Origin of the sequence: Candidatus Nitrohelix vancouverensis (assembly GCA_015698305.1) — a bacterium.
Taxonomy (GTDB): domain Bacteria; phylum Nitrospinota; class Nitrospinia; order Nitrospinales; family VA-1; genus Nitrohelix; species Nitrohelix vancouverensis.
In genome coordinates, this window is the sequence record CP048620.1 from 2,137,441 (window position 1) to 2,195,111 (window position 57,671).

The following is a 57,671-nucleotide window of genomic DNA, read 5'->3' on the forward strand; positions in this document are numbered from 1 at the left end:
AGACCCTGGTCTGAAAATCCGAACAAATGCGGCGCAATGATCAGATGACCCGAACTGGAGACTGGAAGAAATTCGGTCAACCCCTGGAGAGTCGCCAGAATGATGATTTCCAAAGAGTCCATAGAAGTTTTTACCGATGTTGAAAGGGCGTTAAATTTGCCATAATATCATGCTTAAAGGCAATACGCTTGCTATTGATTCTGTTGCCGAAGGCATTGGTTTATGCTATGTTTGCTTTAGGATGTGGGCGGCCGAAGATTATGCGTTCGCAGGTTTGGGCAGGTCTTTTTCTCTCCGATACAAATTCACATTCAAGCTGAAATAATAAATTATCGTTCGATTTTTTTAGGAAGTATTTTACCAATTTTCCCTCACCGACTCCAGGTCGCTACATTAGTGAGTTGATCCGCCCCATGAAAGAGTTTCCACGAATACAGAGGTTGCCCCCCTACGTTATCGGCATTGTCAACGAATTGAAAGTTGAAGCGCGTCGACGCGGAGAGGATATCATCGATTTTGGGATGGGCAATCCAGATATGCCCACGCCCAAACATATCGTCGATAAATTGTGCGAAGCGGCGCAGAAAGAGACCAATCATCGCTATTCCCAATCGAAGGGAATTTACAAGCTGAGGCTGGCGATCACCGATTGGTATAAAAGAAATTTTCAGGTGGATCTGGACCCGGACTCGGAGGCGATCGCGACGATTGGATCGAAAGAAGGTTTGTCGCATCTGGCGATGGCGATCACCAGTCCGGGCGACTCGATTCTGGCTCCGACGCCGACTTATCCGATTCATACCTACGCATTCATTCTGGCGAATGGAGACGTGAACCATGTGCCGATAGGGGACGGAAATGAATTTTTTGATTCTCTGCTGAACACTTTCAAGAGCAATTGGCCGCGCCCCAAAGCGATCATCATCAATTTCCCGCACAATCCAACGACGACGACGGTGGATCTGGATTTTTTCGAGAAAATAGTCGATTTCGCCAAAGAGCATAACTTGATCGTGATTCATGATTTTGCTTACGGCGATCTGGTGTTTGACGATTACAAGGCTCCGAGTTTTTTACAGGCGAAGGGAGCGAAGGACGTTGGCGTTGAATTTTTCACGATGTCCAAGAGTTACAATATGGCTGGCTGGCGCGTGGGCTTTTGCGTTGGCAATAAAGAAATCATTCATGCGCTTGCGCGTATCAAAAGCTATCAGGATTACGGTATGTTTCAACCCATTCAGATCGCCGCGACCGTCGCGCTCAACGGGCCGCGTGATTGCGTCGAAGAAATTCGACGGGTTTACAAGAGCCGCCGCGATGTGTTCTGCGAAGGCCTCAACCGTATCGGCTGGAAAGTGGAACCTCCGAAAGCATCTATGATGGTTTGGGCGGAAATTCCCGATGAATATAAAGCGATGGGTTCGTTGGAATTTTCGAAACTGTTATTGAAACGAGCCAAAGTAGCGGCGGCTCCCGGCGCGGGCTTCGGAGAAGGCGGCGATCATTTTTTACGATTTTCGCTGGTAGAAAACGAACACCGTATCCGACAGGCGATCCGCGGAATTAAAGAGATTTTATAGTCAAGGGGCAAAGCCCCCCGCGGGATTAAAGAGATTTTATAGTTAAGGGGCAAAGCCCCCCGCGGAATTAAAGAGATTTTATAGTCAAGGGGCAAAGCCCCTGGATATCTAAGAAGGGGAGGGCGAATCGTCCTCGACCATTAACAATAGCAGAGAGATTGTGAAAATATAATGAACCCAATTCAAGTAGGGTTGATCGGATTTGGAGTGATCGGCGCGGGCGTGGCCCGTATTGCGATTGAAAGCAGGGAATTGATCGCCAGCCGCATGGGGGCGGAGATCAATATCAAAAAAATAGCCGATCTGGATATCACAACCGATCGCGGCATTCCTTTGCCCCCCGGTGTTTTGACAGATAATGCCGACGAAATTTTGAACGATCCTGAAATTCAGGTTGTCATTGAACTGATCGGCGGCTACGAGCCTGCGCGAACGTTCGTATTAAAAGCCCTGAACGAGGGCAAACATGTGGTGACAGCCAATAAAGCCCTCCTCGCGAAACACGGCGAAGAGATTTTCAGCCTGGCGGAAGATAAAGAATGTATTCTCGGTTTCGAAGCCTCTGTTGGAGGAGCCATTCCCATCATTCGATCCTTGCGCGAAGCCTTTGCCGCCAATCCGATTCATTCCATTGAAGGAATCGTTAATGGAACGGCGAATTATATCCTGAGCGAAATGACGGATAATGGAAGCGATTTTGAAACCGCTCTCAAGGACGCGCAAGATAAAGGATTTGCGGAAGCCGACCCGACCTTTGATATTGAAGGCATTGACTCCGTGCATAAAATTGCCGTCTTGACTCGACTGGCCTATGGAGCGAATATAGACATAGACAAGATTGCAGTGGAAGGCATTTCCAAAATAACCCAGGAAGATATTCAAGCCGCCGCAGAACTGGGCTATCGGATCAAATTGCTGGCGATTTCCAAGTACGACGGGCATAGCATCGACGTGCGCGTTCACCCCACCATGTTGTGTGAGGAACACCCGATGGCTCAGGTCAACGGTTCCTTCAACGCGATTCGGGTGTGCGATGAATGGATGGATGAAAACATTCTGGTGGGTCATGGCGCAGGCGCTTTGCCGACAGGGTCGGCGGTGATGGCGGACGTGATCGATATTGCCAGAGCCATCATCAGCGGCGGCGTCAGCCGTATCCCGCCGCAATCGTTTCCGAAGCGAGAGATTCGTCACATTCCATTACGCGATGCTAGCGACGTCAGCTCATCGTATTTTTTGAGATTGAATGTTCAGGACCGGCCCGGAGCGCTGGCGGATATATCCAGCGTGTTGGAAAAATATGCGATCAGTATCGAATCCGCCCTGCAAAAAGGCCGGGGAGAGAAGGGGAAGGGCGTTCCTCTGATGATCATGACGCATACCGCCAAGGAAGATAACATACGCAAGGCGTTGGAAAGCGTCAGTTCTCTGGAATGCGTGATCGATAAACCCGTTTTAATTCGAGTAGAAATATGACCCCGGAATATTCCGCATGGTTCCAATGTATCAATGGATGCCCGACGCGGTATGAACTGAACGAAATCATTTATCGCTGTCCGCAGTGCGACGATCTTTTTGAGGTTCGTCATGACATGGATCAATTGAAACGTCGTTCCGCCACCGATTGGAAACAGCTTTTTGAAGATCGCTACCGTAAACACGAATGGCCTTACGGTAGTTCCGTTTGGGGCAAGAAAGAGCTTGTTTGTCCCGGCATCAAAATTGAGAATATTGTTTCGACTTATGAAGGCGGCACCAATTTGTTCTGGGCGGAACGCCTGGGGCAAAGTCTCGGCATTGAAGATTTATGGATCAAGCAATGCGGGATGGCGCACACAGGTTCCTTTAAAGACCTGGGGATGACGGTGCTGGTATCCATGGTCAAACAAATGATTTCCGAAGGGAAAAAAATTCGCGCCGTCGCCTGCGCATCGACCGGAGACACTTCGGCGGCGCTGGCCGCATATTGCGCGGTTGCGGGAATTCCGGCGATTGTGTTCTTGCCGAAAGACAAGGTTTCCCTCACGCAGTTGATTCAACCGATCACCCACGGCATCATGACCTTGTCGCTGGATACGGATTTCGACGGCTGTATGAAACTGGTGAAGGAAATTTGTTTGAAAGAAGATATCTACCTTGCAAACTCGATGAATTCACTACGCATCGAAGGGCAGAAAACCATCAGCTTTGAATTGGCGCAACAGTTTCATTGGGACCCGCCGGATTATGTGATCGTACCCGGCGGCAACCTGGGCAACGTGAGCGCCGTGGGTAAAGGCTTCAGCATGATGTACGAGTTGGGGATCATCAATAAATTGCCCCGTCTGGTTTGCGCGCAAGCGGCAAATGCAGACCCGCTTTACAAAAGCTACGTCAAAAATTTTGAAGAATTTGAACCGGTGCAAGCCAGCCGCACCCAGGCCTCTGCCATTCAAATTGGCGACCCGGTGAGCGTTAAGAAAGCGATTCGCGCCTTGAAGGAGTTTGACGGCATTGTTGAAGAGGCTTCAGAAAATGAACTTGCCAACGCAGTGGGGAAAGCCAATCGGACCGGTCTGTTATGCTGTCCGCACACAGGCGTGGCTCTGGCGGCTCTGGAGAAACTGGTTCGCAATGGAACCATCCGCAGAGACGACCGCGTGGTGGTCATCTCCACGGCGAACGGTTTGAAGTTTACTGATTTCCTGTTTCAGTACCACAAGAATAATCTGCCAGACGTTCAATCCGAATATGAGTTTGCTCCGATTGAGTTGCCGGCGAATTATGGCGATATTCGAGACACGATTTTGAAGGAACTGGATAAGTAGTCGGCGGCATTTCCTGCCTGGTTCCGTCATGTAACGAGTTGGACTGTTCTTTAAAACCACTATCATTGGATTAGCATCGGAGATGACGTGATTCTTCTGTCTTTCGGCTGTGTGAAGGTTCGATTGCAGATGCAGTGAATTCTTTGGTCCGCAGGTTATTGCTTGCGGAGCTTTTCTGATTTTTTTGTTAATGAAAGGTTATAGCAATGTCGGATATCAAGAATGTAGTCATTATAGGTTCTGGCCCTGCCGGGCATACAGCCGCAATTTATTGCGCGCGCGCCAATCTTGCGCCCTATATGTTTGAAGGCTACCTTATGGGCGGTTCCGCCGGCGGGCAATTGACGACGACGACGGATGTCGAGAATTACCCCGGTTTCCCTGAAGGCGTTCAAGGCCCTGAACTCATGCAGTTATTCCGTAAGCAAGCCGAACGCTTTGGCACGGAAATGGTGGGTGAAGACGTTCAGGAAGTCGATCTGAGCCAGCGTCCTTTCGTTATCAAAAATGAAAACCGTGAGTTGAAAGCCAATTCGATCATCATCGCGACGGGCGCCACGGCGAAGCGCATGGGAGTGCCCAGCGAAGAACGTTTGTTCAATAACGGCATGTCTGCATGCGCCGTTTGCGACGGCGCGCTTCCATTTTTCCGAAACCAGCCCTTAATGGTCATCGGTGGCGGCGACACGGCAGTGGAAGAAGCCACCTATCTGACTAAATTCGGTTCCGTTGTTTATCTGGTGCATCGCCGGGAAGAGTTGCGCGCTTCCAAAATCATGCAGGAACGGGCGCTCAAAAATCCGAAAATTGAAATTCTGTGGAACACCGTTTTGGAAGACGCGATTGGCGAGCAGTTTGTAACAGGCGCCCGCGTCAAAAATATCAAAACGGATGAAGTCAAGGAAATCGATCTGGCGGGCGTTTTCTACGCCATCGGTCATACGCCGAACACCTCGATTTTTAAAGACCAGATCAATCTGGATGAGACGGGTTACATCAAGGTCAAGCCGGGAACCCAGGAAACCAACATCGAAGGCGTTTTCGCGGCGGGCGACGTTCATGACCATAAGTATCGCCAGGCGGTGACTGCGGCCGGGACTGGATGCGCGGCGGCTCTGGAATGCGAGCGCTGGCTGGGCGACAAAGGGCTTATCTGATCTTCCGAGTCGGGAGGCGCCTCATCACGACAGGAAAACGTCATGCAACAGGATCCGATAATTAAAGCGGCTCTCGCTCTGGAGGCCGCTTTGCAGAACAAGGATTTTTCTAAAACTGTTCCTCTTACCGGGTGCGAAGAAACCGACCGCCTCATCAATTCGGTCAATGTACTATTGGAGCAACTGCAGGATGCCCATAGCCAGAATTCCAGCCTCAAAGATTCCATCCGCTCTCAAGTTTCGGTTCATACCTTTGATTTGGAAAAGAAGGTATCTCGTCTGGAAGCCTCTTTGAACGAAGTTGCAGTCATCAGCAAAAGCAAATCGGTTTTCCTTTCCAATTTAAGCCATGAATTAAGAACCCCCTTGAACCACATCATTGGTTTCAGTGAATTGATGTCCGAAGAAGCTCGGATGGAAGGCAAGGAGCAATGGGTGTTTGATCTGAAGCAGATTCATGAATCCGGGCATCATATGTTGAACTGGGTGAACGAAATCATCGATCTCTCGACGATTGAGTCCGGTCGCGGGGAACTGAAAATTGACGAAATTCCGGTGGAACTGCTTATTACTGAGGTCACCGTATCCATTGAGCAGATTCTTGAAGAAGCTGAAATCCAGATCGACGTTGTTCGCGAAGGGGATCTGGGTTCCATTCGAGCCGATCATGGTCGGTTGTGCAGAATCCTCAAAAACCTGTTCTCGAACGCCTGCAAAGCTTCCGGTAAGGGCAAAATCGGCTTTAACATCAAGCGGGAAACGGTCAAAGACACCGACTGGATTTCTTTTTCGATACAGGATTGCGGAGCAGGAATCGACTCGCGCATTCTCGAAGAATTATTCAAACAGTACACCGAATCCCAATCGAATATTGCCGCCGCTTACGGAGCCGAAGCCTTGAACCTGGCCATTTGCAATCGCCTGACCCTGGCGATGGGCGGTTCAATTTCGGCGGAAACAGAATTCGGAAGCGGGTCGAAGTTCACCCTGCGTTTACCCGCAGATATTCAAACCCACCTTGCCAAGCCGCATGTAAGACGGGCCACCAGCCGCTTGATGGGCGATATTCTGGACCGTTCTTCAGACTGAACACAAAAGCCGTATTGTTTCAAACGCGCTTTCTTCGTTAAAGTCCCCGTTTTCAAGTCGCCCCCTTCTGGCAGTCTTTAAAAATTCCTCCCTCGCTTGACACGCTTCAAAAGCAATCTTATTTAGTTTTAGAGCAATAAACATCTTTTGCGAGGGTAAGACCATGCGATTTGACAAAATGACAATCAAACTTCAAGAAGCGATTCAATCGGCGCAATCCCTTTGCGACGAGTACGGTCAGCAGGCGATTGAAGCGGCGCATTTGACCTTGTGTCTCCTCCGTGATCCCGACGGCGTCGGTCGCGCCTTGATGAAAACGATTGGCGTCAATTCCACAACTCTGGAAAATCGCCTGCTCGATACCATCGCAAAATATCCCAAAGTATCAGGAAGCCCGGCGCAAACTTATATTTCTCCGACATTGAAAGAAACGCTGGACCAGGCCTTTAACGAGTCCAAAAAAATGAAGGATGAATTCTTGAGCGGGGAGCATGTCTTTCTTGCCGTAGCGGAGAATAAAAAGACCAACGCCGATTTCAAAGCGCTGGGAGTCACGAAAGATGCGCTCTTGAAAGCGATGCAGACGGTTCGCGGAAGTCAGCGCGTTACCGATCAGAATCCTGAATCCAAATATCAGGCGCTGGAGAAATTTTGCATCGACTTGACGGATCGCGCGCGCTCAGGAAAGCTCGATCCGGTGATCGGACGCGACGTCGAGATCCGTCGCGCCATTCAGGTGCTGAGTCGGCGAACAAAAAATAACCCCGTTCTCATTGGCGAACCTGGCGTGGGCAAGACGGCTATCGTTGAAGGTCTGGCTCAGCGCATCGACCACGGCGACGTGCCGGAGGGCTTGAAGGATAAGAAAATCATGATGCTCGATCTCGCCCAGCTGGTCGCAGGGACCAAATATCGCGGCGAATTTGAGGATCGACTGAAAAGCGTACTTAAAGGCATCAATGACAGCGACGGACAAATCATACTTTTCATTGATGAATTGCACACCCTGGTAGGAGCCGGTTCTGCTGAAGGATCGATGGATGCGTCGAATATGTTGAAACCGGCGCTGGCGCGCGGCGAATTACGCTGTGTCGGCGCGACGACCCTGAACGAGTATCGCAAGCATATTGAAAAAGACGCCGCGCTTGAGCGTCGCTTTCAACCCGTTCTGGTTGGCGAGCCATCCATTGAGGACACGGTTTCAATATTGCGCGGCCTGAAAGAAAAGTATGAAATTCATCACGGCGTTCGCATTCAGGATTCAGCCTTGCTGGCGGCGGCGCGATTGTCGCACCGTTATATTGCCGATCGGCAATTGCCAGATAAGGCCATTGACCTGATTGATGAAGCGGCGTCCAGCCTCAGAATGCAAATCGATTCGATGCCTGCAGAGATCGATCAATTGCAGCGCAAGATCACTCAACTTGAAATCGAGCGCGAGGCTTTGAAGAAGGAAGATGATAAGGAGTCGAAGTCTCGTCAGGGCGTCATCGAGGGCGAGATCAAAGAGCTTAAAGGAAAATGCGATTCCATGCGCAAGCAATGGGAGAAGGAAAAAGCGATCATTGAAGAAAAACGTTCATTGAAGGAGAAAATTGAATCGACCCGGCAGAGTTATGAGAGCGCCGAACGCGATGGAAATCTGGAAGAAGCGGCGACCTTGAAGTACGGGTCTTATCCACGACTTGTGAAAGAGATGGATGATTTACTGCTTCGGCTCCAGGAAGCGCAAGGCGAGGGACGCATGCTCAATGAAGAAGTTGGAGAGGAAGAAATCTCCAGCATCGTTTCCAAGTGGACGGGAATCCCGGTCGAACGCATGCTCCAGTCCGAGAAGCAACGCTTGTTGAATATGGAACAGACAATTCACAAACGAGTGGTGGGTCAGGACGAGGCGGTGCGATTGGTTTCGAATGCGATTCGACGGTCTCGCGCTGGATTGCAGGACGCCAAGCGTCCGATCGGAAACTTTTTATTCATGGGGCCGACCGGCGTGGGTAAAACGCAACTGGCCTTGTCGCTTGCGGAGTTTCTCTTCGACGACGAACAGGCGATGGTTCGCATCGACATGTCCGAGTTCATGGAAAAGCATTCGGTATCGCGCTTGATCGGAGCGCCTCCGGGCTATGTGGGTTACGACGAAGGCGGATATCTTACCGAGCATGTGCGCCGCAAACCTTACTCGGTTGTTTTATTCGACGAAATTGAAAAGGCGCATCCGGATGTGTTTAATATCTTCCTCCAGATTCTGGATGAGGGGCGCCTGACCGATGGGCAAGGTAAGACGGTTGATTTTCGCAATACCGTTATCCTGATGACGTCAAACATCGGAGGCAGAATGATTCATGAATTTGGAATGCGTTTTGCCGAATTCGAAAATTCAGAGGATGAGGATAAGAGGCAGACCTGGGAGAAAGAATTTGAACAGGTCAAGACTTCGATATGGAAAGAACTGCGAGAAAACTTCCGGCCTGAATTTCTCAACCGGCTTGATGATGTGGTCATTTTCCGTAATCTCAGTCGCAAGCAGATTAAGGAAATTGTTGAAGTGCAACTGGGCAATATCAGAACCCTTCTGAAAGAACGCAGAATGACTCTGTCCTTGTCTGACAATGCGATGGAAGCGCTGGCGGAGAAGGGCTATGATCCGGTTTTTGGAGCGAGGCCTTTGAAGCGCGTTCTGCAGAAATATATTCAGGACCCGCTGTCGATGAAAATTCTAGGCGAAGAGATTCACGACGGCGATTCCATTTATGTGGATTGCAATGGTTCGGGAACGGATTCGTTTCATTTTGAAAGAAAGAACGCAGTCACAGAAAACTAGTTTGAAGTTCAGAGATTGTATCGGCTTATTTCTGTGATTTAGATTTTACCCAAAGCGTGTAGCCTTCCGGCGGCTTGCGCTTCTACTGGCGAGGGGTCACTTTTGTGACGCCTCGCCTTTCCTTTTTCGCAATCATAGCTCAACCAGACGGGAGTGCAAAGGGTAGTACAGCGCTTTTTTGATTGGTAGTGTTTCGCCTTTTTCAATGAGTATGGATTCGTATTGATCTAATTGAGGACGGTAGCGAATCATTTCTTCCTCAAAAAACGATTCCAGATTCGATCCCTGATGTTCCCCGGTTTTAAAATCAATGATCCATCGAATTCCCTTGTCGATAAAGGTCCTGTCGATGATGCGTTCGATGAAACGATTATTGGAGAATCGGGTCAATGCGTATTCGGTTTCAGCTTGCTCACGATTGGATAGAATCCATCTCCCTGTCGAATCCTCCAACGCCAGTTTAAGCGCTCTCATTCCTTTTTCGGCTTGAGCCTCTGCGCTGGATTTTGAAAGCCCCTGGCTTTGCAGGGAAGCGATCATCTTTGGATGTAATTTTTGTATTCTCTGCTCGTCCCATTGTTCAGCGCCGTCCTCTGCGATTTTTTGAAAGCACCGATGCAAGCTTGTACCCAGATACCTCGCTTCCGATCCTGCCCAGAAAAAAAGCGGTTTCATATCCTGCTCGAAAGACATTTCCAGAGTGGCGCCGATTTCAATATCGGGGTCAGGTTCAGGCAGTGCGACCTCTGCGGCGAGGCGTTTGAGCGCCGTGAACTGCGGCGTCTCGTCGCTGGAGTCGGCTGGGGTTTCTGGAAGGTTCGCTATACTGGCCTGAACCCACTCGCTTTGTAAATGGGGCCAGAGCATATCCAGAGCTGAATGTCTGGCTGGAACGGGCCCCTCTTCTTTGTCGCTGGTATGCCCCAATAAATGCAATTTCCTTTTGGCGCGTGTTGTGGCGACGTAAAGCAGGCGCGCAGATTCATATTGGTTTTTTGTCTTATTGATTGTATTGATGAATTCATAGATTTTATTTTTCTCTCCGCCTTTCTCCTCAATAGGAGCGATTAAAATTCCTTCATCGTAAGGCATCCAGTAGACCAGCCGCTTCTCGTCGGGGCGGGGCTTTTTCCCAAGTCCGGGTAGCAGGACAATATCGAATTCCAATCCTTTCGCCTTGTGCATGGTCATGATTTGCAATGCATTTCCCTGGTGCGTTTGAGGCGCTGCGTAGAGCGAATCCAGTCGAGCGCTGAATTGATTCAACTGGGACAGGTCGCCGTTCGCCGTAGCTTTTTCTATTTCATCAAAAAATACTTCGATGTCCTCCACCGAACAAACGCCGATGCAGGCCGGGCCGCCAAGACTGATCCAGACGCCTTCGAGAAGATCGCGAAAGCGCAAGCCCGAATCGGTCGCGCCGGACTGCTCCATCACCTGGTTGAAACGCTCCAGTCGTTTCCTGCCGTCTTCAGTCAACGCTGAATGAATTTCTGGATGACGAATTTGTAAGGCTAGAGGCGCCGACAGGTCCTCCTGCCGTATCAGTTGCAGGTCTTGCAGAGACATGCCGCACCAGGGAGCTCTGAGTATTGAGGCCCATGCGATGTCGTCGTTGGGAGACAGCAGGGCGCGCATCAAAGCCAGTAAGTCCTGTATCGCGGGTCGCGACGTGAGTATGTCGATTTCTTCCGCCTGAAAAGGAATGTTTTTATCGCGCAATGTAGCGACAATTTGCGCCAGGTGCGCGCGGGATTTTACAAGGATCGCAATGCTGGCTTGGGGGCAGTCCCTCAGGTAGCGAGACGAAAGCGCCGCAATGGTCTCCGCCTCGTCCTGCGCCGTGTCTTTGTGGGCATCGCTTGTCAGGAATGAATGTAACTCGACTCCGGGAGCAGGCATGTCGCTCTGGGAGGAATCTTCAATGACAGTGGTTGAAGGAGAGTACGAGATCGCTCCCAGTTCGCTGTTTTCATGATGCGGAAATGCGCTTTGAAAGCAAGCGTTGAACCAGTCGACCAGCGCGCCATGCGAACGGAAATTGGAAGTCAGCGTTAATTTTGCCAGCGGAACCTCTCCTATTCCATTTTCCTGGGCCTTTAGAAACAGTCCCACCTCCGCATCGCGAAAGCGGTAAATGGATTGTTGAGGATCACCGACGATAAAAAGGCTGCGTCCGTCGTCCCTTTCCCAGCCAGAAGTGAGCGCTTCCAATAAATGAAATTGCTTGAAAGACGTGTCCTGAAATTCATCGACGAGAATGTGTTGAAGTTTGTAGTCGAGATAGAGCAGTAAGTCGGTGGGATCTTCGTCCGTTCCCAAGGCTTTTCTTGCCGACAGAGTGATTTCTGAAAAATCAATCCTTCCTGTTTCCTTGAAGACCCTGCGAAGCGTGTTCGATAATAAAGGAAAGAGTTGAATGGTCTCCTGCAGAATTTTCCATTCGTCTTCCGTGAATCGCGGAGGCGGCAGATTTTGTACGCTTTTTAAAAGTTCTCCCAGTGATTTATTTTCCGACAAAGTTTCCAGCAATTGCGTGAAACGCTTTTTCATATTTTTGCTTTCTACGTTTTTGTCTGATGGGAATCCAAGTCGAACGTCGGCGGTCTTGCGAATGTCTCCCGCCTTGGTGAGCAGTAATTCTGTAAGGGCCTGCCAGTGATCGTAGTTTTCGATATCTGGAAGAGGCAGGGCTAACATGCTTTCCAGCCCGACGATGGGGTGTGCCGGGGATTTGACCTTCAAGTTTTCTGCGGCGTAGTTGGCGGCTTGAACGAGTTCCTTTTCCAGTTCCTGCGGGAACGCGTCGCTGACCTCGCGCAATTTTGAAGCGATCAGTTTTTGTAATAATCTTTCGAAAAAGATGCGGGTCTCATCGCCGACCGAAAAATCTTCATGAAAAATAGTCATCCATTGGTCGCGCTTCTGGTACAGATCCATGATGCGCTTCAGGAGTATGCTTTTGGATCCGTCGAGGTGCGACAAAATAGATCGCACGCGATTTCCTTCCGGACGGTTCGATTCGATGCTGGATAAAATTCGTCGCGCGGCTTCCTTGTATAAAGCCTGGGGCCTTTCTTCCACGCCGACCGGGCCGCCTAATTCGGAACGAAGGGGCATTTGCTTGACGAGTCCCGTGCAGAAGGAATCGATGGTCTGAATTTTCAGTCGGGTGGGATTGTCGAGCAGGTTCCAGCCTTTCAAGCGATCCTGAGCCAGAGCGTTCTTCGCGAGCGTCCATGTTTTTAGAGCGTGTATTTCCTCGGGCGCTTTTTCATTTTGTCCAGAGTCAAGAGCCTTGACAATACGATGCTTCATTTCGCCCGCGGCTTTGCGCGTGAAGGTCATGGCTAGAATTTGTTCAGGACATTCCACAATCGCGAGCAGACGCAGGTAGCGTTGAATCAACAATTCCGTTTTTCCGGAGCCTGCGGGAGCCTGGACGATATAGGAGCGCGAAGGGTCCAGTGCTTTTTGTCGGGCCTCATCATCCGGCAGGTTTGTCATGATTCATCCTCGTCGTCTGACATCCAGTTGGAACGTTCCTTGATACGGCACAGGGTTTCATGCGGACAGATTCTGCAGGTGTTATGCTTTCGCAAAGGTTGCGCGATCAGGAGGCCATCGACCAATTCCTGAGCCAGTTGTTCGCATCCATTGCGCCAGTGCGAGAGAATTCCTTCCCAACTTTCGAGTTCCTCCTGCTGGTATTTTTTTGAGCCTAGAAAAACTTGCGGTGAAGACGTGGACGCCCAGCTCGTTTCCCCTTTGGAGACAATGCCGATAGCGACGGCGTCGCATTTCATTGCGAGGGAATACAAGGGGAGTTGCGGTTCTGAGAGGCGTTCTTCGAACCAGCGCTTTTGCGATGTGGATTCGTTTTTTGAAGTTTTGTAGTCGATGAGTATGATTTGTTCGTTAACGGTTTTATCGACCCGGTCGATTTTGAGTTTGAGCTGTAGCCCTGCGAGCGTCAGTTCCTTGCTGAGTTCTTCGTGCAGTACGGTGAAGTCGTCTGTGCGTAGCAACTCTTTTTCCATCCACTCCATCATTAACTGGGTCAGGCGCTGTCTCTCGATGTTTTCAAAGAGAGACTGACGAACGAATATTTTTCTGTAATAGCTTTGCGCCGAGCGCACATTTCGTATGACGGCGCTCTCCAATAAATTGTCTGCTTGCAATCGTTTCAGGTTTTGCTGGGTTTTGACTTCCTTCCAGAATAATTCGAGAGTCTTGTGGGTGAGATTACCGCGTTCCAGATTTTCATAATCATTTTCCAGTATTTCAAACGAATACAATTTCAAGCGGTGGTTGGCGAAGGCTTTGAAGGGGCAGTCGGCCTGATTCTTGATGCTGGAGGTTCCGCCGGGAAACAGTTGCGAGGCATAGAGTTCCTTTTCCTTCAAGGTCCAGGGAAGCGTGTTGGCTTCCTGCCATTCGTCGAGAAGCAGAGTGTTTTGTATTTTTCCCGCCAATGCGCTGGAATGGCTGATGCTGAATTGTTCTCCTGCGGATGGGATGGTTACGAGAAGAGGGCTGATAAGGCATTCGTGGATGCCGTCGTTTTCGGGATAACTGAAAATGACGTCGGGAGCGGCAGACGCCAGGCGCGCGATGGACTGCATTGCATAGGCTCGTTCTCGACCCGCGTCCGAATGCGGGATTCCTTTTTGCTTTTGAATCGGGATCGGCAAAAAGGGATTGGGCGCGGGCGGCGAGGGGAGGCAGTCGGCGTGACAGCCCATCACCCAGACATGATCGAATTGCATTCCCGATGATTCGAGCAGACCTATGATCTGGATCGGTTGTTCGCGGGTTTTGATCTGGAATAATTTTTCTGTGACCAACTGTCCCAGTAAATGGACGGCCTGCTCTCGTGTGAGTGATCCTGAGACGTCGTCGAGGGTGGAGAAATTTTCGAGGCATTCTTTCCATGCCTCATAGGCCTGAAAATCGCGGCGTGACTGAAAACTGCTTTCAAGCTGACTGGGCCATCCCTGTTGCTTGAGGAAATCAAAAATGACTGAAGTCCATTGGCTGGGAAGAAGTGTGTCGGCCAATAGTATGAAACGGTTCCATTCGCCCAGCAAGGGAGCAATGCTGGATTCTTTGATGTCTTCAAGGTAAATAAAGGGAACGCGTTTGGAAGCCCAGAGTTTTTCCAAACGGATGGATTCCAGGAAATGCGTTCTGCCCATTTCCAGAAAAGGACTTTTAATGAGAATCGACAGAGTGGCCAGAGGAATTTTGGAATGGCCTGCGCAAATGAGTTGCAGAGCTGTCCAGATCATGGGTTCTTCCGCAAGCGGCGCTCCCAGTGAGATATTGAACGGGGGTTCCATATCCTTCGTTGGAAGGACTGAGGCTGGCGACAGTTCCATTCTGAATTCGCGGAAAATGAGCGAGCGGTAAGATTCCAGTTCGGGAACCACAACGCCGATGGTTTTACCCGGCCTGTGCGTTTTTCGAATCCAGCGCGCGCATTGAACGACTTCTTCTTTTTTGTCTTTCCACGCGGTTGTGCGCGTTGAAGACAACGCGTCTCCTGATAGGGGCGGGGCCAGCGTCACCTGCGTGTTGTTAGATTCAAGGACGCGAATCATTCTTTCATGTTGCGGCGTGGTCTCCATAAAACCCGCCAACGTTAAATGATCCGGCGTTGGAATTTCGCGCCGCTCCATTTTTCGTAGCACGGCTCCAGCAAGGGATGCGGGGTCGAGCGCGTTTAATGATTCGAGTCGGGTCTCATAAGCGCGCTTCCACTCCAGAAATTCTTTCGTTTCTTCTTTATCGAGGAAGGAGGCGTTCCCGGCGTCAAGTTCGTATTCGTGAATCAGCTGGTAGGCGTTTGCGGCCTGATTGGCGGCGGACTTTAAATTGAGCAGGGAAATATCGCCGCCGTAGCGAGATCGTTTGATGACGGATTCCCAAAGCTGTTTCGATTGCAGGTCGGAGAGAATGAATTGCTCGGGCCAGGATTCTTCCCAGAGCGTTTTGAGCCATGCGTTCAGGGAGAGAATGCTGGGGGCTTCCCATACCGATTCACCCTGTTCCTGCTTGCGCTGATTGTATTGGAGCGTGAGCCAGCGAGCCAGTCGCGAACTGACGGTGACGATAGGGAGAGGTCCGATTTCATTCATTACAAGCGGTCGCCGTAGTGTCTGGGTGGGCGGCCGGTCTGGAAATCAGGGAGTGTCCTGTACCCAGACTTCGCCGTTACTGGTCGTTTCTCGTTTCCAGATGGGGGTGGTGCGCTTGAGTTCTGCAATGGCCCATTCGCATGCGGCGAAGGCTTCCTTGCGATGCTCCCCTGCGGCGACGATCAGGACGATATTCTCGCCGATTTCGATTTCGCCGATGCGGTGAATGATGCTCATGTCGATGATCTTGTAATCTTCAATCGCTTTGACGCGAATTTCTTCCAGCTTCTTTTCAGCCATTTGGGGATAATGCTCAAAGTTCAGCTGACTGATGTTTTCGCCTTTGGAAAGCTCCCGGCCTGTGCCGAGAAAGGTTACAATGCCGCCGATGTTGCGGGAGACTTTTTTCATCGCTTCGATTTCATCGGTGACGACAAAATCTTCTTTCTGAATTCTGACTTTGGATTCGGTGACGGCGTTCATGATAGCGATCCTCTATGAGTGGGTCCCGCCGGAGAATGGAGGGAGCAGGGCGACTTCGTCGCCATCATGAATTTCCGATTCCAGATTGGCTACATCCAGATTGACGGAAACCATGATTTTTTTCCCTCGAATCATTTCTCCCAACTGCGGGTGGTTTTTTGAAATAGCGTGGCTCAGGTCGAGGAGGGTTGAGATACCGCTCGCCTCAAACTGGTCTTCATCCGTATTGGAAAAATTTTTCAAGCTGGCAAAATATTTTACGGTGATCATTGCATTCTGTATTTGAGAAACCGTCTCGCGCGAGCGAATTTTCAGGTCGCGTCGGAACGGTTGTAGTCCCCTGATTTACCGCCGGATTTATGCGATAATTGGATGTTGTCGAATTTCATTCCCTTGTCGACCGCCTTGCACATATCGTAAATGGTCAGCGACGCTACCGACACGGCGGTCAAGGCTTCCATTTCGACTCCCGTTTTTCCTGTGACCTTGACCGTCGCCGTCACGTCGATGGACGACAGGCCGGTTTGCGGATCGGGTTCAAAATTTTCCTTGAAACTGATGTCTACATTGGTCAATAACAGGGGGTGGCACATGGGGATCATTTCAAATGTTTTCTTGGCTCCCATGATTCCGGCCACCTGCGCGACTGCCAGAACATCGCCTTTTTTGATTTGTCCTTCTTTAATCAGTCGCAGGGTCTCCGGTTGCATGTGAACGCGACCCTCTGCGATAGCGACCCGTTCGGTGATGTTTTTTTCGCTGACATCCACCATTCGGGCGCGGCCTTCTTCATTAAAATGAGTTAAATTTGAGTTCATGCCGGTATTTTACATGATATTTTTTCTATTTTCACCCATTTATAAGCGATGAAATGGAGACGCTTTTTCATGGTTTTCAGCGTTCTGCTGGCGCTCTATGCGGGTCTGACGCTCACGCATCGCTCCTGGTTGCCTTTTTTCGCTAAATTTTTGTCTGTAGAGGAACGGGTTTCTCCGGTCGATCTCGTTGTATCGGCGACGGCGACTTATTCACGTTTTCGCTACGCGCTTGATTTGATTCAGCAGAACCCCAACGCGAAGCTGCTCTTGCTGGGCGATACTCGCGTAAAACTCACTCTTGTCAACCGCACCAAATTGGAACTGGCGGAGGCGGAAGCTTTGGAGGAGGGGATAGCGCCAGAACGTTTGCGCGCCTCGCATTCAACCAGCACCCGCCACGACGCGCAGTTGGCCAGACAATGGGCTCTGGAAAATGGCTGGGCGAGCGCTGTGGTTATCAGCGACGCTTACAATATGCGCCGCGTTCGCATGGTGTTTGAGTCGGTCTTTGCAGATACAGAGATCATTCTGGGTTATCAAAGTCCGGACAGCGCCGACACGCGGGCGGTGTTTGATTCATGGTGGCGCAATCCAACGCGCTTCTCATATGTGGTCAGCGAGTGGATCAAATTCCCGATCAACAGCGTTCTGCTGGCGAAGGGAAGCGAATGAAACCTGACTGGCCCGGAAGAATAAAATGGATCGTATTTGCTTGTTTCTTGTTGCTGGCGGCGCTCGTACACCGGCCGTTGTTGAACTCGATCGGAAATTTTCTGGTCGTTCATGAAGCGGCGGATTCCAGCGTGGATGTGATATTCACGTTTGCTCTTTCCGAACAGGTAGCGAAACGAGCGCAATCGGAGGAGATAAAAACCATCTATGTGTTAGCCAGCGATTACAGTCGATCCTGGAAGGCTCTGCGTGAAGTGAATACTGAACAATGGATCAAGTCGGAAACGCAGTCCCATGGCATCGATTCCGAGCGGGTGAGAGTGTTGACGGCAGGTTTTGAGAGCGGCCCCGGATTCGGAGAATTTCTGGAGCAGGTTCGCAAAGATTCGCCCTTCTCAAAAGCGATCATTTTTATTCCTTATTATCAGGGCAGGGGGTATCGATTTTATCTGGACCACGCATTGGGGGATGGGGCGAAAAATTATTTCTTTCAGCCTTTGGAATCGGATTATCAGAAAAACTTTGAGAGTTGGTGGCTCAATACCGCCTACGATAATTTATTTCTGGATCAATACCTGCGTTTGGGATGGTATTATTTCAACTATTTGCTTTGGGACCCGGTGGGCCGGGGCGCTTCGTAGAGACCGATGAGGTTGCCGTCGGGATCAAGAAAAGCGGCGAGCTTGCCGTAGTCGTGAGATTTTACAGTCTGATGGATGGCGACGCCTTGGGCTTGCAGGCGCGCGATAGCGTCTTCGATGTTGTCGGTTTCCAAGTGTAGCATGGCGGCGTTTTGTTGAATTGCTTCGCAGGTTTGTCGAATTGCGAAGCGCTGATCTCCGATCATGAATTCGGCCCATTCATCGACTTGGAACAGTAATTGAAATCCCAGGGTCGATTGATAGAAATCGACAGAACGTTTCATATCCGAGATGGAATAGGAGACGAACGCTATTTTATTAAACATGATTTGAAGTCAGAATGATTCATAGTTGCTATTATAATCGTCTTTTTATTGAGACGCATCGATAACAGGATTCTTTTGTCCCTCGTCAACATCAGCCTCATTCTTATTTCCTGCCTGTTCCACGCCTATTGGAATATTCTCACACGTTCCAGCGCAGACTCCCGGTTTTTTTCCGCCTTGAAAGGGAGCTGGATCATTCTCATGGCGTCGGTATTCTTTCTGATATTCGGGGTGGAAGGTTACAGCGCTGAATTGTGGGGCTGGGCTATTCTGTCGGGCGTTTTGCACGGACTGTATATTTTTTGTCTGTCGAGAGCCTATCATACCGAAGATATTTCCTATGTGTACCCGATCGCACGATCGGCTCCGGTCTTCGTTCCCGTGGGGGCTTTTTTTCTGCTGGGCGAAAGACTGAGCGTTTTCGAGTGGATCGCCGTTTTGATGATTGTCGTCGCTATCTATGTGTTGCATTTTGACGGGCATCTTATAAAGGGCGCGGTCAATTTATGGAACGCGATGCGGCACCAGCATTTGCGCTGGGCGTATTTCACCCTGATCATGGTCGTGTCTTATTCCCTTGTTGACAAAAAAGGGATGGATCATTTTCTTCAGCTGTTCCCGGAAGACGGTCTGCGCAATGGAGTGGCGTTTTTCTTTCTGGAATCGCTGGTGTGTTTCGCTTTGTATAATTCCTATTTATTTCTAAGTTTCAATCGAAGCGATATTCTGCAGGTCTGGAAAGGCGAGTGGCGCAAGGGGATTCTGGGCGGGATAGCGACTTTGGGATCTTATGGGGTGATTTGCATCGTCCTGCAATTTGAAGATGTGAGCGCGGTGGTTTCCCTGCGCCAGATCAGCGTTTTTCTGGTCATTTATTGGGGGTGCTGGATCAATAATGAAGGCTTTGGCGCAAAACGCATGCTTGCGGGCGCTTTGATCTTTATTGGCGTCGCCCTCATGAGTCTGGAACACTGAGCGCGAAGCGTTCAGTCTCTTATGCCGCCGAATGGGATTCCTGAAAGATCGGCGATCTCTTTTTTCCAGGTCACCAAATCGTCGATGGAGAATTCGCTCAGAGAACGATGCCCGCAGGCTCGGGCCATGACCTGCATCAATTCCACCGAGGCCTGAAAAAAATTGCTCAGACGCTGAGCCGATTCTTCGATCACGATTCGGCGTCTCAGGTGTTCCTTTTGAGTGGCGATACCCACCGGGCAATTATTGGTGTGGCAGGCTCTCATGCCGATACAGCCAATCGCCTGTAACGCCGAGTTAGAGAGCGCAACCGCGTCCGCCCCAAGCGCAAGGGCTTTGATGAAATCCGCTGGAACCCGAAGTCCGCCGGTGATGATGAGAGTGACGTCCCTGCGTTCCAATGTATCCAGATGTCGCCGCGCGCGCGCCAAAGCTGGAATGGTGGGGACGGAAATATTGTCGCGGAACAACAGCGGAGCCGCGCCCGTCCCACCGCCTCGACCGTCGAGGATGATGTAGTCCACGCCCACTTCAAGAGCGGCGTCGATATCTTTTTCTATATGTTGCGCAGACAGTTTATAGCCGATGGGAATGCCTCCGGTTTCTTCCCTCACTTTTTGCGCGAACTCTTTGATGGGTTCGATCGAGTCCCAGTCTGGAAATCGCGGGGGCGATACCGCCGCTTCGCCTTCTTTCAAGCCGCGAACCGTGGCGATTTTTCCTTTAACTTTTTCGCCTGGTAGATGGCCTCCTGTTCCGGTTTTAGCTCCCTGACCGCCTTTGAAATGGAAGGCCTGGACGTCTTTCAGTTTGTCCATTGAGAAACCGAATCGCGCCGACGCCAGTTCATAAAAGTATCGACTGTTGGCTTTTTGTTCTTCGGGAAGCATTCCTCCCTCGCCGCTACAGATTCCGGTTCCCGCCTTTTCGGCTCCGAGGGCGAGCGATATTTTCGCTTCTTCAGAGAGGGCGCCAAAGCTCATGTCGGAGACAATCAGGGGAATATCCAGCCGGAGCGGTTTTTTAGCGCCGGGGCCGACGACGACCTCTGTGTTTACCGATTCGTCCTCAAGCAAAGGCATGGAGGCTAATTGCGCGGTGACGAATTGAATGTCGTCCCATTTGGGAAGCTCCTGCCCCGGAACGCCCATCGCCGCCATTGGGCCATGATGTCCCAACTTCGACAAAGCATTTTTGGCTAGTTGCTGAATGAAACTGGTATGCGGTTCATCTTCGGTTCCTTCGTGATCTGCGTATAGGCCCTGATACTCGTCCCGAGCGTAGGCCTGCGGATGATCCACCTCCCAAGCAGTGATCTCCTCTTCGTCAAGATAGACGCCGCCGTCTTCGACCCATGCATTGAATTTGGGCAATTGCTCTTCGTTGTTATATTCGCTGATTCCGGTATCGCATCTGAAATCCCAGTAATGAACGCCGCAGATCAGATTGTCGCCTTTAATGAAACCGTCCGCCAGCAATGCGCCGCGATGAGGACAGCGACCATAAAAAGCGGATACTTCTGAGTCGCAACGAAAAACCACGAGATCGACATTCGCGACGAGCGCATAAACGGGTTTACGGTCTTCTAAATCCTTCCACTCGGCGACTCTGATTTTTTTCATTGGAGACTCCAGTTCTCATTAATGAGGAATGACAAGGCGTTCGATTCGTCTGAAAGACAATCGCTGCTTCTCTTCGCATCAAATTAATTAAAACATTTTAATGAGGCTTCACGCTAAAATCGACCTTAATTTCGTATTCATTTTTTGAAAAGCTCTTCCTGACGCTGTTATAATTTTAGCTAAGGTGAGAATTTGCTCCGGGCTGTTGACCAACCTGCCGGGTTAATAATTTATGGAGGTGTTTTGTGCAAAGACAAAAAGTTTTTAGTGTGACCAGATTTTTATTCGTCCTTTGGATCATTTTACTGCTTGGGACGGCTCACGCCTCTGAGAGAAAAACACAGACCTTCAAATTGGACAACGGTCTGGAAGCCCTTTTGGTTTTTGATCCCGAGGTGCATAGAAGCGCGGCGGCATTGGGAGTCGGCACGGGCATGTTGTACGACCCGGAAGATAAACAAGGTCTGGCGCATTATCTGGAGCATATGCTTTTTCTGGGCACCAAAAAATTTCCCGTGGTTGGATCGTATAAGGAATACCTGGACGCGAACTCGGGAGCGAGCAACGCCTACACCTCTTCGGATGTGACCAATTATTTCTTTGAAGTCTCGCACGATGCGTTCGAAGGCGCGCTGGATCGTTTCAGCGATTTTTTCAAGTCTCCCCTGTTTGATGAAAAATATTCAGAGCGGGAAGTCAACGCTGTGAGTAGCGAACATGATAAAAACCAGAGGAGCGACGGCTGGCGTTTGTCCCGAGTGCAAAATATGATGGTGGAGCCGGGACACCCTCTTGCTAAATTTGGAACAGGAAACAAGGAAACCCTTGCGGGCGATAACGGACCCGCCTTGCGCGCGTTCTTTAAGAAATATTATGCGGCGTCGAATATGCGCCTGGCCTTGATTTCGAATATTCCTTTGCCGCAACAGGAATCGCTGGCGCGCAAGTATTTTGAGGGAATCGAGGATCGGCCTGTTGTTCTGCCGGAAGTCAGCCCGGATTACCGCAAACCTCTCAAGGACAAGTATCGCCTTTTAAAAGTGAAGTCCATTAAAGACCTGCGTTCTTTATCAGTCGAGTTTCCTACCATTCGTTTGTCCGAGCATCTTGAGAGCAAGCCTGCAAGCATTGTCGGATCGGTGATCGGTTATGAAGGCAAGGGTTCCTTATTGTCCAAGTTGAAAGAAGAAGGTTTGGCTCTGGGTTTGAGCGCGGGAGGCGGCAACAGCCATCCAAACATCAACTCGTTTGAAGTCGGCGTGTCTCTGACGCCCAAGGGAGCCGAAGAGTACGAAACGGTTCTTGAGCGAATCTTCGCTTATTTTGAAATGTTGAGAGCGCAGGGAATGCAGGAGTACACCTATCGCGAAAACGAGGCGATGGCGGAAATCAATTTCAAGTACAAGGACCCTGACGAGGGAATGGGTTTCGTCGCCGGGCAGGCCGCTCTCATGTTCGATTACAAACTCGACGAAGTGGAGACCCTGCCGTTCCTGTTCAAGAAGTACGATCCCGAAGCCTATCAAGCTTTACTGGAGACCTTGAGGCCTGAGAATGCGATGGTGACTTTGCAGACCAATTCGCTGGAAACCGATCAGGTTGAAAAATACTACGGAGCAGAATATTCGATGCAACAGGTTGGCGGCCCAGCATTTCAACGTTTGAAGAACCCGGCCAAGGTCGAGGGCATTGCTTATCCCGAAAAGAATGATTTCATTCCCTACAATCTGGAGAAAGTTGAAGAAGAGCCGCATCTGGTCTGGGACGATGAGATGGGGCGAGTCTGGTTCAAATTTGATAACCGCTTCAAACAGCCGAAGGTGTTTTTAAGTTTTCGCATTGAAACGCCGCTGGTGTACGACACGGTCGATCATTTAATGACCGCGAAGATGTACGACATGGCGATTCATGAAGGTCTCAATGAACTGGTTTATCCCATCCAGATGGCGGGACTTTCCTATGGTCTGGGCCTGACTAAAAAGGGCATCAACCTGTCGATTGGCGGCTATTCGGAACGCGTCGAAGACCTGCTTGCCCTGATCACCAAAAATTTGAAGACGATAAAAATCGACGAGCAAAAATTCAATGATCTGAAGGAAGTGTTGTTGCGCGATCTGGATAACAGGAAGCTGGGACAGTCCTACGCGCGCGGCGGTTATTACGGCGCATTGCTCTGGTTGAAAAAACATTACACCGAAGAGCAGAAAATCGAGGCCTTGCAGAAAGTGACTTATGAGGTTCTCAAGCGCTATGCGGGGAAAGTCTATGAACGAATTCATCTGACGGGAATGGCCCACGGCAACTGGAACGACGCGAAGGTGCGACAAAGCGTCGGGATTTTGTTGAAGGAACTGGGCGGCAAAGCGCTCCCTGAGAAGGACCGCTTTAAAATCGAAGTCGAGCGCATGAAACCGGCCCAGACGGTGGTTTTCAGCAAGCAGGTTCTCGATAACAACAATTCGATTTCCTATCATATGCCGATGGGCGATAAATCCATCGAACTGCAGGCGGTCGCTTCATTGATCTCTTCGATCATTAAAAGCGATTTCTATACGCAGATGCGAACCAACCAGCAACTCGGTTATATCGTCTGGAGTTTCGACCAGAGGATGGAAGACCAGCAGTTTTTAAAATTCATCATTCAATCGGCAACCTACAGTCCGTTTGAACTGCAGACAAGAGTCGAAGCCTGGATGAAAGAGTCTGGGAAAATTTTTGACAGCCTGACGGATGAAGAGTTTGAGAAGCACCGCGCCGGTCAGATCATTTCTCTGGAAAAGCAGGGCGATAGCATTGGCGAAGTGTTGGAAGACTTGTTCTATCTGGCGACGGAAGAGGACGCTGATTTTCAATTTAAGAAGCGACTCATCGCGGCGGTTGAGAAAGTGAAACGCGAAGACGTTGTTGCTATGGCAAAAAAGTTGCTGACGACTGAAGATTCAGGTCGCTTGGCGATTTTGATGCGTTCCAGCGAGTTTCAGGGATCGGTTCCTGATGGAGTCATTTCTGATGTGGACTCATTCAAAGTGTCCGCGCTCAACGAGGCTTCCGCCAACGCGCATCGATGAGTCTGTTCTCGTTTTTTAAACGCGGCGCCCGACTGGTCAAGTTGGGCAAAGCTGTTCATGACTGGAAGCGCTCCGATGAGGGCGACGCAAAGGACCGGGCCAGGAGTTACCTGATCGAACTGCTCGGCGCTTCTCGCGGCGCGTCTGCAAAGGTGGGGCAATTCCTGACCATGGGCGCTGAAGACAAGTCCGAGCGGAGCGTTCTCAATAATTCGATTCAGCCGATGGCGCTGGGAGAGATTCTGGACATTCTGGAAAAATCATACGGTCGGGAGTATGAAGAATTGTTTGCGTCTCTCAGCGAGGAGGGTCTGCCCGCTTCTCTTGGGCAGGTGCATCGCGGCCGCTTGAAGGATGGGCGCGAGGTGGCGATCAAAGTGCAGTATCCCGAGATCGCCCAAACCGTGGAAAGCGAAATAGATTGGATGGGCTGGCTTCCCAAAGCCGGGCCGATCGCCAAGTGGGGATTTCGACTTGAAGGCTATCGCGATGCTTTCTGGGACAATCTTTCAGAAGAATTGAATTATCTGAAAGAAGCGGAGCAACAGCAGGAATACGCGCGACTGGCGCAGGACGTTCCTGGTATGGTCGTTCCGCAAGTTCTGATGGACTTGTGCCGACCGCGAGTTCTGGTTCAATCCTACGAAGAAGGATTCGACATTGAACAGGCGGAGAAGATGACCGGAGCGCAACGCGAAGCGATGGGACGTCTCCTGCTCAAGCATTATTTCCACATGCTCTTCGTTTGCGGATTTGTGCACGCCGACCCGAATCCCGGAAATTTTGCCTTTCGTAAATTAGGCAATCGCGGATTCGCTTTGGTCCTGTACGACTACGGTTCCATCCTGAAAATTCCTCTTGCCGAGCGTTTGGTTCTTCTGCGGATCATTCTGGCTCTGCGTCATCATGAAAAACTGTCCCCTGTAGCGTGCCTCGCTGAATTGGGGTTTGATTCGGATAAGTTGAGAGACCTGAATCCGCTACTGCCGGCATTGCTCAGCGTGTTGTTCGAACCCTTCAATGTCGATGGCCCTTACAATGTGGATGACTGGAAAATCAGTCCGCGCTTCGACCAGATCGCGGGAGAATTGAAGTGGTGGTTTCGTTCTGCGGCTCCGCCTCAGTTGATTTATCTGATGCGCGTTCTGCATGGCTTGACCACGCATCTGTGGCGTTTGAAGGTCGATCTGCCCTGGCGCTATCTACTCGATCAGACCTGCTCCAGCCTCTATCCCGCCGCAATGCAACTGATCTTGCCCGAAAATCCCTCTGCTACGGATGCAAGGGGATTCGACGGTTTGTCGCGTTATCTTAAAATTGATGTGGAAAAACCCAACGGCAATAAGGTGAAGCTGATCATGCCGGCGCGCGTCGCAGATGAACTGGAGGAGGTGATCGACCCGCCTGTGTTGGAATCGATTCGACGTCAGAAATTCGATCTGGAAGGAATTCAGGAGCGCTTGAGAAAATCGGGCTTTGCGCCGCAGGAAGTATTTTCTTTAAAAGATACGGAACGGTCGGTGCGCGTGTGGCTGGAGTGAGAGCTTAGTTCTGCAGAGCGCTTTTTAAAATTTCGAGGTTGCGTTGCGCTTCCTCCATTTTCGGATCTAGTTTCAAAGCGCGTTCAAAATTCTGAATCGCCTCTTGCGTGCGTTTCTGCGTCTTGTATAAAATTCCCAGATTGTTGTAAGCGTCGGCGTGCTGGTCATTGAGGTGGATCGCTTCCTTGTAGGCTTCTTCAGCCTCCTTAAATTTGCTCTCAATGAAATAAAGATTGCCGAGATTGCTAAAGGGATAAGAAAAACTGGGATCCACTTCCGAGGCTTTTTTAAATTCAGCGAAGGCTTCCTTCATTTTCCCCTCTGTCGCCAGAACGCTTCCGAGTAAATTATGCAGTCCCGAGCCGATGCGAATATCGTCTCCAGACGCCTCAATCCCCGTCAATGCGAGTTTCTTGGCCTTGGCGTATTCCTTGTCGGTCAAGGCCTGGGTCGCCTGATCGAGATAATCTTTGGCGCTCAAGCCCTCCTGCACGGTCGGTTTTTCACTGACTTTCGATTGCTGGAGAGCGCGTGATTTTCCTTCCCTGTATAAATACACGCCGATGAATAAAATGGCGGCGGAAATACCCGCCCAGATCACCTGCTGACTGCCGTCGTCCATAGAAACATCACCAATGAAATAAAAATATTTTATAGAAAAGATGGTATGAAACTATCCAGGATCAATCAAGCATATTCCTTTCGCCTTGTAATCAATTCGCGAAATCTATTTTTTAGCTATAAATAAGGAAAGGGGTGTTTCCGTTGTTTTCAGTCACAGATCAAGGCGCTGCGCTGAGGGTAAAATTTGCAAGGGTTACTGTGCAACTAAGACCGTGCTGGCGCCAAAGCTAATTATGGGCGATAGATCTCTCGGTGAAAGAGGGTGGTTGAATCGGGTATCAATACGATAATGCTTACAAGGAACATCTAGGATTCTTCTGAATCAAAATGATCTCGTCGCAGTACACTAGACTCTGAGACAAAAAGACTGCCGGAGTGTCGTTCCAGAAAGGGTTTGAGACCCGAGAGTATCGGGTTCAGTTTTCCCTCAGGGACAACGGTGATGATCATCTGCAAGCTACTCGTGTCATTGAACATCAGATGTCCTTCGTGGAATCCGTGATGGCCTTTGCCTGAGATATCGTTGAAAATCGTATATCCGCTGGCTTTGATTCGATCTAGAACATCGGTTACAAAATGAAGATGTTCTCCTTCGACAATGATTTTTATTTCCTTCATTGGGTGAAGTTGCATAGTACTCATGGTGTGTCAATCCTCCTCGGTAAGGTGGAATCAGTTAACAGCTTGCCAATTATCTGGTGATTTGTAGAGGTGAAATTCCATCGTGACAGGATCCAGGGCGACAATATGGATCCATTGATTTTTAGTCAATCGTTGTAAGATATCATGACGGACAATGATGGACGAAATTATTTCTAATGGAGCCTCGATAATAGTGAATAATCGCATGGGTTCATGGTAGGGCCTCTCGCCATCAAGAACCGTTTGGGTTGGAAGTCCGACGCAGAGGTCGCTTTGGGAACCGTACATGACTCCCAGACGTCCAACTATATTGTGATAGACCTTGCTACCGCTTCCATAGACCATGGGATCAACGGTTGAGAAATAATGCTCCATGTTGATCCAATTGCCGACGATCACCGGAGCGGTCATGATGATTTCCAAATAGCGTCCTTTGGGATCTTGTGAATGATCGTAGGAATGTAAAAACGCCCGGCCTTCCAGATCCATCCCTTGCGTCAATGAGCGTCGACCGACAATGAAGGTCGAATGACGGGACAGTCCCCACTCGGGGCGCACCTGAGACCAATCCACGCTTCGTTGTTTCGTCCTCGACAATGCTTTGACGGTTCCATTTGTGATCGGCTCGTCTGGAAATCGAGTCAACCGCTCTCTGCTATTCTTTTCTCCGGCTTCATGGAGGTCTCGTTGTAGTCTGAGCAAGTCTTTGCGATGCGTGGCGGGAACTTCTTCCAGATCAAAAAGCTGAACTTCATCGGTTGTCGTATCATGTTGTCCGGGCAGGAAATGTGTGTCCGCTGGTATCACCAGACCCTTCTGGGCGAGCGCCTGTCGGACTTGCGCTTTGTTGGCCATGACGGCGAGGGCGCGGGCATTCGAGATTCCATGATTCCCACCACAGGCTCCACAATCCAGAGCAGATTCATAGGGGTTGTTGTCCGAACTGCTACCGTGCGCGCAGAACAAGACGAGCCTGGAAAATGATTTGGTGAATCCTAAAATCCTCAGCGCCATTTCCACAAAATGGGCTTGTTCAACGACCGTAAAACCGGTTTGTGTGATGCGATGCATTCTGCGTGAGATGTCGCGTTGATGCAGGTGGTAGTCCTCTCTGAGGACTCGAATAAATTGTTCGAGGTCGGCTTCGCTCCACTCCAGCAATCGATACAACTCTTCATTTTCATTGTCGGTGGGTAGAATTTGAGTCACCGTCAGTTTGCGCAAGCGTTCAACCTGGTCGTGAGAAACGGCGGCGCCTTTCTGGTCGTATTGTTCGATCAACAGTCGGTATATGGTTGCGCGATGCTGAGACGCAACCATTTCGAGAGCTTCGTCCCGCTGGATTTTGTCGACAGTCAAGGTTGTGCTGATGGGGACGACCAGACACTTTTTCATCCAGGACATGGCGTTCTTGAACCACTCGGGTTTCAAGGTTTGTCCGAATAGTTTGAATCCAAAGAACCAGCCAATCGCTTCGACCATGATATAGGGCGTGATCGCGTTTTCCTTCAAATCATAGAGCAGGGTATGACCTGTCTTGGCGAGATGATGTCGTTCCAAAAATCTTTCTGCGGCCTCGCCCTGATAAGCGCGCGGAATTTCCTTGACGATGTGTTTGGGATTGAGAAGGACGGGGCACTGGTCGGTTGGTAGTTCGCTGGTATATCCCTGGTAGCAAATTGGCACGCCAAAAAAACCGGCGAAGCCAAAGGTTTCATTTCCGCCAACCTCTTCAAGTCGCCTTCTGAAACCTTCGGAGCGGACATCGATGCAAAATATCGCCTGAGCCAGAGGACGAGATACCGGGACTTGCTCTTCGGGAAGGTCGCTCTTTCCCAATTTCTGCAGGTTTGGCGAAAGATGCTTCACAAAGCCTTTCAGATAGCTGGATTCAAAGGCCTTGAGCCAGGTGGGTCCGTGTTGTGATTCCGGGAATTGGTCGACCCATTCCAGCAAACTATCCAATGCTTCAGGAGCGCTTTCCAAAAAATCCTGGAGGGGAATATCCAGTGATCGAGAAAGTTGCAAGACGATCAAAGCCTGGACATCCGTTTCTTGCTGTTGTCTGATTTCTTCCCAGCTGGATATCAATTCTGAATCGCACTGATCGAGCGCATCGATACTCAGTGGGTTCTGAACGAACAGGGATGCGTCCAGGCGACCCGACATTTCGTCTGGCAGACCTCGCATATGGTATTCCTTATGGAGTCCATAACCAACGGCGTGCTGGGTCATGTAAGATTGTATCGAAGTATAACTCCCGTCAATTGCGAGTTTGTCCTGGCAAGCCAGGGCGGTCAATTCACGTTCATAAAAAAGTCGGACAGCCATGTACATGACAAGGTCAATAGGAAAGGCGCGTTGCCATTCATAATCCAGTTGCTCGGCGCGCCATTTGATGAATCCCGCCCATCCTGACAGTTGCGCCAGCTGTAAAGTGAAATAGTCGTGCCACAAGGCTTTGGGAATCGCCAATAGAGACAGGCTTTCGAGCACCGCATCTTCTGGGCGATTCGGCAAATTATGAATTTTGCTCTTCCAGTCCGGAATGCCGAGTAATGTGCCGGATGCATCTTCCAGGACCAATTCTTTCCACACGTTGTAAAAATTTTTCTTGCGAAAGGGCATGGTCCAGGGAGCGTGTCCTTCATCGAGAAAGCCGCCGCACCATTTGATGAGCTCGCCGTTAATTTGATCCTGTACCTTTGTCCCGAGCGTCTGGTCGCACCATTCCCCAAGGGTGTACTGTACGGCCAGCTCTACTTGATCGCGACTGGCATAACTTCTCAATGATTCCCTGCGGGCTTTGCATTTCGGCAAGCCTTGAATTTTTTCGGAGAGCGTTTTAGCGTCGGATGGGCTGAGCGATTGTTGCAAAATCGCTGAGCTGACATCGGTCGCTATTTTTCCTGTGCCGTGAATGAGAAGACTCCGCAAGACTTCCTGACGAGAGAGTTTTCGAGAGCCGATATTAAGGGTCTCATTCTGCGCGCCATTTTTTATCGCGTCACTGATCGATTCTTCAGTAATGCGGCCTTCTTTGTAGTAATTCCGGTATTCGCTGTTTGGGAGATGACCGCGGCCGCCAAAAAACCGTTTTCCCATCTTTACCGCTTCATCAAAGGACAGATGTTCCAGTCCATGAAGCGGATTGTGGTGGATAAAGGTTTTCATTGGCCAAAAATGCGAGATGGGTTCGCCCGCCAGATTGACGAGCGAAGACAATTCCATCCGCTCGAAATCATTTGGCGCAACCCGTTCTTTAGTTTCGAGCATAGACATGGCTTGGGATCGCTGACCTCCTCAAGGGGTTAAACGCATGGGCGCATTAGTGGACGAGTCCACTGTAGACGGCGCCTATTAGTAAGGATGATAGCGCGACAACTTCGACAACCCTTAAATCAGTATAGGGCACGTCAACGCGCGCAGTTCCGAAGGCGGTTTGATGAAGCATTTGTGAAAAATACCAGCTGCCGCCTAACCATACTGCAAGAAACAGGAACAAAATCATGATCAGAGCGGACCCTTTTACGGCAAGGGTCGGCATAACGGTCAATCCTGAAAACGTAGGAATCAAGGGCATGAACATGGCAAAACTGACAAACAGAATCACAGCCATTCCAAAGCGAGGCATTGGAGTGGCGAGCCCCGGAAGCTTGCCAAGAATTTGCCAGCCATAACGCTGTCGAATCAACGAAAACGCGAGGCAGAGGCCGCCCATCACAAACGCTACGGAAATACCAAAAGGAACTCCCCAGATCGGAAAGTTAGGGAATACGTTGAGCAGTCCCCAGACAAGGGCGGAATGGGCTACGGTGGCCGATGCAATGAACAGATTGTATTGTTGCTGTCCGAGGCAGGATAAAGACGCTCCGACCGCGCTTATCAAAGCCAGCAGGCTCAAAGTGAACAGAGTCTCCGTTGTGAGCGAGGAATAAATCATGTTCAGTTCAGCCAGACCTATGGACAACCACACGACGATCCAGAAACTCGCTTGAATTCCTTTTGCGCCTTCAATCACTTTCATGAATAGAATGTGAAGGGGGACTACGGGCAAGAATGTCAGCGCAAGGAACAGGCTTGCATAGACGCTCATGGACTGGGGACCGAAGACGGACGCCAAAGACAGAATAATTGCCAGGGCGCTATGGAGAAGAGCCATTGTGGATCGGGCGTTGCGATGATTATCACGAATCAACGGGACTGCAACGTAAGCCAGAAGGCTGATAAGAAACAGCCTGCCGACAAGCCCCTGGTTCAGTAAAATACCGAGAGCCAGGCCGAGCGTAATGAGGGCGGAAGCGCAAAGAGCTGGAGCTTGTTCCGTATCCTCCTGACTGAGAAAAACGCAAAATGCGGAAAGAAGGGCCGCCCCGGCCAAAAACAGATTTGTTGCATCTGTTGCATGAACGGATTGAATGTATATTACCCCCCCAGCAATCGCTCCAATCGTGATCAATTCGATAGATCGAAGGGTAATAAACGGGATTTTTGCGACCTTCAACGCCATTCCCAAAGCGAGCGGAATCAGAGCGAGAAATACAGGAAGCGTGCTTTCAAAATTCATTATTAATACCGGTCATGTTTCAAAAACGATGAGCTACTTTTCTAGCCCACATTAAAAGGTTGTTGCCCAATCGAAGGTAAACAAGATCAACATAAAACCGGTTGATCGAAAGAATATAGAGTTGTTTCCGAATGGAAAGGAGCCAATTCATGATCCCTATTTTTTGCCCTCTGGCATTGGTGTAGAGAATAAACCAACCAAAAAGAATGAGCACGGTGGCCATCAGGATGAACGCATCAAACACTTGCGTATTGAGCGCCGCAGACAAGAAGAATCCGTTCGCCACGCCCGGCTCCGGGTACAGAAAATGGGTGAAGACTTCGCCGGCCCACAGATAGATGAATCCGATGAAAAACAAAACGCCGATCATTGCGCTGGCAATTTTCCAGCTAGCCACCGCATGAAGGCGATAGAGACTGAACATGGCTTGAGAAGCCGTCACCCAGGCGAAGAAAAGAAAGATGACCGTGCCATTACCTTCTTGCAGGGGAACATTGAGCATATCGTGCGCCACCATGAGAATAATCAGCGGCATGATCAAAGTGACGATGATTCCTGTGGCCCAGGTCAATTGCGTGGCAGGCCGGACGGCTTCATGTGCGGATGCGAGCGGGCGCTTCGGCTCGTCTCGCGCGGCATGGATGCCTTGTCCCGCTCCTAAAAACAAGGTCGCTTTGAAAAGTCCGTGCGCAATCAAATGAAAGATAGCCAGGGCAAAGGCGCCAAGTCCACACTCCATAATCATGTAGCCCATTTGCCCCATCGTGGAAAAGCCCAGGGTTTTCTTGATGTCATTTTGCGCCAACATCATGGCGGCTCCGAGAAGAACGGTGAGGGCGCCCACGACAAAAATGATGTGAAGCGTCATTGGCGATAGCGAATAGAAAGGGGCCAGCCGGTTCAGCAAAAAACCGCCCGCGTTGATGATTCCCGCGTGCATGAGAGCCGAAACCGGGGTGGGCGAATCCATGGTGTCGGGCAACCACACATGTAAAGGAAATTGCGCCGATTTGGCCATCGCGCCAACAAAAATGAAGAGGGCGATTACAGGAACGGCGCTGACATCGAATGCGTTTCCCGGTAACAACGAAATCATTTGAGGTTGTTGGGCGGCGACTTGGAAAAGTTCTGTGAATTCCAGCGTACCGAAATATTTATAGGTCAGAAAGAGTCCGAAGAGAAAACATACATCTCCCACGCGATGAACGAAGAAGGTTTTGAACGCATTCTGACAGGCGGGTGCATGTGAATAATTAAAGGCGAGTATAAGGTAGAGCGCCCAGCTTAATAACTGCCAAAACACAAACAGCATGAATAGGTTTGGGCTGGAAACGAGCGAAAGAATCACAAAGGTCATGAAGCTCAAGAGCGCGTAAAACCGGACATAGCCCGAGTCGCCTTCTAAATACCGAATCGAATAGATATGAATGATGGCGCTGACGCTTGTGATCAACAGCATCATGACGGCGGTGAGGCGATCGATCAGCATGCCAAACTTGAATATGGCGTCGCTTTCGGAATTTAACGGCCAGAGCAGGATATGGATGGGGCCTTCGGCGCTAACATGATAGAGAACCCATACAGAAAGAAGGAAGGAACAGGTCGTTGCAATCACTCCAACCCGGGCAACTTGGGGGAGCATGCGGTCGCCATAGACTCGAATGAAGATTCCCGCCAGAAGCGGAAAGATCAGAATAAGAATTGGAAGGGTCATGATGTTACTTTGGCCATTCTCCAATTCAAGCTCTGTATCTCCCTGAAAGCTTTTTTGGATTCAACGATTGAAAGTGTTGAAGGCTTGATGAGACGCCTGTTGCCGATTTCCATTACTTGAAATCGTAATTCACGCGAGGGCGACATCAGACGTCCTCTTGTTGTGAAGATACTGGGATGCATGCGTTGCATGGATTTCCTAATAGATATTCGTAATGAAAACGCCAGATGATTAGCGCGATCATTCCTTGTTATTTGTTATCCCGCGAGCGGGTCTTGGTTTCCTTTTTGTTGCAGGTTATTCAGCCGTTGATCAAATCGATCAGGTCGCTTATCCGGCGATGTTTTTCAATTTCATGTCGCAGGAATTTTCGACTGAACACCTTGTACACATTCCTTCTTCCGTCCCGCACATGCTCCAGATAATCCTCAGCTTCCAACTCGGAGATAATGCGCTGGACGGCGCGTTCCGTAATGCCAACCGTATCAGCAATGTCGCGGATGCGCTCCGACGGGTTTTTAGCCAGACATAACAGCACATGCGCATGGTTCGTTAAAAAAGTCCACGATGGGGTCGTTGATTTTTTGATCTTCGCTTTAGTAGCCATCGCAGATTTTGTTAAAACGATACCATTGCTGATTGTTCAGATACGCGCTGTGAAAAACAGGAATCATAATACATGTTATAAAATTCATATGTCAATCAATTGATGAGATTTTTTTTAACTATAAAGTTCCAGTGCATTTGGATGTCAATCGCCTTCTGTTGCATCATTTTCTTAGAATCCAATTCTTTTTTTCCATACATTGAAGAAATATAATACTCTTTTCGCGCATAAGTTCCCCGGCGCCCTTGCTTCCGTCTTTTATTGTGGGCTTCCATTTGGGAAGATGTTCGCAGTAGGTTTGATCTTTTTTGAAGGCAGATTCTCCCTTGCCTTTTGAATCTTCAAACTCCGCATAATTTTTTTCTATTACGCAGCTGGGTAGAAAATATAAACTCATTATAATTATGCAATGGCATATGAAGTTTTTTGTCATGGTTTACGCTGTTTCGTTAGGATCCCTGTTTCGCGAGCGAACGAATGTATTGGATCAATTGCCAAATTTTTTCATCTGAAAAATGTTTATAGGGCGGCATGGACGTGCCTTCGGATCCGTTTTTGATAATCCAGTAGAGTTGCCCGTCCGAAATTTTTTTCATGGTTGATTCGCAAGTGAAGTTTCTGGGTTTTGGAGCCATGTTCGGAGACATCGCCCCCATACCATCCCCGTTCATCCCATGACAATGTTTGCAGGCAATCGGTTTCGCTTTGACGTGGGCGAGTACCTTTCCTTTTCTCAGGTTTCTCGGTTCGTTTCTTAACGGACTTGTTTTTTTCAAGACGTCCGACGGAGCGGTTTTGGTGCTCCTTGACTGGGGGCAATTTTCTATCGGCTTCAAGTCTTCACTCACAGCCGTACCAGGAATGATCGCCAGAGCTGTCCCGATAAACACAATTGATAAAATGTTGAGAATTCTCATGTCCGCGTCTCCATTATGATTGCTTCTTGATGAGCTCAAGTGTTTTCCGGTATTCAGCGTTTTGTGAATCCAGTTCGATCGCTTGTTTGATGGACGCTTCCGCTTCTTTAAATTTTTCAGCGCCCATATGGATGAGAGCGTCCATGTAGAATGAGCGCGCCTGATTTGCAGGGCTGGCTTCTGCATTACGTGCGCAGCGAAAACCCAAACCCACTCCATAAGAGTTATTTGTCGGATTGTTCCAGAATCTGTGCGTGGTGGTGATGCTTTGGGCCGGGGCGTACCAGGAGCCGCCGCGAATTACTTTTTTGGCGCTCGCCTGAGCTTTCAAATCAATCTGCGGTCCCTTTGGATTTTTGACGTCGTCCCTTCGTTTGTAATAGTTTGGATCGTACCAATCGTTGACCCATTCAAATACATTTCCCGCCATATTGAAGACGCCGTAATAGCTCTTTCCCTTGTCATAGGCCTTGATAGGCGTTGTTATTTTATGATCTCCTTTTTCGCCTCTGGCAAAATTGGCGTTTTCGTATTGCAGATCATTGCCCCAGGGGTAAATGGATCCCGCCGGGCCGCGCGCGGCTTTCTCCCACTCCGCTTCAGTCGGAAGGCGTTTGTTTGCCCAGTGGCAATAGGCCGATGCGTCGTACCAGTTGACGCCGGTCACGGGCTGATCCGGCTGGTTCAATTCGTGATGGTCCCAATAGGCCGGAGCGGCGTAATCTGTGGCGATGATGAATTCGGTGTATTGCGCGTTGGATATCTCGTAAATGTCAAGATAGTAGGAGTCCAGATAGATCATGCGAGCGGGACTTTCATCGCTGAAGGGTTGTGCCAAAGCATGGGTTTTCGCAACGCCGGAAGCTGTGGGATTTTTCGATGTGATTTGATCAACGCCGCGCACGAAACCTCCTGCGTTGATTAAAACCATATCTTCGGAATCAAGCGTTTGCGAGCCGGCCATTGAAGGTATCGCCAGCGCCGTGAAAAGGATTAGAGCCTTTAAAATGGAAATCTTCTTTGGAACATTCTTGAATTGTTTTTTCATGATTTCCTCATTGGGTGTCGTGAGTTTCAGTCTGGATCGCGCGCGCAACGAAAACCGATGCCGTCTGTTTTCAGAGCAAACCCGCCTTTGCCGCGTGATGCAGTTCGCAAGTCGGACTTTAAGCTGTGCCAGGAGCCGCCTTTAATGACTTTCAGAATTCCTTGTTCAGGTCCTTGCGGATTTTTATCGGGGCCGCTCAGATAATAATCTGCTGAATACCAGTCATTCACCCATTCCCGAACGTTTCCAGCCATGTCATGCACCTGAAAGGGAGACGCTGATTCAGGCGACGATCCTGTCTTCCATAAAGTTCTCACTCCATCCCAGTTTCTGTGAAAGTTGACCAACTCTGCCGCCGGTTCAGCTTTCCCCCAGGGATAGATTGAACCGGATGAACCGCGCGCCGCTTTTTCCCATTCCGCTTCCGTCGGTAAACGTTTTCCAGCCCAACGGCAATAATCCACTGCGTCGTACCAGGTCACCTGAACGATGGGAAGGTTTTCCACGCCTGCTTCTTCAGATAGCAAGCCATCGCTGTAGGGGTTGAGAGGTTCTTTGCGTTGGGTGTCCTGAATGAACTTTAAATATCTCTGATTGCTCACTTCATGTACGTCTATGGCGTAGGCGTCCAGATAGACGCTTCGTTGAACCCTTTCATCCGCTCTGCCTTCGCCAGACCTGCTCCCCATCAGAAAATTGCCGGCGGGAATTTTTACCATTGCGACGGAATCCTTTTCGATTGGCTTCTCGGGCATCGCGTAGGCGTTGAATCCAGGCCCTACACAAAGGGTGATGAGGCTCGATAGAAAAAACGTTTTGACTAGAGGAAACGTATTTTTCATTTTTTAGGCTCCTGACTTTCTGTAATTATTTTTTGAGAGATATCTGTGATTTTATCTATCAGTTTTCGGGCTCGATCATAGTCCCCTTGTTCTTCGGCATCGTAGGCCTGGCTCAACAGAAAACGGGCTTCATGCAGATTTGTCTCCAGTTCTGTCTGAATGGAAGGAGATGCAAGCGTGCCTCCGAGAGCGGCGTGATGATAGGTTTCCCAGGCATGCTCTACCTGCAATCTGGCCTGTGCCGTTGCGCTCTTTGCCTTTGGACTGTTCAACTCTTCTGCGCTCAGGAGAGTTGGGCTCAAAAAAAGAAGGACGCAACATAATTTGATGATAGCTGCATTGCGATTTAGTTTGATTAAATGTAGTTGGCTGAGTAATGTCATGATGAATTCACAGAAAAGTTTATTGAATTTTGTAAATCAGGTTTAAGAGGAGGGGCGAGCCCCTCCTCCTGTTCACCCGATCCAATCAGAAGTTAGCGAATCTGCTTCTGAATCATGCCTTTCAAGTTCTGGTACTCTGCATTGTTTGCATCGTGCGCCAGAGCTTTTTCAATCGACTTCAAAGCCTGCGGATACTTTTCTGCTCCCATGTGGATCAAAGCGTCCATGTACAAGGTGCGGGCCTGAAGCATGGAATCGTTATCCACCGAACGGGCGCAACGAAATCCAAGACCGACTCCATAACTGTTGTTCATCGGATCATTCCAGAATCGGTGCGTGTTGGTGATGCTTTCTGCCGGCGCGTACCAGGATCCGCCTCGAATCACACGTTTTTTACCAATTGCAATACGATCCACATAGGTGCCTGTCGCGCTGAGGTAGGCTCCATCCTTGGGGCCTGTCGGGTTGACGGTTTCCCGTGTGTTCTTATAGAAATTGGGATCGTACCAGTCCTGAACCCATTCAAAGACATTTCCCGCCATGTTGTAAATTCCATAACCGCTCTTTCCTTCCGGATATTCAGTGACGTTTGCGGTGTGTTCATTCTTGCGTCCAAAATTGGCTTTGCTCGCGTCCACTTCATTTCCCCAGGGGTACATGAAGCCTTCCGGTCCGCGCGCCGCTTTTTCCCATTCCGCTTCCGTCGGCAGTCTTTTATTGGCCCAACTGCAAAATGCGGTTGCATCATTCCAGTTGACACCGCTCACCGGTTGCTCTGGTTTGTTGCGCAGGTGATCGTCCCAGTAGGCCGGAGCGGGATGGCCGGTCGCTTTCATGAATTCTGCGTATTGTTTGTTCGATGTCTCGTAGATATCCATGTAGAAAGGATCGAGAACGACGTTATGCGCAGGACCTTCATCGTGAAACGCATCGCGTGAAACGGCATACTTTAATTGTTTTGATTTGGACATTTTTTCAACGTCGGCGTGTACTTTCTTGTCGACTCCCATTAAGAAGGAGCCTCCAGGCACTAATGCCATGTCTCCTGCACTCGCCCATGCGAAGGATGAGCTCAATAATGCAGTCATTGCAAATGCCCCAATTCCCGTGGTGATTGATTTTTTGATTATCATGATCGCCTCAAATTTATAATGTTTGTATAATGTCTTTTAAAAGATTATATAATGTTTGGGTGAATGTCAAACGAATTTCGAATAAAAGTTTTGACAAACATTAATACTAGCTGATATTCTTGATTTTATGGATACTTACAAAATAGATCATGTGGCAAGACTGACGGGATTGACGAAGCATGTGATCCGCTCCTGGGAAAGACGTTTCGATTTATTGAAGCCTGAGAGAGGGGATAATCGCTATCGAATGTACTCCCAAACTGATGTGGACCTGCTTCTGTACATCAAGGATGAGATTGACAAAGGCTTTGCTATTGGCGAGTTGGCGAGCCTGGGGAGAGAACGTCTGTTAGAGCAAATGATAGCTAAGAAATCTCGTCCTGATAGACTGGCGGACAAGCCTCTGGATCGAATTCACGATATGCTCATTGCCAGTCTTGTGCCTTTCGACAAGGCAAAATTTATTCAGATCTTTAATGAAAGCGTAGCTTTACTTTCTTTCAATGAAGTTTTTTACAAAATCTTTTTGCCTTTGCAGAGAAAGGTCGGCGATCTATGGCATGAAGAGACAATTGGCGTTGCTCAGGAACATTTTGTATCGAACCTGATCCGCCAGAAATTTCTTTCCGTCTTGAATCACCTTCCCGTTTCCAATTACGGACCCAAGGTTGTGGTCTCTTGTTTGCCAGACGACAATCATGAGATCGGCGCCTGGATGGCGGCCTACCAATGCGCTATCAACGGCTGTCAGGTTTACTATCTCGGAGCAAACATGCCCGTCAAGGAACTGGGAGCCTTTTGCACCTTGATTCATCCCAATTTGGTGTTGTTGGCCTGCACGGGAATTACAACCGAGGCGGAAGCGAAACTGCTCGCAGAGAAGTATGAGCGATTGGTTCTTCCTGTATGTCCGGTATGGGCAGGCGGACGTTCGATGGACCTTTGGGGGCGTCAATTCATGGAAAAAGGCATCGACGTTTTGGATTCACTCCATATATTGGAAGATCGTTTAAAACGACTTTCTCATTTCCTGAATCTGGATCGAAGCAAGTAAGCGAAGCGTGGCTAATGTGTCTGGCGCTAATCCGGCTTTAGCTGTTTGTAACAGGCGCAACGGCGTCGGGCGACAGATTTTGCTTCTGAATTTATGGGAAAGTAATCATACAAAAATCTAACAGGATCATCATATAAAGCAAATATTCCGATGCCTTCGAAACTGCAACAGTTTCAATCACCTGAATCGTCCTATAGGGAATGTTTCCTAAAAAAAATGGTATTTATCCTTGTAATTAATGGTGCAAACCATATAAGATAAGACTTCTCAATAGGTTTTAGGGCAATATAAATATCCAAAAGCGGATTGGCCGCGCACAAAGTCCCTATACATTTTCCAGGAGGACATAGATTATGATGGGAATAGGGTTTCCTGAACTAATGATTATCCTGGTGATCATCATGATCATCTTTGGCGCGGGAAAACTGCCCGAAATCGGCAGCGCTTTTGGGCGTAGTATCAAGAATTTTAAATCCTCGATGAAGGACGCTCAGGAAGAAGATGCGCCTGCTACAGAGGCGGCTACGGCTCCTGAAATCAATGAGGCGGATTTGAGCGACGAAGAAAAAGAGGCTCTCGCTCGTAAAAAAGCCGAGGAAGAGGGCGCGGCTAAAGATCAAGCAATGCTTGACGAGGCGAAAGCCTTCACCGATTCATTACCGAAAAAAGGCGCCTACGATTACGCCAAGGATCAGGCGGATAAAGCCTGAACGAATACTAGAAGCGTTTAAAATATAAAACCCCCTGCCCACGATGGGCAGGGGGTTTTTTATTGCGCAGAAATTAACTCTAACGGCTTTATGATTCTTCGTTGGAGTCGTAGGACCAGGGTTCTTTCAGGTTATCTGTGGTCCAAACGGATAAACCGTCCATGTCCTTGTAGATACCCTGAGTGAAGAAATTGAAGGGGTCAAAGAAGCGAACTCCCTTTTGCTGGTCGATTTCAAAATTGACCTTGTCCGCCTGCAGTTCATTGGATTTGCATTCGAGAAACTTGTCAGGGTTGACCTTGGACAGCTTGAATATTTCTTCCACCTTGGCGGGATCCAGCTCTCCGCCTCCATCAAGAAGTTCCTTGACCACTCCCATAATGGTCCCGACTTCTTCCTGGGACAAATGGTGCATTTTCATAAGTATAACCTTCCCGAAAATTTGAGAGTCGCCTGATAGAAAAATTATACCGCAAATTCAGACGATGAAATGGAGAAAGTTTTTATTGCAGAGTGAATTGCAGGATAGATTCAGGAAACAGCCCCAACTCAATCGTTCCAAACACTGAAACCGCAACGACCAGCGCTGTTACTGGCCCAGGTTGCAAATTCAGCTCCCGCGTGGATTCCTTCATATACATGACGACGATGACCTTCAGGTAGTAATAGAATGAGATCACGCTGTTAAGAACGGCAATGACGACCAGCAGGACGTATCCCTCCTGTATAGCCGCGCTGAAAATATAGAATTTTGCGACGAAACCGGCAAAGGGTGGCATCCCGCCTAGCGACAACATGAAGATGGTCATACACAATGCCAGAACCGGTTTTTTGTAGCCCAGTCCCGCATAGTTTTCAATTTCCAGATTCTCTGAATTTTTCTCGCCAAACAGAATGACAATCCCGAAAACGCCAAAAATCATGAAAGCATAAGCCAGCATATAGAACAGGATCGCGGAACCGGCCATGGAATTTTTGACCACAACGGCGATCAACAGATAGCCGACATGCGAAACGCTGGAATAGGCGAGCAGACGTTTGATATTCGTTTGGACAATGGCGCCGATGTTGCCAAAAAACATAGTGATCACAGCGATCACGATCACCAGGGTTTCCCAGGATGGGCTCAGGGCCGGGACGGCTTCGGAAAAAACTCTGAAAAACGCCGCCAGCGCCGCCGCTTTGGGGCCGACCGCCATGAACGCGGTGACAGGCGTTGGAGCGCCTTCGTAAACGTCTGGCGCCCACATATGAAAGGGCACGGATGCAATCTTGAAACCAAAACCAATGATCAGTAAAACCACTCCCAACAGGAGCAGGGTCTCGGATGAAACGCCGCCAGAGCCGATGGCTTCGGCAATTAAATGCAGTTTTGTCGATCCTGTCGCGCCATATACCAGGGCCATGCCGTAGAGCAGGAATCCGGTCGCAAAAGCTCCTAACAGAAAGTATTTGAGAGCGGCTTCGTTGGACTTCACGTCATTTCTGCGTATACCAGCCAGTACGTAGAGACAGATTGATATCACCTCGATGCCGAGGAAAATCATGATCATATCGGTGGAGGACGCCAACAGAATCATACCCACCGTACAGAAAAGGATGAGTCCGTAATACTCGCCCATCCGAATTCCTTCTCTTTTGTTGTATTCGATAGAAAGCAGAATCGCCAGCGCCGAGCTCAAGGTGAAAATGATCGTAAAAAACACCGAGAGGTGGTCGACGGTGTATGCGCCCTCAAATGAGGTTACAGGCAGAGAAACCTTGGCGAATGCGGCGACGGATGCAACGAGCAGGCCGACCAGACTCACAAAGACCAGTAAGGTTTTATTTCGTCCGACCTTCAGGTCCAGCAACAGGACCATCATTCCAAAAAAACTCAGCGACAGGACGGGCGCCAGGCTGACTAGATCTATTTCGGGAGCAGCAATGGATTCCACTTAACGATTCCTTAATTCCAGCCGGTTAATGATTTGTTGAATTCAGTTTTGCGACTACAGTGGAGCCTTCTTTGGTGACCGCGGCATGATGGTCGTCTTCCTTTTCATGACCGCCGGGGCGAAAATTCTCCGGGCTGACTCGGGTCAAAAGGTGGGTCACTGTAGGTTCAAAAGTTTGTAAAAAAGGTTTGGGGTAAAAACCAATCCAGAACACAAGAATGATCAATGGAACCATCGTGATCAATTCCCGCGCATTCATATCTTTCAGTTTTTCGTTTTTCGGGTTCTTGAGTTCCAGGAACATGACGCGCTGAAACATCCACAGCATGTAGCAGGCGGCAAAAATCACGCCGCTGGTTGCGGCGGCGGCCCAGATGCCGTTGACCTGAAAAATACCGAGCAGGATCAAAAATTCGCCGACAAAACCGTTGGTTCCAGGCAAGCCGATGGAAGACAGGCTGATGATCATAAAACACACCGTGTACATCGGCAGGATCTTGGCCAGTCCGCCAAATTCCGAGATCAGTCGCGTGTGCCTTCGGTCATAAATCATACCGACCAGCAAGAAGAGGGCGCTGGTGCTGATGCCGTGGTTCAGGTTCTGCAACAAAGCGCCTTCCAGACCGTAATGATTGAATGCAAATATACCCAGCATGACAAAACCGAGATGGCTGACGGATGAATAGGCGACCAGTTTTTTCAGGTCCTCCTGCACCATGGCTATAAGCGCGCCGTATATAATTCCGATGATCGCAAGCCAGGCGATGTAGGGTAGAAAGACGTTGCTGGCAAATGGAAACAGTGGCAGATTGAAACGCAGGAAACCGTAGGTTCCCATCTTCAACAGAACGCCCGCCAGAATGACGCTACCCGCCGTCGGCGCTTCAACGTGCGCATCTGGCAACCAGGTGTGAAATGGAAACATGGGCACTTTGATAGCAAAGGCCAGAAAGAAGGCAATGAAGAGCCATTTTTGCGCGTCAAGACCGATATTGAGATGTTCGGTGATGTACATCAAGTCGGTTGTGCCAACGCCGGTCTGCGCTTTGATTTCAAAGTAAATCCAGATGATGCCGACCAGCATCAGCAAGGAGCCGACTGCGGTATAAAGGAAAAACTTGATCGCCGCATAAATGCGTCTTGGTCCGCCCCAGATACCAATGATGAGGTACATCGGAACGAGCTGGAATTCCCAGAAAACGTAAAACAGGAAGAAATCCAGAGCAATGAAAACGCCGAGCATGCCGGTAGACAGGGCCAGCATCGCCATCATGTATTCTTTAATATGTTTTGTAACTCCCCAGGACGCGATGATGGAAATCAGCGTCAGGAAAGTCGTCATGATATAGAGAAGGAGCGAAATACCGTCGATTCCAACATGATAGTTAACGCCAAAAGTCGGAATCCAGGAAGCGACGTATTCGAACTGCATCTCGTGAGAGCTCAGGTCAAAACCCGCATAGAGCTGTAACGAAAGCAGAAAATCGGCCGCGGCAACAGCGACTGCAGTTTGCTTGATTAAATTCTCATTTTCTTTTGGCAGGAAGGCCAGAATGAGAGCGCCGAAAATTGGAAGAAATGTCAAAAAAGTTAAAAGCATTTCGTTACAGTCTTTATTTAAATTAAAACATTAAAATTAAAAGGAGAACAAAACCCATGACCATGAAGAGCGCGTAATTACGGACAAAACCGGACTGGAACACCCGGGCGCGATTCCCGCACCATCCAATCACGTTGGCGACAGCGTTTACGATCGCGTCTATGCCTTTTTTATCGCCCTTCTCCCAGAGGAAGAACGAACCTTCCACGGTCGGTTTCACGAAAGTTGCATCGTACAATTCATCGACTTCATATTTGTTTTTCACCAGCTCATAGCCCCATTGACCTTTGATGAAGCGGTCGGGCAGTTCAGGTCGTTTAACGTAGCAGATGTAGGCGCCTGCAATACCGCATACCGCAATCGCGAGGGAAACCAGCATCAGGAAAATTTCCAGCCATACGTTGTGTTCGGTTTCTACGAGCAGGTGCCCCCAGTGTCCGGCGTGTTTTCCCTGCAAGTGGAGCAGATGCTCTGAGTGTTCCAAAGCCGCCGCCATGTCAAAGTGCAGGACCGGTTCCAGCCAGTTGTGCAATATGTGCCAACCGTGGATCAACGGAATCCCCAGAATACCGCCAGCGGCGGCCAGACCTGCGAGAATGACCAATGGCATGGTCATGACTTTGGGAGATTCGTGCGGGTGAACCGAAGGATCCACTCGTGATTCGCCCCAGAAAGTCATGAAAACCAGTCGGAACATATAAAATGCGGTCAGCAAGGCGCCGGTCACGCCCATCCCCCACAGGATGATGTTGCCTTCCATGAGAGAGTGGTAAAGGATTTCGTCCTTACTGAAAAAACCGGATAGCGGGAAGATGCCTGCAATCGCCAGCGTTGAAATCAGGAATGTGATGTAGGTGATGGGCATATGCTCTTTCAATCCGCCCATCTTGCGCATGTCCTGCTCGCCATGAATGCCATGGATCACGCTACCGGAGCCGAGAAAGAGACAGGCTTTGAAAAATGCGTGGGTTACGAGATGGAAGATTGCCGCCGTGTAAGCGCCAACGCCGCAAGCAAGAAACATGTAGCCAATCTGGCTGACGGTGGAATAAGCCAGAACCCTTTTAATATCGTATTGCGTCATACCGATCGTTGCGGCCATGAGCGCCGTGCCGCCGCCTGTGAAGGCGACTACAAGCATGGTGATGGGCGCCAGTTCAAACAGCGCATTGCAACGAACCACCATGTAAACGCCCGCTGTGACCATTGTTGCGGCGTGTATGAGGGCGCTGACCGGAGTCGGGCCTTCCATTGCGTCCGGCAACCAGGTGTAAAGCGGGATTTGCGCCGATTTACCCGTGGCTCCAATGAACAACAACATGGTGATGATCGTGACCGCTTCGGAATCGTAGATCAGTTTCTCTGGCGCCTGGTGCATGACCGTGCTGAAATCGATCGTGCCGAAGATGTTGAAAATATACATGACGGCGAGCAGGAACGCGAAGTCGCCAACGCGGTTGACGACGAAGGCCTTGACGCCGGCGTCGCACGCGGATTTCTTTTCGAAGTAATATCCAATCAGGAAGTAAGAACACACGCCCACGCCTTCCCAGCCGATAAACATGAGAAGGAAGTTGTTGCCCATGACCAACAGCAACATCGAGAACATGAACAGGTTCAGGTACGCGAAGTAGCGGTAATAGCTGTATTCCTCATGCATGTAGCCGATGGAGTAGACATGGATGAGGAAACCAACGCCGGTCACGACCAGCATCATCACCATCGACAGGGGGTCGATCTGATAGCCAAAATCGACGTTGAAATCACCCGCAACCATCCAGGTGAAAACGACTTGCTCGAAAATTCTCTCTTCAGCGGGGCTGAACAGTAGGGAAACGAACATCAGCAATACCGTAGCAAAGGAAAGCGCTACAGAACCGCAGGCCACCATGCCCACGGCGTTTTTACCGATTCGAAGACCAAAAAAACCATTGATTATGGAACCGATCAAAGGAAAGATCGGCACCAGAAATGCCAAATGAAGCATTGCTTAGTTCCCTACCATTTCAAAATGTTAAATTCATCCAAATTGATTGTCGGCTTGTTGCGGAAAATAGAGATGATGATCGCCAGCCCAACGGAAACTTCCGCCGCGGCAACGCACATGACCATGAAACTGAAAACCTGCCCATCACTGAGGTTCAGATAATGATCGAACGCGATCAATGAGATGTTCACCGCATTCAGCATGATTTCGATGCACATGAACACAACGATTGCGTTTCTGCGCAGAAGAACGCCGAGAACGCCAATAACAAAAAGCGTAGCGCTCAGAATCAAATAATGCGTTAAAGGGACGCCCCCATCCAAAAAGTCCATGTCTCAGTCAATTTTAGTTTTTGCAAGAACAACTGCGCCCACCATGGCCGCAAGCAATAGAATAGACGCAACTTCAAAAGGCAGAACAAAGTCGGTGAAAAGCGAGGTTCCCACGCGTACCGTGGTTCCAAAGTCGTCAGTCAGCGTCGCCGGGTTATCCATCTTGGCCTCACCCACAACGCAAATGATTTTGTACAGAGCTCCCAGCGCAAGAAAACCGGTCAAAATAGAGAGGTATTTATTACCGTCGCGCATGCTCCAGTTTTCGGCGTCATCAGTCTTGAGATTCAGCAACATGATAACGAACATGAACAGAACCATGATGGCTCCGGCGTAAATGATGACTTGCAGGATGGCGATGAAATGGGCCTGCTGAATCGCAAAAACCCCGGCCAGGCCCAGCATCATTGCGATCAGGCAAAGAGCCGAATTGATGGGGCTTGTATTGAACACAACGCCCAACGCCAGAAACACACAGAAACCCGCCAGGGGGTAAAAAGTCAATAATTCCATTTTGCGTACATTTTACGGGTGAATTCGACCCGGTCTTTGAGCTGGTCGATCGGCACCAGCAATTGTTCAAGGTTGTATTTCATTTTCGTGCGATCCAGCATCGAAATTTCACAATCGTCGCTCATGAAAATGGCTTCTTCCGGGCAGGCTTCTTCGCAGTTGCCGCAGAAAATACAAACAGCATAATCAATAGTGAATTCTTTGGGCCAGCGTTCCACCTCATTTTGCTTGCCGGAGTTCTCCGCCGGAATGATGTCGATGCAGTACGCAGGACAAGCCGCTTCGCAGAGGCCGCAGGCGACGCAGTTGGGGATGTTTTTATCATTCAGCGCCAGCACAGGCCGACCGCGGTATGCGACCGGGTATTGAACCATTTCTTCCGGGTAGTAGACCGTGAAAATTTCTCGCTCTTTTTTCTGCCCTAGAAAAAACGGAATGAACCCAAACAGGTTCTTGAAGAAATGGCGTGAAGTGATGTACATACCCCGGATGATTTCCGGAAGGTATATTCTTTCCCAAAAAGTAAGTTTTACGTTTCTATTTACAGTGTAGGCCATGGTTGACCTCCTTTTATTTAACCAATAACAGAACCACTCCCGTCACAAGAATATTGAGAAGGGATAGTGGTAAAAGAATCTTCCAACCCAGTTTCATGATCTGATCGTAACGGAAACGCGGAAGCGTCCAGCGTACTGTCATTTGAAACCAGATGAAGAAAATGACTTTGCTAAAAAATACGCCAACATGGATCAGCATGGCGATCAGGTTCGAGCCGGTTTCCCCCAGAAAATCAAACCAGGAGATCAGCATTGCGGTGCTTACGAACGGGATTTGCCAGCCGCCGAAAAACAAGATGGCAACGATTGCGGCAATGGTGACCATTTCAACAAACTCGGCCATGAAGAACATGCCGAATTTAAGACCGCTGTATTCGGTGAAGTAACCCGCAACCAGCTCGGATTCCGCTTCGGGATTATCGAATGGAATGCGTTTGTTCTCTGCGATGGATGCGGCAAAGAACATGAAGAAGCCGAAGGGTTGTAAAAAGATGCCCCAACGCCAGAAGTCTTCCTGAATGGCTCCAATTTCCGTCAGCCGCATGGTGCCGTAGACCATGAGAACGCCGATGATGGTGAGGCCCATGGTGACTTCGTAAGAAACCATTTGCGCGGCGACTCGAATCGAGCCGAGCAGAGACCAGTTGTTGTTCGAACTCCAGCCTGCGATAACGTAGCCATAGGTTGCAATGGACGCGATGGCAAAAACGAACAGAATGCCAACGTCCAGATCGGAAACGACCAGGTTGACTTCCTTGCCAAACAGCGTGTAGACGCCGCCAAAAGGGATCACCGCAAAGGTGACGAGCGCCGGCACCAGAGCCACAATCGGGCTTAAGGTGTGCAGGGCTTTGTTGGCGCCGCGCGGAATAAAATCTTCCTTCGTGAACATTTTGAGACCGTCGGCCAGAATATGGAAAAGGCCGAGAGCGGTGAAGCCCATGATGTCGGCGCGATTGGCGCCAACGCGATCCTGCATGATGGCGCTCTGTTTACGCTCAACCCAAGTCAGAATGGGAGCGAAAAAGCCGACGGTGACGGCAAAGACAAATAAAATTTTGGCAAACGTTATTAAAAAGTCCACAAACATAAAATCGTAGATTCCAGTTTAGTTGAGCGGCCCGATCAAGGGTTGACGCTTGTTGACGGGATAGTCTTTTCGCAAGGGATGGCCCTTAAATTCTTCGTAAAGCAAAATACGTTTCATATTCGGATGGTTCTCAAATTTGATGCCGTACATGTCCCAGATCTCTCTCTCGTACCAGTTGGCGGTTTTCCATAAGGGACAGAGAGTCAACAGCTGGCAGTCGCTTTCGGATACGGGCAATTTAATGCGAAGGCGGTGATTGTATTTCAAGGAAAAAAAATGATAGACCACCTCGAAGCGGTCATCCTTGCGACCCATATAATCGACAGCGGTGATATCCATCAGGAAATCGAATTTGAGCTCCGGGTCATCGCGCAAAAACTCGAAAAAACCCAGCCCGCAATGTTTGTCGACGACAACCGTGGCGTCGTCTCTAAAATCATGAGTGTCAAGAACCAGCGAACCCAGCTTGCCCTTGATCTTTTCAATTATTTTGGCGTTTTCCATCGAGTTTGTTCAATTAAATAAAGTAACGGGGCCAGGCCCCGAATTCAGTTCAGTAAAGAGACCGACAGGATCACTCCCAGTCCAATCCGCCCTTGATCCAGACATAGCATAAACCTACGCCTAAGATAAGGATAAATAAAAGCATTTCAATGAAGCCAAACAAGCCTAGTTTTTGAAACAGAATAGCCCAGGGGAAAAAGAAGACGGCTTCGATATCGAACAGGACGAACAAGACGGCGACTAGATAGAATTTAACAGAAAAGCGCTGGTGGGGGGAAACGATCTGCTTTTCGCCACACTCGAAAGGCTCTTGTTTTTCTGCGAATTCGCGTTTGGGACCCAGAATGGAAGTCATGAAGACCATGCCGCAGGCGATGCCAACGGACATGAGTAACATTACAAAGGCGCCGATGTATTGCTCCTGCATAATTTACCTCTGCCGAGCGGGCTTGGGGGACAAAAGCTCAAAAACCCTGTGAACAGGGCGCTTTGTCGACCCATTTCCCTTGTTGGAGAAAATTTGAAATCCGGTTTAACTAAAAACCTTTCAGCCAGAACATATAACTGAAAGGCAGTTTAAACGCAGTCAAATAGAGGGGCGATAGTATCTAAGGCCCGGCTTTTTGTCAATGAAAAAACCGCTTGATAAACCATTATTTCCAGACTTGCAGACAGCTCTGGGGAATAGGGCGGCAGGACTGATAGACGACGGTCGTATCAAGTTTATCAAGGCGTGTTGTTAACAGAAAAGATGAATTGAGAATGAAGACGAAATAGCGTGAAATGATAGAGTGCAAACAAGGACTGTTTCAAGTTATGAATAGTTGCTAACAGGGGAGGGGATAGGACGCAAAAAAGCCCATCGAAATGAATCGATGGGCTTTTTAAAATTTAAACCCGGCCTTGTCCTACTCTCCCACACAGTCACCCGTGCAGTACCATCGGCGCTGAAAGGCTTAACTTCCGTGTTCGGAATGGGAACGGGTGTGGCCCTTTCGCTATCAAGACCGGGAAATTCGATAGTCTTATAGATGTATAACAATTAAATTCGTATGAAGTAGGCTGAAGTAGAAAAAGGTCAAGCCTCACGACTGATTAGTACCGGTTAGCTGAACACATTACTGTGCTTATACATCCGGCCTATCAACCTCGTAGTCTACAAGGAGTCTTATGTCTTCCCGAAGGAAGAAGGGATATTTCGTTTTGGAGTAGGTTTCCCGCTTAGATGCTTTCAGCGGTTATCCTTTCCGAACATAGCTACCTGGCAATGCAACTGGCGTCACAACCAGCAAACCAGAGGTTCGTCCACTCCGGTCCTCTCGTACTAGGAGCAGATCTCCTCAAATATCCAACACCCACGACGGATAGGGACCAAACTGTCTCACGACGTTTTAAACCCAGCTCGCGTACCGCTTTAATGGGCGAACAGACCAACCCTTGGGACCTGCTTCAGCCCCAGGATGCGGTGAGCCGACATCGAGGTGCCAAACCGCCCCGTCGATATGGACTCTTGGGGGCGATAAGCCTGTTATCCCCGGCGTACCTTTTATCCGTTGAGCGATGGCCCTTCCACTCAGAACCACCGGATCACTAAGACCTACTTTCGTACCTGCTCGACTTGTATGTCTTGCAGTCAAGCTCCCTTATGCCTTTACACTCGATGGCTGGTTTCCAATCAGCCTGAGGGAACCTTCGCGCGCCTCCGTTACATTTTAGGAGGCGACCGCCCCAGTCAAACTACCCGCCTGACATTGTCCCTGATCCGGATTCACGGACCTAGGTTAGAATATCAGCGTAATAAGGGTGGTATTTCAAGGTTAACTCCATCCGAGCTAGCGCCCGAACTTCAAAGTTTCCCACCTATCCTACACATACTAGACCAATATTCAGTATCAGGTTATAGTAAAGGTGCACGGGGTCTTTCCGTCCTGTCGCGGGAAACCGGCATCTTCACCGGTATGTCAATTTCACTGAGTCCCTGGTTGAGACAGTGCAGCCATCGTTACGCCATTCGTGCAGGTCGGAACTTACCCGACAAGGAATTTCGCTACCTTAGGACCGTTATAGTTACGGCCGCCGTTTACCGGGGCTTCAATTCGGAGCTTCGCCGAAGCTAACCCCTCCTTTTAACCTTCCGGCACCGGGCAGGCGTCAGACCCTATACTTCGTCTTACGACTTCGCAGAGTCCTGTGTTTTTAGTAAACAGTCGCGGCTACCGGGTCACTGCAACCTCCTTCAGCTCCAGGAGCAAGTCCCTTCACCTACCGGAGGCGCTCCTTATCCCGAAGTTACGGAGCCAATTTGCCGAGTTCCTTAACCAGAGTTCTCTCAAGCGCCTTAGGATTCTCTCCTCATCTACCTGCGTTGGTTTAGAGTACGGTCACCCAAACAACTCACTAGAGGTTTTTCTCGATAGCATGGGATCATCTAGTTCGCTTTTCCCGAAAGAGAAGCTCCCCATCGCGTCTCGGGGTTGAATGGAGATCCGGATTTGCCTAAATCTCCCCCCTACATGCTTAGACCGGGACGTCCAACACCCGGATAGATTACCCTTCTATGTCACCCCATCGCTAATAACGCGGTTTGAGTGGTACGGGAATATTAACCCGTTTCCCATCGGCTACGCTTTTCAGCCTCGCCTTAGGGGCCGACTTACCCTGAGAGGATTACCCTTCCTCAGGAAACCTTAGATTTTCGGCGAACAGGTTTCTCACCTGTTTTATCGTTACTTATGCCGCCATACTCACTTCCATACAGTCCACCCGTTCTTACGATCGAGCTTCAACCCAGTATGGAACGCTCCCCTACCAGAGGAAACAACCGAGGTCGTTTCCAATCCGCAGCTTCGGTGATAGACTTAAGCCCCGTTAAATTTTCGGCGCAGGTACACTTGATCAGTGAGCTATTACGCTTTCTTTAAAGGATTGCTGCTTCTAAGCCAACCTCCTGATTGTCTATGTATTCCCACAACCTTTCCCACTTAGTCTATCTTTGGGACCTTAGCTGGCGATCTGGGCTCTTTCCCTTTTGACCATGGACCTTATCACCCATAGTCTGACTCCTGTAATACGGTTAACGGAATTCGAAGATTGGTTGGGTTTGGTAACCTGGTGAGGCCCCTAGCCCATCCAGCGCCCTACCTCCGTTAACTATTATACAAGGCTAGTCCTAAAACTATTTCGGGGAGAACCAGCTATTGCCGAGTTTGATTAGCCTTTCACCCCTACCCACAGCTCATCCAATGACTTTTCAACGTCAACTGGTTCGGGCCTTCACGAAGTGTTACCTTCGCTTCACCCTGGCCATGGGTAGATCACCCGGCTTCGGGTCTACTCCATTCAACTAAACGCCCTATTCAGACTCGCTTTCGCTACGGCTACGCCTAACGGCTTAACCTTGCTAAATAGAGTAACTCGGCGGCTCATTATGCAAAAGGTACGCGGTCACGCCTGTTTCTGGCAAGCCAGAAATATAGCGCTCCCACTGCTTGTAGGCTTATGGTTTCATATACTATTTCACTCCCCTTACCGGGGTTCTTTTCACCTTTCCCTCACGGTACTAGTTCACTATCGGTCGTCGACTGGTATTTAGCCTTAGGAGGTGGTCCTCCCAGATTCCTGCAAGATTTCTCGTGTCCCGCAGTACTCGGGAATCGAATCCAGAATGAACAGATCTTTTCACTCACGGGGCTATCACCCTCTATGGCCGAGCTTTCCAGCTCGTTAAACTAAAACCTGTTTTTATAACATTCCGACGGAGTCGTAGCTCCGTCCAACTCGATCCCACAACCCCAAATGCATAACGCCCACGAGCTATTACATGCATCTGGTTTAGGCTGATCCCCGTTCGCTCGCCACTACTAGGAGAATCACTTTTGTTTTCTTTTCCTCGGGGTACTAAGATGTTTCAATTCCCCCGGTTGTCTTCTATAACCTATGGATTCAGTTATAGATTGCACAGTATGACCTGTGCAGGGTTTCCCCATTCGGGCATCTCCGGATCAACGCCTGTTAGCGGCTCCCCGAAGCTTATCGCAGCTTGCCACGCCCTTCATCGGCCGTCGACGCCAAGGAATCCACCATAAGCCCTTTTACGCTTGACCAAATTACTACTCAGCTACTACTTCATACGATATTCAATTGTCAAAGAACGTATACGCCCGAACTAGCGGGTCGCATCTAACTGTATCTGCTAAAATCTGTCTGCTATAAATCTATATACTAAATTCTGTATCCGAAATCCCCTTAGCCTCGCTGTAAAAGAGTGGAGGTGAACGGGATCGAACCGATGACCTCCTGCGTGCAAGGCAGGCGCTCTCCCAGCTGAGCTACACCCCCATAATTACTTTCAGTCCATTTCGGTTGGAAAGGAATGGTGGGCCTAGATAGATTCGAACTATCGACCTCACGCTTATCAGGCGTGCGCTCTAACCAGCTGAGCTATAGGCCCGAATGTCTGTGTAGGCTCGATGCTCATTCCTATTCCGGGGACTCGGTATATTTAAGGTCGAATAGGCGTTACAGAAAATGCTAGGGTTGATCTAAGAGATATATGAAGGCAAGCCTTCGATCTCCTTAGAAAGGAGGTGATCCAGCCGCAGGTTCCCCTACGGCTACCTTGTTACGACTTCACCCCAGTCGCTGACCCTACCGTGGCTGGCTGCCAGATTGGCGCACCATCTTCGGGTAGAACCAACTCCCATGGTGTGACGGGCGGTGTGTACAAGGCCCGGGAACGTATTCACCGTGGCATGCTGATCCACGATTACTAGCGATTCCAACTTCATGGAGTCGAGTTGCAGACTCCAATCCGAACTGAGACCGGTTTTTTGAGATTAGCTCCACCTCGCGGTATTGCAACTCTTTGTTCCGGCCATTGTAGCACGTGTGTAGCCCTAGATATAAAGGCCATGAGGACTTGACGTCATCCCCACCTTCCTCCGGTTTGTCACCGGCAGTCCCTTTAGAGTTCCCGGCATGACCCGATGGCAACTAAAGGTAGGGGTTGCGCTCGTTGCGGGACTTAACCCAACATCTCACGACACGAGCTGACGACAGCCATGCAGCACCTGCATACAGACTCCGAAGAGGGGCTACCTTTCGGCAGCTTTCCTGTACATGTCAAACCTAGGTAAGGTTCTTCGCGTTGCGTCGAATTAAACCACATGCTCCACCGCTTGTGCGGGCCCCCGTCAATTCCTTTGAGTTTCAGCCTTGCGACCGTACTCCCCAGGCGGGGCGCTTAACGCGTTAGCTACGGCACAGAGGGGATCAACGCCCCCTGCACCTAGCGCCCATCGTTTACGGCCAGGACTACCGGGGTATCTAATCCCGTTCGCTCCCCTGGCTTTCGTATCTCAGCGTCAGTAGCAGACCAGAAAGCCGCCTTCGCCACTGGTGTTCTTCCCAATATCAATGCATTTCACCGCTACACTGGGAATTCCGCTTTCCTCTCCTGCACTCAAGTCAAATAGTTTCAAACGCAATTCCACGGTTGAGCCGTGGGCTTACACGTCTGACTTATTTGACCGCCTACATACGCTTTACGCCCAATAATTCCGAACAACGCTTGCCCCCTCCGTATTACCGCGGCTGCTGGCACGGAGTTAGCCGGGGCTTCCTCTAATGGTACCGTCATGATTCTTCCCATTTGACAGAGCTTTACGACCCGAAGGCCTTCATCGCTCACACGGCGTTGCTGCGTCAGGCTTTCGCCCATTGCGCAATATTCCCCACTGCTGCCTCCCGTAGGAGTCTGGACCGTGTCTCAGTTCCAGTGTGGCCGATCACCCTCTCAGGCCGGCTAACCATCGTAGCCTTGGTGGGCTATTATCCCGCCAACTAGCTAATGGTCCGCGAACTCATCCCTAAACGAAACTTGAGGTTCCTTTTACCGCGTTCCTTATGAAACGTGGTCTTATCCGGTATTAGCCCAACTTTCGCTGGGTTATCCCAAATTTAGGGGCAGATTATTCACGTGTTACTCACCCTTGCGCCACTTTACCGGTTTCCCGAAGGAAACTTTCTCGTTCGACTTGCATGTGTTAAGCACGCCGCCAGCGTTCGTTCTGAGCCAGGATCAAACTCTCCAGTTATTTTTGGAAATTTGATTCTGTTACTTATTACTTCTTCAGTAGACCCGCAAATTCTAATAACGCCTATTCGATTTTCAAAGAGCTGTGTTGAAAAGCCGCTAACTTAATCCTAATTTATGACCAAGTCAACAGAAAAAAGGAATAAAAATCCTTTTTGTTTGAAAATTTGAAAAAAAATCTCCAAACAGGAATTTTTTTGTTTCAAATGAATTTCAAAAGTCCGTTTGAACCGAAGTCCGTGTGAACTTTGACTAATATAGTTTCTTTTGAATTTTATGCAAGCTCTTTTTTCATTTTTTTTACGATTTGGCTATTTACCGGCCTTTGCGGCCTGTTTATTCTTCTGTTTGAAGGCTTTTCAGGGTGTAGAGTCGGTGGTAAAGTCCTTCTTTTTGCATCAATTGTTCGTGGTTTCCTTGTTCTTTTATAGCGCCTTGGTCGAGCACGATGATCTGATCGGCTTTATGAATGGTCGATAATCGATGGGCGATGACGATGGAGGTTCTGCCTTTCATCAGTCTTTCGAGGGCTTCTTGTATGAGTAGCTCGGATTCGTTGTCGAGGGCTGAGGTGGCTTCATCGAGTATCAATATGCGTGGATCTTTGAGTATGGCGCGGGCGATGGCGATTCGCTGGCGTTGCCCGGCGGAGAGGCGGATGCCTTTTTCTCCGACTATTGTGTCGTATTGCTTGGGACAGCGCATGATGAATTCATGGGCGTTTGCGGCGCGGGATGCGTTTTCCATTTCTTCGTGGGTGGCTCCGGGTTTGGCGTAGAGGATATTTTCCCGGATGGTTCCGCCGAACAGGATGGTTTCTTGCGGGACGATGCCGATCTGTGTCCAGTAGCTGTTGAGTTGCAGGTCTTGTAATGGGTGTCCGTCGACTTTGATTTCTCCGGAGATGGGGTCGTAGAAGCGATGTAGTAATTTGACGAGGGTGCTTTTGCCTGCGCCGCTGGGGCCGACGAGGGCGGCCATCTGACCGGGTTCGACGCTGAAGCTGACTCCTTTGAGGATTTCCTGCTCTTTATTGTAGTGGAAGTGCAGGTCCTTGATTTCGATGCGTCCTTGCAGGGCGGGCAGGGCGATGGGGTGTTCGGGGTCGAGGATGTCGCCTTTCTGATCGAGTATCTCAAAGATGCGTTCTCCTGAACCGAGTCCTTCTTGCAGTCGGGCGTAGAGCCGGGCAAAACTTCCCATCGGGCCTGCAATGATTGTTGCATAGAGTATGAAGGCGACGAGGTCGCCTGGGGTGACGTTGCCCTTAATGACTTCATGTCCTCCATACCATAAGAGTGTGAGCGATGTGATGAAGGCGATGAAGCCTATGGTCGGGCCAAAGAAGGAGGAGATGATGACGCGTTTCTTGGCGCTTTGAAAGCTGTCTTCAACGGCGTCGGAAAAGCGGTTTTTTTCGGTCTCTTCGCGGACGAAGGATTTAACGATCTGAATGCATGAAATGTTTTCTTCGATGATGGTGGTGGAGACGGCGAGTTTGTCCTGGATCTCTTTCGACAGGCGCTTGAGCTTGCGCCCGAAGGTGCGGGCAAACAGGACGAGGAACGGAGTCAGGATCAGTATCATGAAGGTGAGTTTCCAGTTCATATAGATAATGATAATGATGCCGCCGAACAGGCGTATGGATTGTTGCAGGACGGTAGCGGGCAGATCGGTCAGCAGGTCTTCGATGGCGGCGACGTCGTTGGTCATGCGCGATACGATTTCTCCGGTGCGTCGTTTCGAATAGAAATTCAGGGACAGTTGATGCAAATGGTTGAATAGCTTCTTGCGGAAATCGGTGATGATGCGTTTCTCTGTAATATCGAAGAGATAGTTGTGTACGGTGGATGCGATGAGTTGAATGAAGAACAGGAGTCCGATGATCATCGCGGTCTGGTCGAGCAGGTCGGTATCTTTTTTACTGGTCACAACGTCGACCAGGTTTTTTATGTAGAGCGGCGCGGCAAGGTTGGTTGCCGTCGTGATGATTAAAAAGAGGCTTCCCCAGAACAGGGCTTGTCTGTGTGGGTTGAGTAGGGAAAATACGCGTTTGAATATCGTCATGGTTCCTGGAGTGGTGTTTGTGTGGTGGTTTAAGGCCAGATACTTTAGCATATTTGCCTGAGGTTTGTGGTATTCTGCCGGGATTTTATTCTTTCGCAAAGCCTCGGCGCAGGGCATGTTGGCGCGCCTTGTTTTTGTGATTGGTTCATGGGAATCGGGGGCGCGGTTGTGGCCTTCAGTTTTTACTTTAAGTCTTGTGGAGTGACATGGCGGGGAAATTACAGTCCATATTGCGCGACATTAAATTGCCGCACACGATTTTCGCCTTGCCCTTTGCGGTGATGAGCGCCTTTCTTGCGGCGGAGGGGTTGCCGGAGTGGGGTCAGTTGTTCTGGATCGTCATGGCGATGGTGGGGGGGCGTAGCGCGGCGATGGCATTCAACCGGATTGTCGACGCGCGCTTTGACGCTAAAAATCCTCGCACTGAAAAACGCGCTCTGCCTGCGGGCGAGGTGGACAAGAGGTCTTACCTGATTTTTCTGGTCGCTTCGTCGTTGCTACTGGTGTATGCGAGTTATCGGTTGAACTCTCTTGCCTTCTATCTTTCTCCTGTGGCTCTGGCAATTGTTTTTTCATATTCTCTGGCGAAACGTTTCACGGCTTATTCTCATGTCTGGCTTGGCTTCGCGATATCGGTCGCGCCTGTGGGGGCCTGGGTTGCTATCCGCGAGGAAATTTCTCTGGTGTCTCTCGTGCTGGCGGCGGCGGTGGTGTTCTGGCTTGCGGGATTTGATATCATCTACTCTTGTCTTGATGCGGAATTTGACCGGACTCATGGTTTGCACTCGGTTCCTCAGCGTTTCGGCGTCGCTCTTGCGCTTCGTTTGTCCTTTGCGTCGCATGCCTTGATGGTTTTGTTTTTGATCGCCTTGAGTTTTGTTCCTCTATTGGGTTGGATGTATCTGCTGGGCGTACTGGCAACGGCGGCTTTGTTATGGTATGAACATTCTCTGGTGAGGGCGGATGATCTTTCCAAAGTGAATATGGCTTTCTTTAATGTGAACGG

The 57,671-nt window shown here is 49.6% G+C and carries 44 protein-coding genes, 2 tRNA genes and 3 rRNA genes (2 of these 49 only partly in view); 14 read left to right on the forward strand and 35 right to left on the reverse strand.

Going from position 1 to position 57,671, the window contains the following annotated elements:
• Positions 1-122, reverse strand: the 5' end (the start) of a protein-coding gene (locus G3M78_09850; GenBank protein QPJ65678.1) for an undecaprenyl-diphosphate phosphatase. The gene continues 685 nt to the left of window position 1, outside the view; the window shows 122 of its 807 coding nt (coding positions 1-122); it begins with the start codon at positions 120-122; the stop codon falls past the left edge of the window.
• A gap of 291 nt (positions 123-413) precedes the next feature.
• Between G3M78_09850 and G3M78_09855 the strand changes: the two genes are divergently transcribed.
• The 6 genes from G3M78_09855 to clpB all read left to right on the forward strand — a co-directional run bounded on the left by G3M78_09855 (position 414) and on the right by clpB (position 9,457).
• Complete coding sequence (locus G3M78_09855; protein ID QPJ65679.1) at positions 414-1,580, forward strand: aminotransferase class I/II-fold pyridoxal phosphate-dependent enzyme; 1,167 nt, start codon at positions 414-416, stop codon at positions 1,578-1,580.
• A 171-nt stretch (positions 1,581-1,751) separates the two neighbouring features.
• Positions 1,752-3,056: a homoserine dehydrogenase gene (locus G3M78_09860; protein QPJ65680.1), complete on the forward strand. Its 1,305-nt coding sequence runs from the start codon at positions 1,752-1,754 to the stop codon at positions 3,054-3,056.
• Entirely contained in the window at positions 3,053-4,387 is a 1,335-nt protein-coding gene (gene thrC, locus G3M78_09865; GenBank protein QPJ65681.1) for a threonine synthase, read from the forward strand. The genes G3M78_09860 and thrC overlap by 4 nt, the downstream gene beginning before the upstream one ends.
• Positions 4,388-4,593: 206 nt before the next feature.
• Positions 4,594-5,544: a thioredoxin-disulfide reductase gene (trxB, locus tag G3M78_09870; GenBank protein ID QPJ65682.1), complete on the forward strand. Its 951-nt coding sequence runs from the start codon at positions 4,594-4,596 to the stop codon at positions 5,542-5,544.
• 42 nt (positions 5,545-5,586) lie between these two features.
• A complete protein-coding gene (locus G3M78_09875) occupies positions 5,587-6,633 on the forward strand; it encodes a HAMP domain-containing histidine kinase (GenBank protein ID QPJ65683.1) in 1,047 nt (348 codons plus the stop codon).
• Between the two features lie 163 nt (positions 6,634-6,796).
• Positions 6,797-9,457 (forward strand): ATP-dependent chaperone ClpB, encoded by a 2,661-nt coding sequence (clpB, locus tag G3M78_09880; GenBank protein ID QPJ65684.1) that lies wholly within the window; start codon positions 6,797-6,799, stop codon positions 9,455-9,457.
• A gap of 132 nt (positions 9,458-9,589) precedes the next feature.
• Here the strand turns inward: clpB and G3M78_09885 are convergent, their stop codons facing one another.
• Genes G3M78_09885 through moaC form a run of 5 tightly spaced genes read right to left on the reverse strand, consistent with a single transcriptional unit; the run spans position 9,590 to position 16,898 of the window.
• The gene (locus G3M78_09885) at positions 9,590-12,964 is read right to left on the reverse strand and encodes a UvrD-helicase domain-containing protein (GenBank protein QPJ65685.1); all 3,375 of its coding nucleotides are present in this window, start codon (positions 12,962-12,964) and stop codon (positions 9,590-9,592) included.
• Entirely contained in the window at positions 12,961-15,597 is a 2,637-nt protein-coding gene (locus G3M78_09890) for a hypothetical protein (protein ID QPJ65686.1), read from the reverse strand. Before G3M78_09890 ends, G3M78_09885 begins: the two co-directional genes overlap by 4 nt.
• 45 nt (positions 15,598-15,642) lie before the next feature.
• Positions 15,643-16,080 (reverse strand): molybdenum cofactor biosynthesis protein MoaE, encoded by a 438-nt coding sequence (locus G3M78_09895; GenBank protein QPJ65687.1) that lies wholly within the window; start codon positions 16,078-16,080, stop codon positions 15,643-15,645.
• Positions 16,081-16,092: 12 nt separating this feature from the next.
• Entirely contained in the window at positions 16,093-16,350 is a 258-nt protein-coding gene (locus G3M78_09900) for a MoaD/ThiS family protein (protein QPJ65688.1), read from the reverse strand.
• A gap of 41 nt (positions 16,351-16,391) precedes the next feature.
• The gene (gene moaC / locus G3M78_09905) at positions 16,392-16,898 is read right to left on the reverse strand and encodes a cyclic pyranopterin monophosphate synthase MoaC (protein ID QPJ65689.1); all 507 of its coding nucleotides are present in this window, start codon (positions 16,896-16,898) and stop codon (positions 16,392-16,394) included.
• A gap of 48 nt (positions 16,899-16,946) precedes the next feature.
• Here moaC and G3M78_09910 point away from each other — a divergent pair, with 48 nt between their 5' ends.
• Both G3M78_09910 and G3M78_09915 read left to right on the forward strand, forming a co-directional pair.
• On the forward strand, positions 16,947-17,570 hold the full coding sequence (locus tag G3M78_09910; GenBank protein ID QPJ65690.1) for a YdcF family protein: 624 nt from the start codon (positions 16,947-16,949) through the stop codon (positions 17,568-17,570).
• A complete protein-coding gene (locus tag G3M78_09915; GenBank protein ID QPJ65691.1) occupies positions 17,567-18,211 on the forward strand; it encodes a hypothetical protein in 645 nt (214 codons plus the stop codon). The genes G3M78_09910 and G3M78_09915 overlap by 4 nt, the downstream gene beginning before the upstream one ends.
• Here G3M78_09915 and G3M78_09920 read toward each other — a convergent pair.
• Positions 18,172-18,537, reverse strand: coding sequence for a VOC family protein (locus G3M78_09920; GenBank protein QPJ65692.1), 366 nt, complete (start codon positions 18,535-18,537; stop codon positions 18,172-18,174). The genes G3M78_09915 and G3M78_09920 overlap by 40 nt on opposite strands.
• Before the next feature lie 75 nt (positions 18,538-18,612).
• Here G3M78_09920 and G3M78_09925 point away from each other — a divergent pair, with 75 nt between their 5' ends.
• Entirely contained in the window at positions 18,613-19,512 is a 900-nt protein-coding gene (locus tag G3M78_09925) for an EamA family transporter (GenBank protein ID QPJ65693.1), read from the forward strand.
• An 11-nt stretch (positions 19,513-19,523) separates the two neighbouring features.
• On the opposite strand, the gene G3M78_09930 is transcribed toward G3M78_09925, so the two are convergent.
• A complete protein-coding gene (locus G3M78_09930; protein QPJ65694.1) occupies positions 19,524-21,134 on the reverse strand; it encodes a Rieske 2Fe-2S domain-containing protein in 1,611 nt (536 codons plus the stop codon).
• A 269-nt stretch (positions 21,135-21,403) separates the two neighbouring features.
• On the opposite strand from G3M78_09930, the gene G3M78_09935 reads away from it, so the two are divergent.
• Both G3M78_09935 and G3M78_09940 read left to right on the forward strand, forming a co-directional pair.
• The gene (locus tag G3M78_09935) at positions 21,404-24,202 is read left to right on the forward strand and encodes a peptidase M16 (GenBank protein ID QPJ65695.1); all 2,799 of its coding nucleotides are present in this window, start codon (positions 21,404-21,406) and stop codon (positions 24,200-24,202) included.
• Positions 24,199-25,743: a hypothetical protein gene (locus G3M78_09940; GenBank protein ID QPJ65696.1), complete on the forward strand. Its 1,545-nt coding sequence runs from the start codon at positions 24,199-24,201 to the stop codon at positions 25,741-25,743. Before G3M78_09935 ends, G3M78_09940 begins: the two co-directional genes overlap by 4 nt.
• A gap of 4 nt (positions 25,744-25,747) precedes the next feature.
• On the opposite strand, the gene G3M78_09945 is transcribed toward G3M78_09940, so the two are convergent.
• From G3M78_09945 to G3M78_09995, 11 genes are all read right to left on the reverse strand, one after another.
• The gene (locus G3M78_09945) at positions 25,748-26,365 is read right to left on the reverse strand and encodes a tetratricopeptide repeat protein (protein QPJ65697.1); all 618 of its coding nucleotides are present in this window, start codon (positions 26,363-26,365) and stop codon (positions 25,748-25,750) included.
• A 308-nt stretch (positions 26,366-26,673) separates the two neighbouring features.
• On the reverse strand, positions 26,674-27,009 hold the full coding sequence (locus G3M78_09950; GenBank protein ID QPJ65698.1) for a P-II family nitrogen regulator: 336 nt from the start codon (positions 27,007-27,009) through the stop codon (positions 26,674-26,676).
• A gap of 30 nt (positions 27,010-27,039) precedes the next feature.
• Positions 27,040-30,291 (reverse strand): DUF2309 domain-containing protein, encoded by a 3,252-nt coding sequence (locus G3M78_09955; protein QPJ65699.1) that lies wholly within the window; start codon positions 30,289-30,291, stop codon positions 27,040-27,042.
• A 46-nt stretch (positions 30,292-30,337) separates the two neighbouring features.
• Positions 30,338-31,576, reverse strand: coding sequence for a hypothetical protein (locus G3M78_09960; GenBank protein QPJ65700.1), 1,239 nt, complete (start codon positions 31,574-31,576; stop codon positions 30,338-30,340).
• Positions 31,577-31,595: 19 nt separating this feature from the next.
• Positions 31,596-33,290: an NADH-quinone oxidoreductase subunit L gene (locus G3M78_09965; protein QPJ65701.1), complete on the reverse strand. Its 1,695-nt coding sequence runs from the start codon at positions 33,288-33,290 to the stop codon at positions 31,596-31,598.
• Positions 33,291-33,591: 301 nt separating this feature from the next.
• Positions 33,592-33,897: a MarR family transcriptional regulator gene (locus tag G3M78_09970; protein QPJ65702.1), complete on the reverse strand. Its 306-nt coding sequence runs from the start codon at positions 33,895-33,897 to the stop codon at positions 33,592-33,594.
• A 449-nt stretch (positions 33,898-34,346) separates the two neighbouring features.
• The gene (locus G3M78_09975) at positions 34,347-34,814 is read right to left on the reverse strand and encodes a cytochrome c (GenBank protein QPJ65703.1); all 468 of its coding nucleotides are present in this window, start codon (positions 34,812-34,814) and stop codon (positions 34,347-34,349) included.
• A 13-nt stretch (positions 34,815-34,827) separates the two neighbouring features.
• Positions 34,828-35,862, reverse strand: coding sequence for a formylglycine-generating enzyme family protein (locus G3M78_09980; protein QPJ65704.1), 1,035 nt, complete (start codon positions 35,860-35,862; stop codon positions 34,828-34,830).
• Between the two features lie 26 nt (positions 35,863-35,888).
• Positions 35,889-36,704, reverse strand: coding sequence for a formylglycine-generating enzyme family protein (locus G3M78_09985; GenBank protein ID QPJ65705.1), 816 nt, complete (start codon positions 36,702-36,704; stop codon positions 35,889-35,891).
• The gene (locus tag G3M78_09990; GenBank protein QPJ65706.1) at positions 36,701-37,006 is read right to left on the reverse strand and encodes a hypothetical protein; all 306 of its coding nucleotides are present in this window, start codon (positions 37,004-37,006) and stop codon (positions 36,701-36,703) included. The genes G3M78_09985 and G3M78_09990 overlap by 4 nt, the downstream gene beginning before the upstream one ends.
• Positions 37,007-37,179: 173 nt before the next feature.
• The gene (locus tag G3M78_09995) at positions 37,180-38,220 is read right to left on the reverse strand and encodes a formylglycine-generating enzyme family protein (protein ID QPJ65707.1); all 1,041 of its coding nucleotides are present in this window, start codon (positions 38,218-38,220) and stop codon (positions 37,180-37,182) included.
• A gap of 127 nt (positions 38,221-38,347) precedes the next feature.
• On the opposite strand from G3M78_09995, the gene G3M78_10000 reads away from it, so the two are divergent.
• Both G3M78_10000 and tatA read left to right on the forward strand, forming a co-directional pair.
• Positions 38,348-39,274 (forward strand): MerR family transcriptional regulator, encoded by a 927-nt coding sequence (locus tag G3M78_10000; protein QPJ65708.1) that lies wholly within the window; start codon positions 38,348-38,350, stop codon positions 39,272-39,274.
• 353 nt (positions 39,275-39,627) lie between these two features.
• A complete protein-coding gene (gene tatA, locus G3M78_10005) occupies positions 39,628-39,984 on the forward strand; it encodes a twin-arginine translocase TatA/TatE family subunit (GenBank protein ID QPJ65709.1) in 357 nt (118 codons plus the stop codon).
• 88 nt (positions 39,985-40,072) lie between these two features.
• Here tatA and G3M78_10010 read toward each other — a convergent pair whose 3' ends face one another.
• From G3M78_10010 to G3M78_10085, 16 genes are all read right to left on the reverse strand, one after another.
• Positions 40,073-40,405 carry a hypothetical protein gene (locus G3M78_10010; GenBank protein ID QPJ65710.1) on the reverse strand — a complete coding sequence of 111 codons (333 nt, stop codon included), beginning with the start codon at positions 40,403-40,405 and terminating at the stop codon, positions 40,073-40,075.
• An 82-nt stretch (positions 40,406-40,487) separates the two neighbouring features.
• The gene (locus tag G3M78_10015) at positions 40,488-41,921 is read right to left on the reverse strand and encodes an NADH-quinone oxidoreductase subunit N (GenBank protein ID QPJ65711.1); all 1,434 of its coding nucleotides are present in this window, start codon (positions 41,919-41,921) and stop codon (positions 40,488-40,490) included.
• Between the two features lie 25 nt (positions 41,922-41,946).
• Positions 41,947-43,521 (reverse strand): NADH-quinone oxidoreductase subunit M, encoded by a 1,575-nt coding sequence (locus tag G3M78_10020; protein ID QPJ65712.1) that lies wholly within the window; start codon positions 43,519-43,521, stop codon positions 41,947-41,949.
• Positions 43,522-43,543: 22 nt separating this feature from the next.
• Positions 43,544-45,508 carry an NADH-quinone oxidoreductase subunit L gene (nuoL, locus tag G3M78_10025; protein ID QPJ65713.1) on the reverse strand — a complete coding sequence of 655 codons (1,965 nt, stop codon included), beginning with the start codon at positions 45,506-45,508 and terminating at the stop codon, positions 43,544-43,546.
• 11 nt (positions 45,509-45,519) lie between these two features.
• The gene (gene nuoK / locus G3M78_10030) at positions 45,520-45,840 is read right to left on the reverse strand and encodes an NADH-quinone oxidoreductase subunit NuoK (protein ID QPJ65714.1); all 321 of its coding nucleotides are present in this window, start codon (positions 45,838-45,840) and stop codon (positions 45,520-45,522) included.
• A 3-nt stretch (positions 45,841-45,843) separates the two neighbouring features.
• Positions 45,844-46,353, reverse strand: a complete 510-nt coding sequence (locus G3M78_10035) for an NADH-quinone oxidoreductase subunit J (GenBank protein QPJ65715.1) — start codon at positions 46,351-46,353, stop codon at positions 45,844-45,846.
• On the reverse strand, positions 46,341-46,910 hold the full coding sequence (locus G3M78_10040; protein ID QPJ65716.1) for an NADH-quinone oxidoreductase subunit I: 570 nt from the start codon (positions 46,908-46,910) through the stop codon (positions 46,341-46,343). Before G3M78_10040 ends, G3M78_10035 begins: the two co-directional genes overlap by 13 nt.
• A 13-nt stretch (positions 46,911-46,923) precedes the next feature.
• A complete protein-coding gene (gene nuoH / locus G3M78_10045; GenBank protein ID QPJ65717.1) occupies positions 46,924-48,000 on the reverse strand; it encodes an NADH-quinone oxidoreductase subunit NuoH in 1,077 nt (358 codons plus the stop codon).
• 18 nt (positions 48,001-48,018) lie between these two features.
• Positions 48,019-48,504 carry an NADH-quinone oxidoreductase subunit C gene (locus G3M78_10050; protein QPJ65718.1) on the reverse strand — a complete coding sequence of 162 codons (486 nt, stop codon included), beginning with the start codon at positions 48,502-48,504 and terminating at the stop codon, positions 48,019-48,021.
• A 70-nt stretch (positions 48,505-48,574) separates the two neighbouring features.
• On the reverse strand, positions 48,575-48,931 hold the full coding sequence (locus G3M78_10055; protein ID QPJ65719.1) for an NADH-quinone oxidoreductase subunit A: 357 nt from the start codon (positions 48,929-48,931) through the stop codon (positions 48,575-48,577).
• Positions 48,932-49,399: 468 nt separating this feature from the next.
• A 5S ribosomal RNA gene (gene rrf / locus G3M78_10060) occupies positions 49,400-49,516 on the reverse strand.
• A 62-nt stretch (positions 49,517-49,578) separates the two neighbouring features.
• A 23S ribosomal RNA gene (locus tag G3M78_10065) occupies positions 49,579-52,610 on the reverse strand.
• A 159-nt stretch (positions 52,611-52,769) separates the two neighbouring features.
• Positions 52,770-52,842, reverse strand: a tRNA-Ala gene (locus tag G3M78_10070).
• Between the two features lie 35 nt (positions 52,843-52,877).
• Positions 52,878-52,954, reverse strand: a tRNA-Ile gene (locus G3M78_10075).
• Between the two features lie 125 nt (positions 52,955-53,079).
• Positions 53,080-54,599, reverse strand: a 16S ribosomal RNA gene (locus tag G3M78_10080).
• Together the 16S, 23S and 5S rRNA genes with 2 tRNA genes alongside form the textbook arrangement of a ribosomal RNA operon.
• A 335-nt stretch (positions 54,600-54,934) precedes the next feature.
• Entirely contained in the window at positions 54,935-56,665 is a 1,731-nt protein-coding gene (locus G3M78_10085) for an ABC transporter ATP-binding protein (GenBank protein QPJ66828.1), read from the reverse strand.
• Between the two features lie 206 nt (positions 56,666-56,871).
• Between G3M78_10085 and ubiA the strand changes: the two genes are divergently transcribed.
• On the forward strand, positions 56,872-57,671 hold the 5' portion of the coding sequence (gene ubiA, locus G3M78_10090) for a UbiA family prenyltransferase (protein ID QPJ65720.1). The gene runs 49 nt beyond the window's last position; the window shows 800 of its 849 coding nt (coding positions 1-800); it begins with the start codon at positions 56,872-56,874; the stop codon falls past the right edge of the window.

What these genes read in the sequence shown, in the direction of transcription:
- G3M78_09855 (QPJ65679.1), top strand. Translation starts at nt 414, where the DNA reads ATGAAAGAGTTTCCACGAATACAGAGGTTGCCCCCCTACGTTATCGGC.
- G3M78_09860 (QPJ65680.1), top strand. Translation starts at nt 1,752, where the DNA reads ATGAACCCAATTCAAGTAGGGTTGATCGGATTTGGAGTGATCGGCGCG.
- thrC (QPJ65681.1), top strand. Translation starts at nt 3,053, where the DNA reads ATGACCCCGGAATATTCCGCATGGTTCCAATGTATCAATGGATGCCCG.
- trxB (QPJ65682.1), top strand. Translation starts at nt 4,594, where the DNA reads ATGTCGGATATCAAGAATGTAGTCATTATAGGTTCTGGCCCTGCCGGG.
- G3M78_09875 (QPJ65683.1), top strand. Translation starts at nt 5,587, where the DNA reads ATGCAACAGGATCCGATAATTAAAGCGGCTCTCGCTCTGGAGGCCGCT.
- clpB (QPJ65684.1), top strand. Translation starts at nt 6,797, where the DNA reads ATGCGATTTGACAAAATGACAATCAAACTTCAAGAAGCGATTCAATCG.
- G3M78_09885 (QPJ65685.1), bottom strand. Translation starts at nt 12,964, where the DNA reads ATGACAAACCTGCCGGATGATGAGGCCCGACAAAAAGCACTGGACCCT.
- G3M78_09890 (QPJ65686.1), bottom strand. Translation starts at nt 15,597, where the DNA reads ATGAATGAAATCGGACCTCTCCCTATCGTCACCGTCAGTTCGCGACTG.
- G3M78_09895 (QPJ65687.1), bottom strand. Translation starts at nt 16,080, where the DNA reads ATGAACGCCGTCACCGAATCCAAAGTCAGAATTCAGAAAGAAGATTTT.
- G3M78_09900 (QPJ65688.1), bottom strand. Translation starts at nt 16,350, where the DNA reads ATGATCACCGTAAAATATTTTGCCAGCTTGAAAAATTTTTCCAATACG.
- moaC (QPJ65689.1), bottom strand. Translation starts at nt 16,898, where the DNA reads ATGAACTCAAATTTAACTCATTTTAATGAAGAAGGCCGCGCCCGAATG.
- G3M78_09910 (QPJ65690.1), top strand. Translation starts at nt 16,947, where the DNA reads ATGAAATGGAGACGCTTTTTCATGGTTTTCAGCGTTCTGCTGGCGCTC.
- G3M78_09915 (QPJ65691.1), top strand. Translation starts at nt 17,567, where the DNA reads ATGAAACCTGACTGGCCCGGAAGAATAAAATGGATCGTATTTGCTTGT.
- G3M78_09920 (QPJ65692.1), bottom strand. Translation starts at nt 18,537, where the DNA reads ATGTTTAATAAAATAGCGTTCGTCTCCTATTCCATCTCGGATATGAAA.
- G3M78_09930 (QPJ65694.1), bottom strand. Translation starts at nt 21,134, where the DNA reads ATGAAAAAAATCAGAGTCGCCGAGTGGAAGGATTTAGAAGACCGTAAA.
- G3M78_09940 (QPJ65696.1), top strand. Translation starts at nt 24,199, where the DNA reads ATGAGTCTGTTCTCGTTTTTTAAACGCGGCGCCCGACTGGTCAAGTTG.
- G3M78_09945 (QPJ65697.1), bottom strand. Translation starts at nt 26,365, where the DNA reads ATGGACGACGGCAGTCAGCAGGTGATCTGGGCGGGTATTTCCGCCGCC.
- G3M78_09950 (QPJ65698.1), bottom strand. Translation starts at nt 27,009, where the DNA reads ATGAGTACTATGCAACTTCACCCAATGAAGGAAATAAAAATCATTGTC.
- G3M78_09955 (QPJ65699.1), bottom strand. Translation starts at nt 30,291, where the DNA reads ATGTCTATGCTCGAAACTAAAGAACGGGTTGCGCCAAATGATTTCGAG.
- G3M78_09960 (QPJ65700.1), bottom strand. Translation starts at nt 31,576, where the DNA reads ATGAATTTTGAAAGCACGCTTCCTGTATTTCTCGCTCTGATTCCGCTC.
- G3M78_09965 (QPJ65701.1), bottom strand. Translation starts at nt 33,290, where the DNA reads ATGACCCTTCCAATTCTTATTCTGATCTTTCCGCTTCTGGCGGGAATC.
- G3M78_09970 (QPJ65702.1), bottom strand. Translation starts at nt 33,897, where the DNA reads ATGGCTACTAAAGCGAAGATCAAAAAATCAACGACCCCATCGTGGACT.
- G3M78_09975 (QPJ65703.1), bottom strand. Translation starts at nt 34,814, where the DNA reads ATGAGAATTCTCAACATTTTATCAATTGTGTTTATCGGGACAGCTCTG.
- G3M78_09980 (QPJ65704.1), bottom strand. Translation starts at nt 35,862, where the DNA reads ATGAAAAAACAATTCAAGAATGTTCCAAAGAAGATTTCCATTTTAAAG.
- G3M78_09985 (QPJ65705.1), bottom strand. Translation starts at nt 36,704, where the DNA reads ATGAAAAATACGTTTCCTCTAGTCAAAACGTTTTTTCTATCGAGCCTC.
- G3M78_09995 (QPJ65707.1), bottom strand. Translation starts at nt 38,220, where the DNA reads ATGATAATCAAAAAATCAATCACCACGGGAATTGGGGCATTTGCAATG.
- G3M78_10000 (QPJ65708.1), top strand. Translation starts at nt 38,348, where the DNA reads ATGGATACTTACAAAATAGATCATGTGGCAAGACTGACGGGATTGACG.
- tatA (QPJ65709.1), top strand. Translation starts at nt 39,628, where the DNA reads ATGATGGGAATAGGGTTTCCTGAACTAATGATTATCCTGGTGATCATC.
- G3M78_10010 (QPJ65710.1), bottom strand. Translation starts at nt 40,405, where the DNA reads ATGAAAATGCACCATTTGTCCCAGGAAGAAGTCGGGACCATTATGGGA.
- G3M78_10020 (QPJ65712.1), bottom strand. Translation starts at nt 43,521, where the DNA reads ATGCTTTTAACTTTTTTGACATTTCTTCCAATTTTCGGCGCTCTCATT.
- nuoL (QPJ65713.1), bottom strand. Translation starts at nt 45,508, where the DNA reads ATGCTTCATTTGGCATTTCTGGTGCCGATCTTTCCTTTGATCGGTTCC.
- nuoK (QPJ65714.1), bottom strand. Translation starts at nt 45,840, where the DNA reads ATGGACTTTTTGGATGGGGGCGTCCCTTTAACGCATTATTTGATTCTG.
- G3M78_10035 (QPJ65715.1), bottom strand. Translation starts at nt 46,353, where the DNA reads ATGGAATTATTGACTTTTTACCCCCTGGCGGGTTTCTGTGTGTTTCTG.
- G3M78_10040 (QPJ65716.1), bottom strand. Translation starts at nt 46,910, where the DNA reads ATGGCCTACACTGTAAATAGAAACGTAAAACTTACTTTTTGGGAAAGA.
- nuoH (QPJ65717.1), bottom strand. Translation starts at nt 48,000, where the DNA reads ATGTTTGTGGACTTTTTAATAACGTTTGCCAAAATTTTATTTGTCTTT.
- G3M78_10050 (QPJ65718.1), bottom strand. Translation starts at nt 48,504, where the DNA reads ATGGAAAACGCCAAAATAATTGAAAAGATCAAGGGCAAGCTGGGTTCG.
- G3M78_10055 (QPJ65719.1), bottom strand. Translation starts at nt 48,931, where the DNA reads ATGCAGGAGCAATACATCGGCGCCTTTGTAATGTTACTCATGTCCGTT.
- G3M78_10085 (QPJ66828.1), bottom strand. Translation starts at nt 56,665, where the DNA reads ATGACGATATTCAAACGCGTATTTTCCCTACTCAACCCACACAGACAA.